General features: G+C 72.9%; 48 protein-coding genes, 1 CRISPR repeat array and 1 riboswitch (1 of these 50 running past the window's edge). Of the genes, 30 read left to right on the forward strand and 18 right to left on the reverse strand.

The window, feature by feature from the left end:
- Positions 1-66 precede the first annotated feature (66 nt).
- A complete protein-coding gene (locus ACL03H_RS08980; RefSeq protein WP_412810666.1) occupies positions 67-786 on the reverse strand; it encodes an ASCH domain-containing protein in 720 nt (239 codons plus the stop codon).
- A 243-nt stretch (positions 787-1029) separates the two neighbouring features.
- Here ACL03H_RS08980 and ACL03H_RS08985 point away from each other — a divergent pair, with 243 nt between their 5' ends.
- Positions 1030-1776, forward strand: a complete 747-nt coding sequence (locus tag ACL03H_RS08985) for a GNAT family N-acetyltransferase (protein ID WP_412810667.1) — start codon at positions 1030-1032, stop codon at positions 1774-1776.
- 8 nt (positions 1777-1784) lie between these two features.
- Here ACL03H_RS08985 and ACL03H_RS08990 read toward each other — a convergent pair whose 3' ends face one another.
- Positions 1785-2750, reverse strand: coding sequence for a glycosyltransferase family 2 protein (locus tag ACL03H_RS08990; RefSeq protein WP_412810668.1), 966 nt, complete (start codon positions 2748-2750; stop codon positions 1785-1787).
- Positions 2747-4486 (reverse strand): hypothetical protein, encoded by a 1740-nt coding sequence (locus tag ACL03H_RS08995; RefSeq protein WP_412810669.1) that lies wholly within the window; start codon positions 4484-4486, stop codon positions 2747-2749. The genes ACL03H_RS08990 and ACL03H_RS08995 overlap by 4 nt, the downstream gene beginning before the upstream one ends.
- Positions 4487-4943: 457 nt before the next feature.
- Here ACL03H_RS08995 and rplU point away from each other — a divergent pair, with 457 nt between their 5' ends.
- From rplU to proB, 4 genes are all read left to right on the forward strand, one after another.
- Positions 4944-5252: a 50S ribosomal protein L21 gene (gene rplU / locus ACL03H_RS09000; RefSeq protein ID WP_224961929.1), complete on the forward strand. Its 309-nt coding sequence runs from the start codon at positions 4944-4946 to the stop codon at positions 5250-5252.
- Between the two features lie 14 nt (positions 5253-5266).
- Complete coding sequence (gene rpmA, locus ACL03H_RS09005) at positions 5267-5527, forward strand: 50S ribosomal protein L27 (RefSeq protein ID WP_412810670.1); 261 nt, start codon at positions 5267-5269, stop codon at positions 5525-5527.
- 112 nt (positions 5528-5639) lie between these two features.
- Positions 5640-7124: a GTPase ObgE gene (gene obgE, locus ACL03H_RS09010; protein WP_412810853.1), complete on the forward strand. Its 1485-nt coding sequence runs from the start codon at positions 5640-5642 to the stop codon at positions 7122-7124.
- Positions 7121-8245: a glutamate 5-kinase gene (gene proB / locus ACL03H_RS09015; protein ID WP_412810671.1), complete on the forward strand. Its 1125-nt coding sequence runs from the start codon at positions 7121-7123 to the stop codon at positions 8243-8245. The genes obgE and proB overlap by 4 nt, the downstream gene beginning before the upstream one ends.
- Positions 8246-8260: 15 nt before the next feature.
- Here the strand turns inward: proB and ACL03H_RS09020 are convergent, their stop codons facing one another.
- Positions 8261-9496, reverse strand: coding sequence for an MFS transporter (locus ACL03H_RS09020; protein WP_412810854.1), 1236 nt, complete (start codon positions 9494-9496; stop codon positions 8261-8263).
- 135 nt (positions 9497-9631) lie between these two features.
- The gene (locus ACL03H_RS09025; protein WP_412810672.1) at positions 9632-11749 is read right to left on the reverse strand and encodes a RecQ family ATP-dependent DNA helicase; all 2118 of its coding nucleotides are present in this window, start codon (positions 11747-11749) and stop codon (positions 9632-9634) included.
- A 112-nt stretch (positions 11750-11861) separates the two neighbouring features.
- Here ACL03H_RS09025 and ACL03H_RS09030 point away from each other — a divergent pair, with 112 nt between their 5' ends.
- Both ACL03H_RS09030 and nadD read left to right on the forward strand, forming a co-directional pair.
- Positions 11862-13172: a glutamate-5-semialdehyde dehydrogenase gene (locus ACL03H_RS09030; RefSeq protein ID WP_459561772.1), complete on the forward strand. Its 1311-nt coding sequence runs from the start codon at positions 11862-11864 to the stop codon at positions 13170-13172.
- Positions 13173-13266: 94 nt separating this feature from the next.
- Positions 13267-13890, forward strand: a complete 624-nt coding sequence (gene nadD / locus ACL03H_RS09035) for a nicotinate-nucleotide adenylyltransferase (RefSeq protein WP_412810673.1) — start codon at positions 13267-13269, stop codon at positions 13888-13890.
- 343 nt (positions 13891-14233) lie between these two features.
- A CRISPR array of direct repeats spans positions 14234-14933; the repeat unit is 29 nt; unit sequence GTGCTCTCCACGCCCGTGGAGGTGGTCCG.
- Positions 14934-15103: 170 nt separating this feature from the next.
- On the opposite strand, the gene ACL03H_RS09040 is transcribed toward nadD, so the two are convergent.
- Positions 15104-15598 (reverse strand): GNAT family N-acetyltransferase, encoded by a 495-nt coding sequence (locus ACL03H_RS09040; protein WP_412810674.1) that lies wholly within the window; start codon positions 15596-15598, stop codon positions 15104-15106.
- Positions 15599-15770: 172 nt separating this feature from the next.
- Between ACL03H_RS09040 and rsfS the strand changes: the two genes are divergently transcribed.
- From rsfS to ACL03H_RS09065, 5 genes are all read left to right on the forward strand, one after another.
- The gene (gene rsfS / locus ACL03H_RS09045) at positions 15771-16163 is read left to right on the forward strand and encodes a ribosome silencing factor (RefSeq protein ID WP_412810675.1); all 393 of its coding nucleotides are present in this window, start codon (positions 15771-15773) and stop codon (positions 16161-16163) included.
- Positions 16160-16771, forward strand: coding sequence for a histidine phosphatase family protein (locus ACL03H_RS09050; RefSeq protein ID WP_412810676.1), 612 nt, complete (start codon positions 16160-16162; stop codon positions 16769-16771). Before rsfS ends, ACL03H_RS09050 begins: the two co-directional genes overlap by 4 nt.
- Positions 16772-16840: 69 nt before the next feature.
- Positions 16841-17698 (forward strand): DegV family protein, encoded by an 858-nt coding sequence (locus ACL03H_RS09055; RefSeq protein WP_412810677.1) that lies wholly within the window; start codon positions 16841-16843, stop codon positions 17696-17698.
- 163 nt (positions 17699-17861) lie between these two features.
- Positions 17862-18737 carry a helix-hairpin-helix domain-containing protein gene (locus ACL03H_RS09060; protein WP_412810678.1) on the forward strand — a complete coding sequence of 292 codons (876 nt, stop codon included), beginning with the start codon at positions 17862-17864 and terminating at the stop codon, positions 18735-18737.
- The gene (locus ACL03H_RS09065; RefSeq protein WP_412810679.1) at positions 18734-21100 is read left to right on the forward strand and encodes a ComEC/Rec2 family competence protein; all 2367 of its coding nucleotides are present in this window, start codon (positions 18734-18736) and stop codon (positions 21098-21100) included. The genes ACL03H_RS09060 and ACL03H_RS09065 overlap by 4 nt, the downstream gene beginning before the upstream one ends.
- A gap of 53 nt (positions 21101-21153) precedes the next feature.
- Here the strand turns inward: ACL03H_RS09065 and thrC are convergent, their stop codons facing one another.
- Positions 21154-22422 carry a threonine synthase gene (gene thrC / locus ACL03H_RS09070; RefSeq protein ID WP_412810680.1) on the reverse strand — a complete coding sequence of 423 codons (1269 nt, stop codon included), beginning with the start codon at positions 22420-22422 and terminating at the stop codon, positions 21154-21156.
- A gap of 12 nt (positions 22423-22434) precedes the next feature.
- Positions 22435-22562: riboswitch (SAM riboswitch) on the reverse strand.
- 108 nt (positions 22563-22670) lie between these two features.
- Between thrC and holA the strand changes: the two genes are divergently transcribed.
- Entirely contained in the window at positions 22671-23654 is a 984-nt protein-coding gene (gene holA, locus ACL03H_RS09075) for a DNA polymerase III subunit delta (protein ID WP_412810681.1), read from the forward strand.
- A gap of 102 nt (positions 23655-23756) precedes the next feature.
- Here the strand turns inward: holA and rpsT are convergent, their stop codons facing one another.
- Positions 23757-24017, reverse strand: coding sequence for a 30S ribosomal protein S20 (gene rpsT / locus ACL03H_RS09080; protein WP_412810682.1), 261 nt, complete (start codon positions 24015-24017; stop codon positions 23757-23759).
- A gap of 217 nt (positions 24018-24234) precedes the next feature.
- Between rpsT and ACL03H_RS09085 the strand changes: the two genes are divergently transcribed.
- The 6 genes from ACL03H_RS09085 (at position 24235) to ACL03H_RS09110 (ending at position 31598) form a co-directional block, all read left to right on the forward strand.
- Positions 24235-25041 carry a TSUP family transporter gene (locus ACL03H_RS09085; RefSeq protein WP_412810683.1) on the forward strand — a complete coding sequence of 269 codons (807 nt, stop codon included), beginning with the start codon at positions 24235-24237 and terminating at the stop codon, positions 25039-25041.
- Between the two features lie 278 nt (positions 25042-25319).
- A complete protein-coding gene (locus ACL03H_RS09090) occupies positions 25320-25523 on the forward strand; it encodes a cold-shock protein (protein ID WP_412810684.1) in 204 nt (67 codons plus the stop codon).
- A gap of 91 nt (positions 25524-25614) precedes the next feature.
- On the forward strand, positions 25615-25995 hold the full coding sequence (locus ACL03H_RS09095) for a VOC family protein (RefSeq protein WP_412810685.1): 381 nt from the start codon (positions 25615-25617) through the stop codon (positions 25993-25995).
- A 109-nt stretch (positions 25996-26104) separates the two neighbouring features.
- Positions 26105-27958, forward strand: coding sequence for a translation elongation factor 4 (lepA, locus tag ACL03H_RS09100; RefSeq protein WP_412810686.1), 1854 nt, complete (start codon positions 26105-26107; stop codon positions 27956-27958).
- Positions 27959-28262: 304 nt separating this feature from the next.
- Positions 28263-30623, forward strand: coding sequence for an arylsulfatase (locus ACL03H_RS09105; protein ID WP_412810687.1), 2361 nt, complete (start codon positions 28263-28265; stop codon positions 30621-30623).
- Positions 30624-30707: 84 nt separating this feature from the next.
- Positions 30708-31598: a LysR family transcriptional regulator gene (locus ACL03H_RS09110; protein WP_412810688.1), complete on the forward strand. Its 891-nt coding sequence runs from the start codon at positions 30708-30710 to the stop codon at positions 31596-31598.
- A 45-nt stretch (positions 31599-31643) separates the two neighbouring features.
- Here the strand turns inward: ACL03H_RS09110 and ACL03H_RS09115 are convergent, their stop codons facing one another.
- Positions 31644-33104 carry a helix-turn-helix domain-containing protein gene (locus tag ACL03H_RS09115; protein ID WP_412810689.1) on the reverse strand — a complete coding sequence of 487 codons (1461 nt, stop codon included), beginning with the start codon at positions 33102-33104 and terminating at the stop codon, positions 31644-31646.
- Between the two features lie 119 nt (positions 33105-33223).
- Between ACL03H_RS09115 and aceA the strand changes: the two genes are divergently transcribed.
- The 11 genes from aceA to ACL03H_RS09170 all read left to right on the forward strand — a co-directional run bounded on the left by aceA (position 33224) and on the right by ACL03H_RS09170 (position 44346).
- Entirely contained in the window at positions 33224-34546 is a 1323-nt protein-coding gene (gene aceA / locus ACL03H_RS09120; RefSeq protein ID WP_412810690.1) for an isocitrate lyase, read from the forward strand.
- A 300-nt stretch (positions 34547-34846) separates the two neighbouring features.
- Positions 34847-35413, forward strand: coding sequence for a Uma2 family endonuclease (locus ACL03H_RS09125; protein ID WP_412810691.1), 567 nt, complete (start codon positions 34847-34849; stop codon positions 35411-35413).
- A gap of 335 nt (positions 35414-35748) precedes the next feature.
- Positions 35749-36801, forward strand: a complete 1053-nt coding sequence (locus ACL03H_RS09130; RefSeq protein ID WP_412810692.1) for a nitronate monooxygenase — start codon at positions 35749-35751, stop codon at positions 36799-36801.
- Positions 36802-36863: 62 nt separating this feature from the next.
- Positions 36864-37505 (forward strand): MOSC domain-containing protein, encoded by a 642-nt coding sequence (locus ACL03H_RS09135; protein ID WP_412810693.1) that lies wholly within the window; start codon positions 36864-36866, stop codon positions 37503-37505.
- A gap of 1078 nt (positions 37506-38583) precedes the next feature.
- Positions 38584-40083 (forward strand): CoA-acylating methylmalonate-semialdehyde dehydrogenase, encoded by a 1500-nt coding sequence (locus ACL03H_RS09140; RefSeq protein WP_412810694.1) that lies wholly within the window; start codon positions 38584-38586, stop codon positions 40081-40083.
- A 59-nt stretch (positions 40084-40142) separates the two neighbouring features.
- A complete protein-coding gene (locus ACL03H_RS09145) occupies positions 40143-41327 on the forward strand; it encodes an acyl-CoA dehydrogenase family protein (RefSeq protein ID WP_412810695.1) in 1185 nt (394 codons plus the stop codon).
- Entirely contained in the window at positions 41324-42370 is a 1047-nt protein-coding gene (locus ACL03H_RS09150; RefSeq protein ID WP_412810696.1) for an enoyl-CoA hydratase/isomerase family protein, read from the forward strand. The genes ACL03H_RS09145 and ACL03H_RS09150 overlap by 4 nt, the downstream gene beginning before the upstream one ends.
- 52 nt (positions 42371-42422) lie before the next feature.
- Entirely contained in the window at positions 42423-43346 is a 924-nt protein-coding gene (mmsB, locus tag ACL03H_RS09155; RefSeq protein WP_412810697.1) for a 3-hydroxyisobutyrate dehydrogenase, read from the forward strand.
- A 66-nt stretch (positions 43347-43412) separates the two neighbouring features.
- On the forward strand, positions 43413-43631 hold the full coding sequence (locus ACL03H_RS09160; protein WP_412810698.1) for a hypothetical protein: 219 nt from the start codon (positions 43413-43415) through the stop codon (positions 43629-43631).
- 5 nt (positions 43632-43636) lie between these two features.
- The gene (locus ACL03H_RS09165) at positions 43637-43867 is read left to right on the forward strand and encodes a hypothetical protein (RefSeq protein ID WP_412810699.1); all 231 of its coding nucleotides are present in this window, start codon (positions 43637-43639) and stop codon (positions 43865-43867) included.
- Positions 43868-43983: 116 nt separating this feature from the next.
- Positions 43984-44346, forward strand: a complete 363-nt coding sequence (locus ACL03H_RS09170; protein ID WP_412810700.1) for a barstar family protein — start codon at positions 43984-43986, stop codon at positions 44344-44346.
- A 46-nt stretch (positions 44347-44392) separates the two neighbouring features.
- Here ACL03H_RS09170 and ACL03H_RS09175 read toward each other — a convergent pair whose 3' ends face one another.
- The 9 genes from ACL03H_RS09175 to ACL03H_RS09215 all read right to left on the reverse strand — a co-directional run.
- Positions 44393-45166, reverse strand: coding sequence for an enoyl-CoA hydratase-related protein (locus ACL03H_RS09175; protein ID WP_412810701.1), 774 nt, complete (start codon positions 45164-45166; stop codon positions 44393-44395).
- Positions 45167-45207: 41 nt separating this feature from the next.
- Entirely contained in the window at positions 45208-47619 is a 2412-nt protein-coding gene (locus ACL03H_RS09180) for an ADP-ribosylglycohydrolase family protein (protein ID WP_412810702.1), read from the reverse strand.
- A gap of 10 nt (positions 47620-47629) precedes the next feature.
- Entirely contained in the window at positions 47630-52567 is a 4938-nt protein-coding gene (locus tag ACL03H_RS09185) for a type VII secretion system-associated protein (protein ID WP_412810703.1), read from the reverse strand.
- A 464-nt stretch (positions 52568-53031) separates the two neighbouring features.
- Positions 53032-53787 carry a sirohydrochlorin chelatase gene (locus ACL03H_RS09190; protein WP_412810704.1) on the reverse strand — a complete coding sequence of 252 codons (756 nt, stop codon included), beginning with the start codon at positions 53785-53787 and terminating at the stop codon, positions 53032-53034.
- Positions 53788-53790: 3 nt separating this feature from the next.
- Complete coding sequence (locus ACL03H_RS09195) at positions 53791-55137, reverse strand: sulfate adenylyltransferase subunit 1 (protein WP_412810705.1); 1347 nt, start codon at positions 55135-55137, stop codon at positions 53791-53793.
- Complete coding sequence (gene cysD / locus ACL03H_RS09200; RefSeq protein WP_412810706.1) at positions 55137-56087, reverse strand: sulfate adenylyltransferase subunit CysD; 951 nt, start codon at positions 56085-56087, stop codon at positions 55137-55139. The genes ACL03H_RS09195 and cysD overlap by 1 nt, the downstream gene beginning before the upstream one ends.
- Positions 56088-56121: 34 nt before the next feature.
- The gene (locus ACL03H_RS09205) at positions 56122-56847 is read right to left on the reverse strand and encodes a phosphoadenylyl-sulfate reductase (RefSeq protein ID WP_412810707.1); all 726 of its coding nucleotides are present in this window, start codon (positions 56845-56847) and stop codon (positions 56122-56124) included.
- A gap of 15 nt (positions 56848-56862) precedes the next feature.
- Positions 56863-57030 (reverse strand): hypothetical protein, encoded by a 168-nt coding sequence (locus ACL03H_RS09210; RefSeq protein WP_412810708.1) that lies wholly within the window; start codon positions 57028-57030, stop codon positions 56863-56865.
- A protein-coding gene (locus tag ACL03H_RS09215; protein WP_412810709.1) for a nitrite/sulfite reductase crosses the window boundary here: on the reverse strand, positions 57027-57536 show its 3' end. 1200 nt of this gene lie beyond the right edge of the window; 510 of the gene's 1710 nt are visible here — the last part of the coding sequence; the start codon falls outside the window, past its right edge — the gene reads right to left on this strand; it ends in the stop codon at positions 57027-57029. The genes ACL03H_RS09210 and ACL03H_RS09215 overlap by 4 nt, the downstream gene beginning before the upstream one ends.

The following is a 57536-nucleotide window of genomic DNA, read 5'->3' on the forward strand; positions in this document are numbered from 1 at the left end:
GAAAGAAGGGGGGGGGGGGGGGGGGGGGGGGGGGGGGTCGCCCCCCCCCCCCCCCCCGCTCCTCGTTCAGCCCTCCAGCTCGAACCGCACCACGTCGAGCTCGGTGGACTCCTCGATCCCGGGGTAGTGGACCTCGAGCCTCCGGCGCAGTTCCGCCAGGTCGGGGAAGCCGTCCAGCGTCGCGTCCTCGTCCGTGAGCTCGCCCACCGCCTTCTGCGACACCCCGGTCACCTCGGCGCGCAGCGTCGTCGCCGACCCGTCGGCGTGGTCGAAGACCAGCCGCACCGGCCCGGGCATCGCCGGGTCGTGCACCCGCAGCGTGCTGCGCTTGGCCCCCGACCGGACCAGCGGCAGGTAGGTCTCGTGCAGGTAGAGCGCGGGCGGCGGGGCGTCCGGCGCGTAGTTCTGGAAGTCGTAGGGCAACGGCAGCAGCTCGGTGATCGGCACTGACTCCAAACCGTTCTTGCCGTGCACGATCACGCGGGCCCGCGGGAAGTAGTCGTAGAGCTGCTGCCGGCACCGCCCGCACGGCGGGATCACCCGCCTGCCGCGCGCCAGCACCGCCACCATCGTCGTCAGCTCCGCCGCACCCGCGGCCGCCGCCTGGCCGATCGCCACCGGCTCCGCGCACGGCCCCCCGGTGAAGTGCGAGACGTTCATCCCGATGAACACCTCACCGCGTGCGTCGCAGGCAGCCGCGGAGACCTGGTGGTTCGCCGTCAGCTTCGCGGAGTCGAACACCGCGCTCGCCCGGCGCACCAGCTCCAGTTCCGCATCGCTCAGCATGACCCGTGATGTTAGGCCCCGGTGGAGTCGCTGTCCTCCCGTTTTCCCGCGCCAGCTGGGAAAAGCGCGTGACCGCGGCCGTCCGGCGGCGTAGTTTCCCGATCGAGGACGTGCCCGAGCAGGAGGAGTGATGACCATGGCCCGCCCGGTTCCGCTCGCCCGCTCCCGGACGTCGGGAGCCCGCCCGGCGCCGTCCGACGGGACCGGCGCGCACCCCGCTCCCACCCGAAGAGGTGCCTCCTCGTGCTCCCCCAGATCCGCGCCTCGCTGCGCGCGAACGTCCGCTCCGACGCACCGCGCGTCGGCCCGTTCCTGCTGCGCCTCGATCCCGATGACGCGGGGCCGTTCCGCAACTACGCCGTCCCCGAGGACGACGCCGAGCCCACTCCGGCGGAGGTCGCGGCGCTGATCGCCGCCTTCGCCGAGCGCGACCGCACGCCGCGCGCGGAGTTCGTCGGCCCGCAGCCAGCCGTGTGCGCCGCCCTCGCCGCCGCCGGCTTCCGCGTCGAGGTGCGGCTGCCCCTGATGGCCGCCACCAGGGCGCAGCTGCGTCCCCGCGAGATCCCCGAGCTGGGCACCGGGGCGCTGCACGTGGCGGAGGCCGTGTCGGCAGCGGATCTCGAGGCGGCGGCGCTGGTGCAGAACATCGCCTACGGCGTCGGCGAGGTCGTCGGGGCGGCGGATGTGGACCGGTTGCGCGCCACCCGGGCCGACGGCGGGGCCGTGGTGCTCGCCAGCCACGCGGGCCGCCCGGCCGGGGCCGGGCTGTTCATGGCCCCGCACGCGGGTTTCGCCCAGCTCGCGGCCGTCGGCGTCCACCCCGACCTGCGCAGGCGGGGCATCGCCTCGGCGATCGCGGCGGACCTGACGCTGCGCGTGCTCGACGCGGGAGCCGTGCCGTACCTGGAGACCGAGAGCCGGAACGAGCGGTCCCTCTACGGCGCTCTCGGCTACACGACCCTCGGCGAGATGGTGGTGCTGTCCCGGTAGCGGGACGGTCAGGCCGCCGTCGTCGTCGAGGTGGTTCCCGCGATGAGGTCGGTGACGTCCTCGGGGCGGCTGGTGCGGTGCAGGACCAGTTCCGCGAGCAGGCCGGTGGAGATCATCTGCGCCGAGAAGATCTCCAGCAGGATGCCCAGGGTCAGCAGCGGGCGGGTGCCGATGGACTGCTCGGTGAACACCCACACGCCGGTCAGGTACAGCAGGATCAGCGTTCCGGCGGTGCCCGCCACCAGCCCCAGCCCGCCGAACAGGTGCGCGGGCCGCCGCCCGTAGCGGGTCAGCGCCACCACCGTGAGCAGGTCCAGCGCTCCGCGCACGTAGCGCTCGATCCCGTACTTCGAGCTGCCGTGCTCGCGCGCCCGGTGGTGCACCGGCAGCTCCCGGACCCGGTAGCCCAGCTGGTGCGCCAGCGCCGGGATGTAGCGGTGCAGCTCGCCGTACAGCGGCACCCGCCGGTACACCTCGGTGCGGGCCGCTTTGAGCCCGCAGTTGTGGTCGGCCAGCCGCAGCCCGGTGATCAGCCCGGTCATCCAGTTGAAGAACTTGGACGGCAGCCGCTTGCCCAGCGGGTCCTTGCGCTGCGCCTTGTGCCCGCTGACCAGGTCGGCCCCCGCGTCGAGCTCGGCGAGCAGCCGGGGCACCTCCGCGGGGTCGTCCTGCAGGTCCGCGTCGAGGGTGACCAGCAGCCGCCCCCGCACCTCCTCGACCCCGGCGGCCAGCGCCGCGGCCTTGCCGAAGTTGCGCCGCAGCCGCAGTCCCCGGATCCGGGAGTCGGCCGCGGCGTGCTCGACGACGACCCGCCAGCTGTCGTCGGTGCTGCCGTCGTCGACGACCAGCAGCTCCCAGCTGCGGTGCTGGGCATCCATGACGGCGCTGATCTCGGCGAACAGCCTGGGGAGGCTCTCGGCCTCGTTCTTCGCCGGGGTCAGCAGCGACACCTCGACGGGAGTCGGCTCGGTCATGACACCACCTGCGGGTTCTCGGTGAGCGGACGGATCCACCAGCCGTCGGGGAAGCGGAACGCCACCCGCAGCGGGCCCTGCGCCCCGGCCGGGACGACGGCCCGGTAGCCGAGTCCGGCCTCGGTGCCGACGGTCTGGGCCTCGGCGTCGGCGCGCGGGATGTCCACCACCCCGCCGCCGACGACCTGGCCCCGCTGGTCGAGCACGGCGACGCAGCGGGCGCGCTCGATCCCGGAGATCGCCCAGCCGCTGAGCGTCCGGGCGCCGCCCCGGACCTGGTCGGTCTCCACGTTGAGGATCACGTCCCAGCCCGCCGGGCGCGGCTCGCGGTAGCTGCCGAGGCTGGGCACCCGCCACGAGGAGGTGTTCGCCCGGGAGCCGATCTCGGTGTCGTCCCCGCAGCCCAGGGTGAACTCGGAGGAGAAGGGGTAGTGGCCCAGCGCCCGCATCCGGGGCAGCAACCGCTCCGGGGAGGGGAAGCGGTCTGTGAAGGGGTCGGTCGCGCCGACCTTCGCCGCCACCGCGAGCAGCCGCTGGGTGGGCGCGTCCTCGCGCACCGCCTGCGCCATCGGCGCGCCCAGCGCCACCGTGCTCAGCACCGTCGCGAACACCACGACGGAGCGCGCGGCGGGCCATCGCGCCCACGCGACGGCGATCACGAGCACCGCGATCCACAGCGCCGCGCTCATGCTGTTGTACCGGCTCTGCAACCCGGCCGACTCGCCGAACGCGGCCCGCGAGCCCGAGACCATCACCGCGCAGCCCACCGCGTACACCGCCAGGCCCCACCACGGTGCGCTCGCCTCGCGGTGCTCCGGACGCAGGCAACCGGGCAGGTGCAGCGCCAGCACCGCCAGCCCGGCGACGCCGGCGACCAGCGCGAGCGAGGGCTCGGTGCCGGTCCACACCATCCCGAGCATGCTCAGCCCGGTCAGCAGCGCCTGCGCCGGATCGTCGGTGGGGGAGGATCCGCCGCCGCCCTGCGGCCCGCGCAGCAGCAGCCAGGCCGCGACCACCACGACCCCGACGACCGCCGGCACGGCCACCCGTCCCCGCCGCTCGCCGCGCAGCCACAGCACGACCGCCAGCGCGGGCCACACCGCGAACGAGGTCCCGTAGCTGATCGAGGCCAGCAGCCCCAGCGGCACCGCGAGCCGCAGGCGGCCCCGCTGCGCCGCCAGCAGCGCTCCGAGCACCAGAAGCATCGCCAGGATCCACGAGGCCCCGCTCATGGATCGCACGAAGTTGTGGATCCCGTGCGGGTTGAACACCAGCGCCGAAGTGGCCGCCACCAGCCCGGCCCGCTGCCACCGGGTCAGCGTCCGCGGCAGCATTGCCAGCACCACGAGCACGCAGCCCGCGCCGAAGGCCAGCACCGCGAAGCCGAGGAGGTGGTTGAGGCCGCCGCCGAAGCGGGCGCTGAGCCAGAACAGCAGGCTCGGGAGCACGAAGGGGTGCTCGTTGCGGAACCCGAGCAGCGCCTCCGGGCGCAGCGAGCCGTCCGCACCGGTGATGTCCAGCAGCACCCACCAGTAGTCGTAGAAGTGCAGCTGGGGCGACCGCAGCACCTCCCGCAGCATCATCAGCGGCGGTACCAGGGCGGACAGCAGCAGCAACCGGGGCCCCAGCGGACCGGCGAGCAGCCGCCGGAAGCGGTCGCGCGGCTGGTCGCCGGTGGTCCCGGACGATGCGTGCTCGTCTCGCCCCGAACGGGACTCGGATGCGATCTCGGTCACGCGCTTTCCCCATGTCGCGGTCGAACGGCGACTCACCGTAGCAAGCGGCTCCGGCCGCTTCCGCCTGTTCCGCGCTGATCGGGAGTGGCGGTGCCCACTGTCGTGCCGCGAGGTGGTGCCGCTGCGTGATCGGGAGGCCGTCGATCGTGGCTGCGGTGGCCCGGCGGCGGGGGCGCGCGGCGGCGCGGTTAGGCTGTTCCGAGGTCCGCTCCCGGCGGCCTGGACCCTCTCGGTCGGGCGCCAGCGGGTGGTCTGTATGCTGTGTGAGCACTTCTCGCCGCCGGACGGGCGGAGAGGTTAAACGCCTGTAGAACCCGGTGCGTCCCTCGTGGGGACGGGGGTCGCGACACAGGAACCGCCCGAAGCCCGGTGTGACCGGGTGGGAGGAACTCCGGTTCGCCGGAGCGGGCGTCAACGGGTGAACCAAGCGAACCGAGTAGCAGGAGACTTCCGACTCATGTACGCGATCGTCAAGACCGGCGGCAAGCAGTACAAAGTGGCGGTCGGGGACGTCGTCGAGGTCGAGAAGCTCGAAGGCGACTCCGGCACCGAGGTCACCTTCCCGGCTGTTCTGGTCGTCGACGGCACCGACGTCACCGCCGACGCCGACGCACTGGCGAAGGTCTCGGTGACCGGGAAGCTGGTCGAGCAGACCAAGGGTCCCAAGATCCGCATCCACAAGTTCAAGAACAAGACCGGATACCAGAAGCGCCAGGGTCACCGTCAGAAGTTGACCCGCGTTGAGGTCACCGGCATCACCAAGTGAGGACCTGAGTAGTCATGGCACACAAGAAGGGCGCATCCAGCTCTCGGAACGGCCGCGACTCGAACCCCCAGTACCTCGGGGTCAAGCGCTACGGCGGCCAGGTCGTCAAGGCCGGCGAGATTCTGATCCGGCAGCGCGGCACGAAGTTCCACCCCGGCCTGAACGTGGGCCGCGGCAAGGACGACACGCTGTTCGCCCTCTCGGCCGGTGAGGTCGAGTTCGGCAGCAAGCGCGGTCGCAAGACCATCAACATCGTGTCGGCCGAGGTCGTCTGACCCGGCTCTCGGCACAGCACTTCCCGACGAGGGGCGGGTCCGGTCGCGAAACCGGTCCCGCCCCTCGTTCGCGTTCGCGGCGGCGGACGCCCGACGTACGCACTTTCTGCACCTGGAGGGACTCGTGTCGCGGTTCGTCGACCGCGTGACCATCCACATCGCCGCGGGCGATGGGGGAAACGGCTGCGCCTCGGTCCACCGGGAGAAGTTCAAGCCGCTCGGCGGGCCCGACGGCGGCAACGGCGGTCGCGGTGGTGACGTCCGGCTCGTCGTCGACTCGGGAGTGCACACGCTGCTGGACTTCCACCACCGCCCGCACGCCCGCGCCGCCAGCGGCAAGCAGGGCAAGGGCAGTCTGCGCAACGGCGCGATCGGCGAGGACCTGGTGCTGCCCGTGCCCGACGGCACGGTGGTGCTCACCGAGGACGGCGAAGTGCTCGCGGACCTGACCGGTCCCGGCACCACCTTCGTCGCCGCGCAGGGCGGCCGCGGCGGCTTGGGCAACGCGGCGCTGGCCTCGAAGGCGCGCAAGGCGCCCGGTTTCGCGCTGCTCGGAGAGCCCGGTGAGCAGTTCGACCTGGTCCTGGAGCTGAAGTCCGTCGCCGACGCGGGTCTGCTCGGCTTCCCGTCCGCGGGCAAGTCCTCGCTGATCTCGGTGCTGTCCGCGGCGAAGCCGAAGATCGCGGACTACCCGTTCACCACGCTGGTGCCCAACCTCGGCGTGGTCACCGCGGGGGAGACGGTGTTCACCGTGGCGGACGTGCCCGGCCTGATCCCCGGTGCGAGCGAGGGGCGCGGCCTCGGCCTGGACTTCCTGCGCCACATCGAGCGCTGCGCGGTGCTGGTGCACGTCGTGGACTGCGCCACGATGGAGCCCGGTCGCGACCCGCTGTCCGATGTGGACGCCCTGGAAGCGGAGCTCGCCCGCTACACCCCCGCGCTGCAGGGGGAGCACGGCGACCTCGGCGACCGGCCCCGGCTGGTGGTGCTGAACAAGGTCGACGTGCCGGAGGCCCGCGAGCTCGCCGAGCTCATCCGCGGCGACCTGGAAGCCCGCGGCCTGCGCGTCTTCGAGGTCTCGACGGCCAGCCACGAGGGTCTGCGCGAGCTGTCGTTCGCGCTGGCCGAAGAGGTCGAGCGGTACCGGGCCGCCATGCCGGAGCCGGAACCGGCCCGGGTCGTGATCCGGCCGCACGCCATCGGCGACTCCGGTTTCACCGTCGAGGTGGACCCGGAGGACGAGGAGGCGTTCATCGTGCGCGGGGAGAAGCCGGAGCGGTGGGTGCGCCAGACCCAGTTCGACAACGACGAGGCGGTGGGCTTCCTCGCCGACCGGCTGGCGAAGCTGGGCGTCGAGGAAGCGCTGGGCCGGGCCGGAGCCGAACCGGGCAGCCAGGTCACCATCGGCGACATGACCTTCGACTGGGAGCCCTCCACCCCGGCCGGCGTCGCCTCGATCCTCACCGGCCGCGGCACCGACCTCCGGTTGGAGTCCTCCGACCGGATCGGTGCCTCCGACCGCAAGGCCGCGAAGAAGGCGCGTCGGGGCAACCTGGACGCCGAGGGCGGTTACGCGGGAGACGAGGACGGCGAGTGAGCGGCGAGGCGGAGCTGACGACGACCCGCGGGTCCATCGCGGCGGCGCACCGCCTCGTCGTCAAGGTCGGTTCCTCCTCGCTGACCACCGCCAGGGGAGCCCTGGACCAAGCGCGGCTGGCGGCCCTCGTGGACGCGGTCGCCGCGCGCGTCGAGGCGGGCGGGCAGGTCGTGGTGGTCTCCTCCGGTGCCATCGCGGCCGGGATCGCCCCGCTGGGGCTGCGGCGCAGGCCGCGCGACCTGGCGACCAAGCAGGCCGCCGCCAGCGTCGGTCAGCAGGCCCTCGCGCACGCCTACGCGGAGTCCTTCGCCCGGTACCGGCGCACCGTCGGGCAGGTGCTGCTCACCGCGGACGACGTGGTGCGCCGCGCGCACTACCGCAACGCCCAGCGCACCCTGAACCGGTTGCTCACGCTGGGTGTGGTGCCGGTGGTGAACGAGAACGACACGGTGGCCACCGCCGAGATCCGCTTCGGCGACAACGATCGGCTGGCGGCCCTGGTGTCGCACCTGGTCGGCGCGGACGCGCTGCTGCTGCTGTCCGATGTGGACGCCCTTTACGACGGTGATCCGCGCGGCGGGGGAGCCTCGGTGATCCGCGAGGTGGCCGGTGCCGCCGACCTGGACGGCGTCGAGGCCGGCGGCGCCGGGTCCGGCGTCGGCACCGGCGGGATGGCCTCCAAGGTGGAGGCCGCCCGCGTCGCCTGCACCGCGGGGATCCCGGTGCTGCTCACCTCCGCCGCGCAGGCCGCGCGCGCGCTCGGCCCGGCTGACGTGGGCACCGCCTTCGCGACCACCGGCACCAGGCTCAGCGCCCGCCGCTTCTGGCTGGCGCACGCCGCCGGTGCGCGCGGGAAGTTGCGGCTCGACGACGGCGCCGTCCGCGCCGTGGTCCGGCGGCGGGGTTCGCTGCTCGCCGCCGGGATCACCGACGTGGAGGGCGCGTTCGACGGCGGTGACGTGGTGGAGCTGACCGATACCGGCGGGACGGTGGTGGCGCGCGGGGTGGTGGCCTACGACGCGGCCGAGCTGCCCGGTCTCATCGGCCGCTCCTCCCACGAACTGCCGCCCGAGCAGCGCCGCGAGGTCGTGCACGCCGACGACCTCGTCCCGCTGCGCTAGCGCGGCCCGGCCGCGTCAGCGCAGTTCGGTCCCCCTGGTCTCCGGCAGCGCGAGGATCACGAAGAACGCCACCACGGCCGCGGCGGCGAGGTACCAGAAGAACAGCGCCTCGGCCCCGAAGGCGGCGAGGGACTGGATGACCAGCGGTGCGGTTCCGCCGAACACCGCCACCGTCAGGTTGTACCAGGCACCGATCCCCAGCCCGCGCAGCTCGGTGGGGAACAGCTCCGACATGATCGCCGGTGCGATCGAGGTCATCGCCGTGTAGAGCCCGACGCCGACGCAGAACACCACCAGCAGCCCGCCGAGTCCCGGCCGCACCAGCCAGGACAGCGGAACGACGAGCACGGCCGTGGCAGCCGACCAGGCCAGCAGCTGCGGCCTGCGCCCGAACCGGTCCGAGAGCGCGCCCATCGGGTACTGCAGCGCGATGAACAGCACCGTCGCCACCGACAGCGCCAGGAACACGTCGGTCGCGTCGGCGCCCCGCGCGTCCACCGCGAACGGCGTCAGCGCGCTGAAGAACGTGTAGTAGCAGAGCGTCGCGAGCATGCTGAAGCCGATCAGCATCCCGACCGCCTTCGGATGCTGCCGCAACGTCATCCACAGCGGATTCCGCAGCGCGCGGGCCTTCTCCCGGTTCTCGGCGAACTGCTCGGTCTCCTCCAGCGAGCGCCGCAACCACACCCCGACCAGCCCCAGCACGCCGCCGACCACGAACGGGATGCGCCAGCCGTACGCGGTGAGCTGGTCCTCGGTGAGCAGCGAGGTCAACGCGAAGCCCAGCAGCGAGGCCACGAGCAGGGCGACCCCGGTGGAGATGTAGAAGAACGCGGAGTAGCGCCCGCGCCTGCTCGGCGGGGCGATCTCGGCCAGGTAGGCGGAGGCGTTGGACACCTCCCCGCCCAGCGACAGGCCCTGCCCGATCCGAGCGAGCACCAGCAGCCCCGGTGCCGCCCAGCCGATCAGGTCGAAGGTGGGCAGGATCCCGATCAGCAGCGATCCCCCGGCCATGAGCACGATCGTCAGCAGCATCGCGGTCCGGCGCCCGCGCAGGTCGGCGAACCGTCCGAGCAACCAGCCCCCGAGCGGGCGGAAGAAGAACGCCAGCGCGAAGGCGGCCAGGGTGTTCACCAGCGCGAGCTCGCCGGGGAAGAAGCGGCTCGCGAAGTACACGCTGAACGCGCTGTAGATCGTCCAGTCGTACCACTCGATGGCATTGCCGATGCTCGCCGCGACGAGCTTGCGCATCGGGAGCCGGTGCCGCTGCTCGGACGCGCCGGAAGTCGTCGTCACCGTCGGCCGCCTCCCGATCACGGTCTGCTGGAATCGCGTCACACTATGGCGCCGCCGACCGGAAGGGAACCCTTCCCACCGTCCGGGACTTCAGCCGGTGGACGCCAGGGTGAACGGGAGCACGGCCGGCACGCCCCCGAGGCGCAGCGTGCGCGCCACGATCGCCGCGGTCCAGCCGGTGTCGGCGTAGTCGTCCATCAGGAGCACCGGGCCGCCCACGCCGGCCACCTTCGCGGCCAGCTCCTCCGGCACCGTGAACTGACCGCGCAGCGAGCCCACCCGCTGCGCGCTGTTGCCCCGCCGCGGCGTCGTGTCCGGATTGGTCGCGACCTCGCCCAGCAGCGGCAGCCGGCCGATCTCGGCGATCCGCCGGGCGAGGCTGCGCACCAGCACCGGCCTGCTGTTCGAGCCGATCGCCACGACCCCCACCGGCCGCTGCTCCCACTCCCACGCGGCCAGCACCTGCACGCACGCCTGGAACAGGTCCTCGGGCACCTCCTGGTCGGGCACGCCGGTGCCCAGCAGGTCCCGCAGCCGGTTGCCCCAGCCGATGTCGGTCAGCCTGCCCACGGCCCGGCCCGGTTCGGCGCGCTCCCCGCCGGGCAGCCTGCCCGAGACCGGAACGCCCAGGGCGTCCATCCCGGTCGGCCACATCTTGCGCGGCGCGATCTCCACGCCGGGGCGGTGCAGCCGCTCGTGCGCCTGCCGCACGACCCGCTCGTCGACCTCGGCGGAGCGACGCTCGCCGGTGCAGTTGTCGCAGCGACCGCACGGCTCGGCCGCCGGATCGTCGAGCTGGCGGCGCAGGAACTCCATCCGGCAGTCGTCGGTGGCCAGGTAGTCCAGCATCGCCCGCTGCTCGGCGGAGCGTTCGGCCGCGATCCGCTGGTAGCGCTCGGCGTCGTAGGACCAGGGTTCGCCGGTCGCCTCCCAACCGCTCTTGACCCGCCGCACGGCGCCGTCCACGTCGAGGACCTTGAGCACCATCTCCAGCCGGGACCGGCCCAGGTCGACGCGCGGCTCCAGCGCCGCCGTGGACAACGTGCCGCCCTCGGCGAGCGCGTCCAGGACGGCCCGGACCGTGCCCTCCGGCGGGAACGCCATCGACGCGAAGTAGCGCCAGATCTCCTGGTCCTCGGGTCCGGGCAGCAGCAGCACCTCGGCCCGCCGGACGCCGCGACCCGCGCGACCGATCTGCTGGTAGTAGGCGATCGGTGAGGACGGTGCCCCCAGGTGCACCACGAAGCCCAGGTCGGGCTTGTCGAAGCCCATGCCCAGCGCGGAAGTCGCCACCAGCGCCTTCACCCGGTTCCCGAGCAGGTCCTCCTCGGCCCGCTGCCGGTCCTCCGGAGCGGTGCGGCCCGAGTAGGAGGCGACTTCGAAACCCTGATCGCGCAGGTAGCCGGCGACCTCCTCGGTCGCCGCGACGGTCAGGGTGTAGATGATCCCGGAGCCGGGCAGCTCGGCGAGGTTGCTCGCCAGCCACCCGAGCCGCGCCTGCGCCGTGGGCAGCGGCACCACGCCGAGCCGCAGGCTCTCCCGGTCCAGGGTGCCGCGCAGCACCAGCGTCTCCTGCGGATCGCTGAACGCCCCGCCGACGCCCAGCTGGTCGGAGACGTCCTGCACGACCCGGTTGTTGGCGGTGGCCGTGGTGGCCAGCACCGGGACGCCCTCGGGCAGCTCGCCCAGCAGGGTGCGCAGCCTGCGGTAGTCGGGGCGGAAGTCGTGCCCCCAGTCGGAGATGCAGTGCGCCTCGTCGACCACCAGCAGCCCCGCGCTCTGGGTCAGCTCGGGCAGCACGGTGTCCCGGAAGTCGGGATTGTTCAGCCGTTCGGGGCTCACCAGCAGGACGTCGACCTCGCCGACGGCGATCTGCTCCTCGACCTCCTGCCACGCCTGCGGGTTCGCCGAGTTGATGGTCGCGGCCCGCACCCCCGCGGCCTCGGCGGCCTCCACCTGGTTGCGCATCAACGCCAGCAGCGGCGACACGATCACGGTCGGGCCTTCGCCGAGTTCCCGCAGCAGGGCCGTGGCCAGGAAGTACACCGCTGACTTGCCCCAGCCGGTGCGCTGCACGACGAGGGCGCGGCGCCGATCGAGCACCAGCGCCCGGATGGCGTGCCACTGGTCCTCGCGCAGCTCGGCCTCCGGGCCCGCCAGCGCGCGGAGGCGTTCATCGGCCAGTTCCCGCAGGGCGTGTTCGTCCACGACCGTGATTCCTACCGGATGGTGCCGACGCGCCGGAAACCACCCTGCCTGGGCCGATCGTCCGGGTAACCCGGTTGCGGTCGCCGACTACGCTGGTCGCGTGACCACGAGCATCGACGAGGCCGACCGCGACGAGGCGGCCCAGCCGGCGGCCGACGACCAGATCCGCGACCAGGTGCGCGCGGCGGCCCGCGCCGCCCGCGACGCCGCCGCCGAGCTGGCGCTGCTGCCGCGGGGGGCCAAGGACGCGGTGCTGCACGCGATGGCGGACGCGCTCGTCGCCCGCGCACCGGAGGTGCTGGCGGCCAACGAGCTCGACATCGCGCGCGCGGAGGAGAACGGCACCCCCGCCGGGCTGATCGACCGGCTGCGGTTGACCGCCGAGCGCGTCGAGGGCATCGCCGACGGGCTGCGCACGGTCGCCGGGCTGCCGGACCCGATCGGGGAGGTGGTGCGCGGCTCGGTGCTCGCGAACGGCCTGCAGCTCCAGCAGGTCCGGGTGCCGCTGGGCGTCGTCGGCATCGTTTACGAGGGTCGTCCCAACGTGACCGTGGACGCCGCCGGGCTCACCCTGAAGGCGGGCAACGCGGTGCTGCTGCGAGGTTCGTCCTCCGCGGAGCGCTCGAACACCGCCCTGGTCGCGGTGCTCGGGGACGTGCTCGCCGAGCGGGGGCTGCCCACCGCCGCGATCCAGCTGCTGCCCAGCCACGACCGCGCCTCGGTGCGGCACCTGATCACCGCGCGCGGCCTGGTCGACGTCGTCATCCCGCGCGGCGGGGCGGGCCTGATCTCCGCGGTCGTCGAGCAGGCCACGGTGCCCGCGATCGAGACCGGCGTCGGCAACTGCCACGTCTACGTGGACGCCCGGGCCGACGTCGACTCGGCGCTGCGCATCCTGCTCAACTCCAAGGCCCGTCGCCCGAGCGTCTGCAACGCGGCGGAGACCCTGCTGGTGCACCAGGACATCGCCGCGGAGTTCCTCCCCCGCGCCGTCGCCGAGCTGCGCGCCGCCGGGGTGACCGTGCACGGCGACCCGGAGGTCGTCCGGCTCGGCGGGGCCGGCGTGGTGGCCGCCGAGGAGCAGGACTGGGACCTCGAGTACGGCTCGCTCGACATCGCCGCGGCGGTCGTGGAGTCGTTGTCCGCCGCCACCGAGCACATCCGCGCGCACGGCTCCGGGCACACCGAGGCCATCGTCACCGACGACGTGCGCGCCGCGCGCTCGTTCACCGCCCGGGTCGACTCGGCCGCGGTGATGGTCAACGCCTCGACCGCGTTCACCGACGGCGGCGAGTTCGGGATGGGCGCCGAGATCGGCATCTCCACGCAGAAGCTGCACGCCCGCGGCCCGATGGGGCTGCCCGAGCTCACGTCGACGAAGTGGCTCGTGTTCGGCGAGGGGCACGTGCGCCCGGCGGGCTGAGGTCTCGGCACGGGCTCGGGCGAGGGTGTGATGGGTCACCGTGGCGGCGCTCATCGGGGCTGGTCCGGGGCTTGCTGGATTAGGCTGTGCAGCCATGTCTCGTCGGCGCCGTATCGGGGTCATGGGTGGCACCTTCGACCCGATCCACCACGGTCACCTTGTGGCGGCCAGTGAAGTCCAGGCCCAGTTCGGCCTGGAGCAAGTGATCTTCGTTCCGACGGGTCAGCCCTGGCAGAAGGGCCACGGCGCGGTCAGCCCCGCCGAGGACCGCTACCTGATGACGGTGGTGGCCACCGCGTCGAACCCGCGCTTCTCCGTCAGCCGGGTCGACGTGGACCGCAGCGGCCCCACCTACACCGCCGACACCCTCAGCGACCTGCACGAGCTCTGCCCGGACGCGGAGCTCTACTTCATCACCGGCGCCGACGCGCTGGAGCAGATCCTCTCCTGGCACCGGGTGGAGGAGCTGTTCGACCTCGCCCACTTCATCGGCGTCACGCGCCCCGGCTACTCGCTCGACGGTGCCCACCTGCCGCAGGGGTCGGTGTCGCTGGTGGAGATCCCCGCCATGGCGATCTCCTCGACCGGCTGCCGCGAGCGCGTGCAAGCGGGCCTCCCGGTCTGGTACCTCGTCCCCGACGGCATCGTCCAGTACATCGCCAAGCGCGGCCTCTACCGCCCCGACGACGCCGGACCAGCACCGGAGTGGGGGCCGTGATCATCCGGTACGACGTCGGCACACCCCGCTCGGCGCTGCCCGCCCAGCGCCGCGTCGGAGGCATGGCCGCGTCGCCGATCATCATCCACTAGTACGACTAGGCCTCTGCGGCTCCAGCGCTCGTGTGAGGAGTTTCCCTTCTTCATCAAGGGCGGCCCTAAGCCGGATGAAGGAGTCTCGGAGGCGTGTTTCGCCGTCGATGCGCACGGCCTGAAATCCGGCCGGGCGTAGTGGGTTGCCTGGCTGCGGTCACCTGGAACCACTCCATGCGTGCGCTACGGTCAGCAGGATGCCGCATCTTGAAAACGAACAAGCGCCGCTCTAAAAGCCCAGTTCGCGAAGGGTGCTCTCCACGCCCGTGGAGGTGGTCCGCCCGGCGTGCCGGATGTCGGTGGGGACCACGGGTGCTCTCCACGCCCGTGGAGGTGGTCCGTCGTCGCTGACGTGGCTGGAGTCCGGGCAGCGGTGCTCTCCACGCCCGTGGAGGTGGTCCGTGTTGGGGCAGTGGACCGACAGCGAGGACTCCGTGCTCTCCACGCCCGTGGAGGTGGTCCGCCGCAGTACGTGGACATGGGCAACGGCGAGAAGTGCTCTCCACGCCCGTGGAGGTGGTCCGGAGACATGTCCGGCATCGAGGAGATCCGCGCCGTGCTCTCCACGCCCGTGGAGGTGGTCCGGTTCGGCAGACCGTGGAGCGGTACTACAGCAAGTGCTCTCCACGCCCGTGGAGGTGGTCCGTCCCGTAGGTCGTCCAGCTTCGCGCCGGGGACGTGCTCTCCACGCCCGTGGAGGTGGTCCGCGACTGACGTTCCGGTGGCGATCCCGACCTGCGTGCTCTCCACGCCCGTGGAGGTGATCCGATCCGGGCGCGGATCCCGTGGTTGGAGAATCCGTGCTCTCCACGCCCGTGGAGGTGATCCGCACGAGGCAGCGTCCGGGCACGACGACCTGGTGTGCTCTCCGCGCCCGTGGAGGTGATCCGTTCAGCGGCGAACGATCATGCGACCGCTCGAGGTGCTCTCCGCGCCCGTGGAGGTGATCCGCCGGGTGGAGGTGCTCCTTAGCAGGTGAACGACGGCAGGCGCCGTCATGCATTCAGGCAGTTCAGGGGTCGTACTCGCCGGAATCTGCCTGGCCGGCGCTGGTCCACTTCATCACCAAGCGCGGCCTCTGCCGCCCCGACGACGCCGGACCAGCACCGGAGCGGGGGCCGTCAGGTCAGGTCTAGGGCGAGCAGCACGTCGTCGACGTAAGCGCCGTCCACGAGGAACTCCTCGTGCAGGACCCCCTCGACCTGGTAGCCCAGCCGTTCGTAGAGCCGCTGCGCCCGGGCGTTGCTGCTGAGCACCCGCATGGTGATGCGGCGCGAGCCGCGGGCGAGGGCCTCCGCCCGCGCGGCGCGCAGCAGGGCGGTGCCCGCACCGCGTCCCTGGTGCTCCGGTGCGACCGACAACCCGTAGACCCGGTCGACGTGCCCGGAGACCGTCACCAGCCGGGGCTCGGCCGCGGCGGTGGGCACCAGCTTGATGAAACCCACCGGCACGTCCCCGGTGAGGGCCACGAGCACGTGCTCCGGGTGGACCGGCGCGCGGAAGACGTCCTGGTCGGCTCGGGGGCGGGGCAGGATCGAGGACTCCCGGGACCACGCCGCGTTCGCGATGCGCGCCAGATCCGGGCCGTCCTCGCGCCGCGCCCTCCGCACTCGCACGTCGCCTCCTCGGTCCAGGTCGATCTTCCTTCGAGTCTCCGGCCGACGGCAACCGGTTTCCCGCGCGGTGGCGAACGGTCGTCGGTGGCCCCCCGGCGGGCGCGGGTCGGCTGGTGGCGCTGGCTATCCTGGGGCGCGCGGGCGAAATCCATGCCCGCCTGAGAGGAGTGACGTGGCAGCCACTGAGGAAGCCCGCAGGCTGGCCCAGGTCGCGGCGCAGGCCGCGGCGGACAAGAAGGCGAACGACCTCGTGCTGCTCGATGTCTCCGAGCAGCTGGTGATCACCGATTGCTTCGTGATCGCCTCGGCGCCGAACGAGCGCCAGGTCGACGCGATCGTCGAGAGCATCGAGGAGAAGATGCGCGCGGCGGGCACCAAGCCGGTGCGCCGCGAAGGCGCCCGGGAGGGCCGCTGGGTGCTGCTCGACTTCGTCGACGTCGTGGTGCACGTGCAGCACACCGAGGAGCGCGCCGAGTACGAGCTGGAGCGGTTGTGGAAGGACTGCCCGCGGCTGGAGTTCGTGGACAACGCCCTCCCCGCCGAGGAGCAGGACGGCACCGAGTGAGCTTGGACCGCCTCGTGCTGTGGCGGCACGGCGAGACGGACTACAACGCCGCCGGACGCATCCAGGGGCATCTCGACACCTCCCTGACCGCCACCGGCCTCTCCCAGGCGCAGCGCGCTGCCCCCGCGATCGCGGCGTTCGCCCCGGAGACCGCCGTGGGCTCCGACCTGCGCCGGGCCACGGCGACCGCGGCCGCGTTCACCGAGGTGTCGGGGATGCCGGTGCGCCAGGACAAGCGGCTGCGCGAGACCCACCTCGGGGAGTGGCAGGGACTCAGCGGGGCCGAGGTCGAGCACGGTTGGCCAGGGGCGATGGCTATCTGGCGGGGGGACGCGACCTGGTCCCCGCCCGGCGGAGAGTCCCGGGTCGAGGTGGCGGAGCGGGCGTTCGAGGTGGTCGAGGAGCTGGACTCCGCGCACCTGAAGAGCGCGCTGCTCTGCGCGCACGGCGGTCTGATCACCGGGCTGACGGCCCGGCTGCTGGAGCTGCCGGTGGAGCTGTGGCCGGGTCTGGGCGGGATCTCGAACTGCCACTGGGTCGTGCTGACCCGGCGATCCGGATCGGAGCGCTGGCGCCTGACCACCTACAACGGTGGCATACCCGCGTGAAGCCGCACCCCGTTCAAGATCAATTCGCTGGGACGGGGCGTTCGGGATCGGGCGGTTAGGGTTGCGCGCGTGTCCGTAGCCGTCGTCACCGATTCGACCGCGTACCTCCCGCCGGGGTTCGCGCAGCGGCACTCGCTCCGGATCGTGCCCCTGCACGTCAGCGTGCAGGACGAGCATCCGGTGGCGGAGGACCAGTTCGACTCCGGACGGCTGCTCGCGGCCTGGGAGCGCAAGCAGCGCGTGACCACTTCCGGTGCGGGAGCGGGCGAGTTCGCGGCCGCGTACCGGGAGGCGTTCGCCGCCGGTGCGGACGGCGTGGTCTCGGTGCACCTGTCCCGCCGGTTGTCGGGGACCTGGGACGCGGCCCGGCTAGCGGCGCGCGACGTCGACCCGGACCGGATCCGCGTCGTCGACTCGCGGTCCGCCGCGATGGGTCTCGGGTTCGCGGCCCTGGGCGCGGCGGAGAGCGCGCGGGCGGGAGCGGGTCTCTCGGCGGTGGAGAGCACGGCCGCGCTGATCGCGCAGCGCACGCGGACGCTGTTCTCCGTGCAGACCCTGGAGCACCTGCGCCGCGGCGGGCGCATCGGCGCGGCTGCCGCCGTGCTGGGCACGGCCCTGGCGATCAAGCCGCTGCTGCACGTCCACGAGGGCCGGGTGGAGCTGCTGGAGAAGGTGCGCACCACGGCCCGCGCGCACGCCCGGCTGCTCGATCTCGCCGGCCGCGCGGCGGCGAGCGGCCCCGTGTCGGTCGCCGTGCACCACCTCGCCGCTCCGGAGCGGGCGGCGCGGCTGGCCGACCAGCTGCGGGCCGTCTCGGGCGTGCTGGACTGCGTCGTGTCCGAGGTGGGGCCCGTGGTCGGCGCGCACATCGGGCCCGGAGCGCTGGGTGCCGTGGTGCTGCCGGGCGACTGGCGCCAGTCCGGGTGACATCCGAGCTTCATCCGTGAGATGCGAATTCACCCGAGATCGGATGAATTGTTTCACCATTCCGGCGTGAATTAGCTCGAAGTTGTCCACAGGTCCTCGGTTCATCCACAGATCTTGGAATCGGGTCTGGGCGCATCGGTTGGTTGCCCATAGCGTCGAGGGCATGACCACTCCGCTCCACCAGGCCGGGAACACCGCGGATCATTTCGAGCAGGATCCGGATCCGCGTTCCCGGCTGCTCGCGCTCAAGCAGCGGGCAGACCGCGAATCCAGTTCCCGGGAAAGGGAGTTCACCAGGAATTCCGGAGCCGCGCCGCCCGATTCGGAAATCGCGCACGCCTCCCGGGCCGGCCCCGATTCCGGCCGCCACTGCGCGCCGGAGAGCGCAGTGTCGCGGCTGCTGCGCCGCTGGTTGCCCGAATCCGTGCTCCGCGCCAGGGTCGATCCCGGCCGCGCGGGGCGGCTAGGTCTGGCGCTGGCGGCGGTGCTCGCCCTGCTCGTCGTCGTGCTCACCGTCTGGGTGGATCGCCCGGTCGCGGAACCGGCTCCGGTGCCACCGCTGCCGGTGGCGGAGGCCTCGCCCGCTCCGGCTCCGCCCGCGCCACCGCCCGACCTGGTGATCAGCGTCGTCGGCGAGGTGACCCGGCCCGGTCTGGTCGAGGTCCCGCCCGGCTCCCGCGTGGCGGACGCGCTGGCGGCGGCGGGCGGACCGCGGACCCCGGACACCGACATCACCGCGCTCAACCTCGCTCGCAGGCTCGCCGACGGTGAGCAGCTCTACGTCGCGGTCCCGGTGCCCCCGGGCGCGGCGGCAGGACCGGCACCGTCGGGACCCGGCGCCACCCCGGGCAAGGTCGATCTCAACACCGCCACGGAGGAGCAGCTCGATGCGCTACCCGGAGTGGGAGCGGTCACGGCCGAGCGGATCGTGCAGTGGCGCGCCCAGCACGGCCGGTTCGGCTCCGTCGACCAGCTGCAGGACGTCGAGGGCATCGGCGAGAAGCGCATGGCACGGCTCCGCGACCTGGTCGGGGTGTGAGAGCGGCGGATCTCGGGCGCGCGGAGCCGCACGACCTGAGGCTGGTGCCCGCGGCCCTCGCCACCTGGGCGGTGACGTTGGCGGGGCTCCTGGGCGGGTCGGTCACGGCGACCGCGATCGCCTGCGGGGCGGCGGTGCTGCTGGCGCCGGTGCTGGCGGCGCGCCGTCGGCCGTGGCGCGACGGATTGGTGGCGGTGCTGATCGTCGCGGGGCTGGCCTCGACCGGAGTGGCGCTGCGGACGCACGCGATCTCCGAGCACCCGCTCCGGATCGCCGCGCAGCACGGCGAGCGGGTGGAGGTGCGCGCGGAGCTCGCGGAGCCGCCGCGTCCGCTGCAGGGCGCCTCCTACGGTGCTCGCCGGGCGCAGGACCGGTCCCTGGTGCGCGTCCGGCTGAGCTCGATCGAGATCGGCGATCGGCGCACGCGGGTCGGCGGCCGGGCGCTGATGCTGGTGCCCACCGACTCGTGGCGGACGTTGATCGCGGGACAACGGGTGGTGGCGAGCGGGCGGGCGGTGCCCCCGCGGGGCGGCGAGCTGCTGGCCGCCGCGATCCAGGTGAACCGTCCGCCGGGGCGGGTCCTCCCGGCGCCCGGCTGGCAGCGCGTCGCGGAAGACCTCCGGGAAGGCCTGCGCACGATCTCCCGGACCGCGCTGGGTCCGGCGGCCGCGGGGTTGCTGCCGGGTCTGGTGGTCGGCGACACCGGGCGGCTGCCGCCGGAGGTGGTGCAGCAGTTCGACACCGCTGGCCTCACGCACCTGATGGCGGTGTCGGGGGCGAATCTCGCGATCGTCTGCGGGGCGGTGCTGCTGCTCCTGCGGCTGGTCGGCGCGGGGCCGGTGCTCTCGGCGGCGGGCGCGGGCGCGGCGATGCTCGGCTTCGTGGTGCTGGCCGGGCCGGAGCCGAGCGTGCTGCGAGCCGCCGTGATGGGTGCGATCGCGCTGCTCGCCCTGGCGCTGGGGCGGGAGCGATCGGTGCTGCCCGCCTTGTCGGCGGCCGTGATCGGCCTGCTGCTGCTGGCACCGGGCCTGGCCACCACGATCGGCTTCGCGCTCTCGGTGGCGGCGACCGCCGGGCTGGTCCTGCTCGCGCCGGGGTGGGCGCGGGCGCTGCACTCCCGCGGCGTCCCGGTGGGGGTCGCGGAGGCGCTCGCGGTGCCCGCCGCGGCGCATCTGGTGACCGCTCCGCTGGTGGCCGCGATCTCCGGGCAGGTCAGCATCGTCGCGGTGCTGGCGAACCTGCTCAGCGGGCCCCTGGTCGCCCCGGCGACCGTGCTCGGCGTGGCGGCGACCGTGCTCGCCCCGGTCTCGGTGCCGCTGGCGACGGCCCTGGTGTGGTTGGCGGGACCGGAGCTGGAGTGGGTGCTGGCGGTGGCGCGGCACGCGGCGGCGGTACCGGGCGCGGCCGTCGACTGGCCCTCGGGCGTGCCCGGCGGGATCGCGCTGGCGGTCCTGTCGGTGACCGCGTTGGTCGTGCTGCGCGGCCGCCTCGCCCGGCTCCTGCTGGCGTGCCTGGTGCTGGTCGTGGTGGTCGTGGTGATCCCGATCCGGCAGCAGATCGCGCCCTGGCCGGTGCCGGGCTGGTCGGTGGTGGCCTGCGACGTCGGGCAGGGCGACGGCCTGGTGCTGGCGACCGGCCGGGAGCGGGAGGCGGTGGTGGTCGACGCGGGCCCGGATCCGGTGCTGATGGCGGATTGCCTGCGCAGGCTGCGGATTCGCAGCGTGCCGCTGGTGCTGCTGACCCACTTGCACGCCGACCACGTCACCGGCCTGCCCGCCGTGCTCTCCGGCAGGCGGGTCGGCGCGATCGCCGTCGGACCGCTGGACCAGCCCGCCTGGGCGGCGCGGGAGGTGCGCGACACCGCCCGCGCGCACGGTGCGCCAGTGCTGCGGCTGAGCGCGGGACAGCGCCTCCGCTGGCCCGGACTGGTGCTCGACGTGCTCGGGCCGCGCGGGCGGCTGGCTCGCAGCACCTCGGCCGAGGACGCCAACGATGCGTCGCTGGTGGTCAAGGCGACCACTCCGGCGGGTCGGGTGCTGCTGACCGGAGACGTGGAGCTGCCGGGGCAGGGAGCGCTGCTCGCGGCCGGAGCCGACCTGCGGGCGGAGGTGCTCAAGGTGCCGCACCACGGCTCCCGCTACACCACGCCCGAACTGCTCGCCGCGGTGCGCCCGAAGCTGGCGGTGATCAGCGTCGGTGCGGGCAACGACTACGGCCACCCGAGCCGGCTGATCCTGAGCGCGCTCATCCGGGCGGGCGCGCGGGTCCAGCGGACCGATCTCGGCGGGGACATCGCGATCGTGCCCGCGGAGCGGGGCAGCGAGGCCGTGGCGCGCGGAGATCCCGTGCGTCCGGACGACTGAGCCGCTGGCTCACGCACCGGGGGCCGCGACGCGGCGCGGCCCCCGGTGGGCGATCACAGGCCGAGGGCCGCGTTCACGGCCTCGGTGCTGGGGGAGACGGTGGCCTTCGGGCCCACCTGGTCCTGCACCGCGTCCAGGGTCTTGAGCCCGTCACCGGTGATCAGCAGCACCGTCTCCTGGTCCGGGTCGATCTTGCCGGCCTCGATGAGCTTCTTCGCCGTCGCGACGGTCACCCCGCCCGCGGTCTCGGCGAAGATGCCCTCGGTGCGGGCCAGCAGCCGGATGCCCTGGACGACCTCCTCGTCGGAGACGTCTTCGATGGCACCCCCGGTCCGGCGCACCGCGTCGAGCACGTACGGGCCGTCGGCGGGCGCGCCGATGGCCAGCGAGCGGGCGATGGTGTCCGGGCGAACCGGCTGCACCACGTCGTGCTCGCTCTTGAACGCGCTGGCGACGGGGGAGCAGCCGGTGGCCTGCGCACCGAAGATCCGGTACGGGCTCTGCTCGACCAGACCGGTCTGCCCGAGCTCGCGGAAGCCCTTGTCCACCTTGGTCAGCTGCGAGCCGGAGGCGATGGGGACGACGATCTGCTCGGGGAGCCGCCAGCCGAGCTGCTCGGCGACCTCGAAGCCGAGGGTCTTGGAACCCTCCGAGTAGTAGGGGCGCACGTTGACGTTGACGAACGCCCAGTCCTCGTGCTCGGCGGCGAGCTCGGTGGCCAGCCGGTTCACGTCGTCGTAGTTGCCGTCGACGGCGAGCAGCGAGCCGTCGTAGACCGCGCTCATCAGGATCTTCGCCCGCTCCAGGTTGGACGGGACGAGCACCACCGAGTCCCAGCCGGCGCGCGCGGCGGCGGCGGCCACCGCGTTCGCGAGGTTGCCGGTGGAGGGGCAGGCCAGCACCTTGAAGCCGAACTCGCGGGCGGCCGCCAGGGCCACCGCGACCACGCGGTCCTTGAAGGAGTGCGTGGGGTTGCCGGTGTCGTCCTTGATCCAGATCCGCTTGACGCCGAGCGCCTTCGCGAGGTTGTCGGCGCGCACCAGCCGGGTACAGCCGGGCTCGGTGTTCGGGTGCTCCTCGACGTTCGTCGGCACGGGCAGCAACCGCTTGTACCGCCAGATCGAGCGCGGCCCCGCCTCGATGTCCTCGCGGCGGATGCGCCCGAAGTCGTAGGCGACCTCCAGCGGCGAGAAGTCCTCCAGCGAGACGAACTCGGGAGCGAGGGGCTGGCGGTGGCCCTCCTCCTTCGACACCAGCTCGACGGCGGGGCCGAGGTCGTAGGTCTTGCCGGTGGGGTTCGGGGCGTGGGCGGCAGCGGTCATCGCGAGGTCCTTTCCTCATCTGTCCCGCGGGCGGGTCGGAGTTGGCACCAATTTCTTCGACTGCCTCGCGGATGCCGCGAAAGGTCGAGATGGTTGCCGGGGCTTCATCGGGCCGTTCCCTCTGCCCCTCTGGATGAGCGTGTTCGGTTGTGGCTGCAACGCTACGGGAGGGCCTCGACTCCTGGCCAGCGCGGTCCCGGCGCCCGGGAACGGAAGGTGGTGTCAGCGGGTCGTGGGACGATGCCCCCATGAGTTCGCCGTCGGTGGTCCTCGATCCGCTGCACCTGATCCTCGGGGACGAGGAACTGCTGGTGGAGCGCGCCTTGTGGGAGGCGGTGGGTGCCGCCCGCGCGGCCGACCCCGAAACCGAGCTGCGCCGCATCAAGGTGAGTGAACTCACCCCGCCGGAACTCGACGAACTGCTCAGCCCCTCGCTCTTCGCGGAGGGTCGAGTGGTGGCCCTGGACGCCGCGCAGGACGCGGGCAAGGAGATCGCCGAAGCGATCCTCGCGCACGCGAAGCGGCCTTCGGAGGGCGTGGTGCTCGTGATCGTGCACACCGGTGGCGGACGCAGCAAGAACGCCAAGGAGCTGCCGGGCGCGCTGCGCAAGCTCAACGCCCGCGTGACCGAGTGCAACAAGATCACCAAGGGGCCCCAGCGGGAGGCCTTCGTCAAGGACGAGGTGCGGCGCGCGGGCGGGCGCATCGACCCCGCCGGGGTGAACGCTCTGATCGAGTCGGTCGGGTTCGACCTGCGCGAGCTGTCGTCGGCGGCGTCGCAGCTGGTCGCCGATGCCGGCGGCCGGATCGACGAGGCCGAGGTGCGGCGCTACCACCGCGGCAGGGCCGAGGTCACCGGGTTCGCCGTCGCCGAGAAGGCGGTCACCGGCGACCGAGCGGGGGCGTTGGAGGCGCTGCGCTGGGCGTTGCAGCTCGGCGTGGCCCACGTGCTCATCGCTGACGCGCTGGCGGACTCGGTGCGCACCATCGGCCGGGTCGCGGCCCACGGCCGGGGCGACCCGTTCCGGCTCGCGGGGGACCTCGGGATGCCCGCGTGGAAGGTGAAGAAGGCCCAGGCGCAGGCCCGGGGCTGGAGCAGCGGCACGGTCGCGGAAGCGCTGCGCGTGGTTGCCGTGCTCAACGCCGAGGTCAAGGGCATGGCCGCCGACGCCGATCACGCGCTGGAACGCACCGTGCTGCGTCTGACCGAGCTGCACGGGTCGCGGAACTGACCCGGCGACCGGCCCCGGGCGCACGAGAACGGGGCCCGCTCCCCGGAGGGAACGGACCCCGTTGTGGCTCGCGTCGGCCGGGTGAACCCGGCCTGGTGCGGCTCAGAGCTCGTTGGCGACCTTGGCCAGCGCCGACTTCTTGTTGGCGGCCTGGTTGGCGTGGATGACGCCCTTGCCGGCGGCCTTGTCCAGCGTGCGCGCGGCGGCGCGCTGCAGCTCCATGGCCTTGTCCTTGTCGCCGGCGGCAGCGGCCTCGCGGAACTTGCGGATGGCGGTCTTGATCGAGGACTTGACCGACTTGTTGCGCAGGCGGTTGCGCTCGTTGGTCTTGATCCGCTTCATCTGGGACTTGATGTTGGCCACTGCTGGCGCCTCTTCCTTCGATCGGATGGTCGTGCCGCGCTCAATCGGCGCTGCCCCACCGGATCCGGTGGCACGCAGCTTTCCTCCCTGGCGGAACGCCGCACGGCACGGTCGACGATCCTAGCAACGCGGCGCCCGGCCTCCCGCGTCGGTCCTGCCTGCGAGGCGGCTCACACGCGGGCTCCCGCCGCTGCTCCGCGGCTTAGGCTTGCGCTTCGTGTTCACCGCATTGGGTTGGCCCGGGTTCGCCGAGCTGTCGCTGGCCGGGGTGTTGTTCCTGTGCTGCGCGGCCTTCCTCGCGGGCGCGGTGGACGCGATCGTCGGCGGTGGCGGACTGATCCAGCTGCCCGCCATGCTGCTGCTGGTCCCCGGTGGCGACCTGATCTACTCGCTGGGCACGAACAAGCTGGCCGCGGTCGCGGGCACCGCTGCCGCGGCGCGGACCTACGCCAAGCGCACGCCCGTGCCGTGGCGCAGCGCGCTGCCGATGGCGGCGGTGGCGTTCCTCGGGGCGCTGGGCGGTGCGATGTTCGCCGCGTCGTTGCCCGAGAGCGTGCTCACCTACGTGGTGCTGCTGGCCCTGGTCGCCGTCGGGATCTACACCTGGCGCAGGCCCGACCTCGGTTCGGTGGCGGCCCCGCGCTTCGGCCCGGTCCAGCAGACCTGGGTGATGGTCGCGGGCGGGGCCGTGATCGGTTTCTACGACGGCATCGCGGGCCCGGGGACCGGATCCTTCCTGGTGTTCCTGCTCGTCGGGCTGGTGGGCTTCGCCTTCGTCGGGGCCTCCGCCACGGCGAAGGTCGTCAACGTGGCCACGAACCTCGGCGCGCTGCTGTTCTTCATCGCCGCCGGCAAGATCCTCTGGGGATTGGCGCTGGTCATGGCCGTCAGCAACGCGAGCGGCAGCGTGCTGGGCGCGGTGCTGGCCTCCAGTCGCGGGTCGGTGTTCGTGCGGAAGGTCTTCCTCACCGTCGTGGTGGCCCTGGTGGCGAGCCTCGGGTGGAAGCTCGCCACCGGGCTCTGACCGGAGTCGACGGGGCGGTGCGGGAAGCGCGTGCGCTGCGGGGGGACGCACCGCGGCCGCCGCGGTTGAGATCGAGAACACCGGCGGGTCGAGGGAATGATCTGGCCGTCGGTGTGGTTGTATGAGTCGGCCGATTTTTGTGTTCGTGTTCGACACGCTCGCGAAAGTTGCGGGCGCGACTCTGTCCTGAGCGCAAGCTGGAGAGTTCGCCGTCTGGACTAGGCCCCGGTGCTCGCGCGGTGCGACGCCGGTTACTCATCAGCTGTGAGGAGACAGAGATGGCACAGGGCACTGTGAAGTGGTTCAACTCGGAGAAGGGCTTCGGCTTCATCTCCCCCGACGGTGGCGGCCCGGACGTCTTCGTCCACTACTCGGCCATCGACGGCAACGGCTTCCGCACCCTGGAAGAGAACCAGGCCGTGACCTTCGAGATCACCCAGGGCCAGAAGGGCCCGCAGGCCAGCGGCGTGCGCCTGGTCTGATCCTGGTGATCAGCGCGTCGGGCCCCGCACCCTCGTGGTGCGGGGCCCGACGTCGTTTCGGCCTCGGCGCGGCCCGGGTACAACGGAACTCGTGGAGGTCCTCAACAGCCGCGTGATCGTCCGGCCGCTCGACCCCGAGCGCTCCTTGCGCTTCTACCGCGACGTGCTCGGGCTCGCGATCGCCCGCGAGTTCCCCGGCGGCACCGTGTTCTTCCTCGGGCAGGGCTTCCTCGAGCTGTCCGGCCGGGGGGAGCACGGTCCCAGCCCGGATCAGGCGTTGTGGCTGCAGGTGCGCGACGTGCGCGCGGAGTTCGACCGCCTCCGGGAGTTCGGCGTGCCCGCCGAGTCCGAGCCGACTCGTCGCCCGTGGGGGCTCGACGAGGCCTGGATCGCGGATCCGGACGGCTTGCGCATCGCGCTCGTCGAGATCCCGGAGGGCCACCCGATCCGCTTCGACCAGCGTCCCCGCTGAGCCCGGCGGGCCCGCCCCCGGAGTTGGGCACTGGGCGCGGGTCGCCACGTGGGACGATGTGGGCTGAACGCGCGCCCCGCGAGGACCCCGAGATCCCAAGGAACACCGAGTGAGCAGCTTCGCCGACAACACCTTCACGGACCCGGAGCGCATCCGGAACTTCTGCATCATCGCGCACATCGACCACGGCAAGTCGACGCTGGCCGACCGGATGCTGCAGCTCACCGGGGTGTTGGGGGAGCGGGCCTACCGGGCGCAGTACCTGGACCGGATGGACATCGAACGGGAACGCGGCATCACGATCAAGGCGCAGAACGTTCGCCTGCCGTGGACCAAGGACGGTGTCGACCACGTGCTGCACATGATCGACACCCCCGGTCACGTGGACTTCACCTACGAGGTGAGCCGTTCGCTGGCGGCCTGCGAGGGCGCGATCCTGCTCGTCGACGCGGCGCAGGGCATCGAGGCGCAGACGCTGGCGAACCTGTACCTGGCGATGGAGCACGACCTCCAGATCATCCCGGTGCTCAACAAGATCGACCTGCCTGCCGCCGAGCCGGAGAAGTACGCCGCCGAGCTCGCGCACATCATCGGGTGCGAGCCCTCTGACGTGCTGAAGGTGTCGGCGAAGACGGGGGAGGGCGTCGGCGCGGTCCTCGACGAAGTCGTGCGTCAGATCCCGGCGCCGCAGGGCGAGCACGACTCCCCGCCGCGCGCGATGATCTTCGACTCGGTCTACGACACCTACCGCGGCGTGGTGACCTACATCCGCGTGGTCGACGGCAAGATCACCCCGCGCCAGCGCATCCGCATGATGTCCACCGGTGCCACGCACGAACTGCTCGAAGTCGGGATCATCTCCCCGGAGCCGAAGGTCTCCGTCGGGCTCGGCGTTGGCGAGGTCGGCTACCTGATCACCGGGGTGAAGGACGTCCGCCAGTCCAAGGTCGGGGACACGGTGACCGCCGAGCGCAAGGGCGCGCAGCAGGCGTTGGGCGGCTACCGCGAACCCAAGCCGATGGTCTACTCCGGCCTGTACCCGGTCGACGGTTCGGACTACCCGGTCCTGCGCGAGGCGCTGGACAAGCTGCAGCTCAACGACGCGGCGCTCACCTACGAGCCGGAGACCTCCGGCGCGCTGGGCTTCGGCTTCCGCTGCGGGTTCCTCGGCCTGCTGCACCTGGAGATCACCCGGGACAGGCTGGAACGCGAGTTCGGCCTGAACCTGATCTCGACGGCGCCGAACGTCGTGTACCAGGTGAAGCTGGAGGAGGGCGAGGAGCTGGAGGTCACGAACCCCTCGGACTGGCCGGAGTCGAAGATCGGCGAGATCCACGAGCCGATCGCGAAGTGCACCGTGATCGCCCCGTCCGAGTTCGTCGGCACGATCATGGAGCTGTGCCAGAGCAGGCGCGGTCGGCTCGAAGGCATGGACTACCTCTCGGAGAGCCGGGTGGAGCTCCGCTACACCCTGCCGCTCGCCGAGATCGTGTTCGACTTCTTCGACCACCTCAAGTCCCGCACCCGCGGCTACGCCTCGATGGACTACGAGGAGTCCGGCACCCAGAGCTCGCAGCTGGTGAAGGTGGACATCCTGCTGCAGGGCGAGCCGGTCGACGCCTTCAGCGCGATCGTGCACAAGGACTCGGCTTACGCCTACGGCACGAAGATGACCTCGAAGTTGCGCGAGCTGATTCCGCGCCAGCAGTTCGAGGTGCCGATCCAGGCGGCGATCGGGTCGCGGATCATCGCCCGCGAGACGATCCGCGCCATCCGCAAGGACGTGCTCGCCAAGTGCTACGGCGGTGACATCAGCCGGAAGCGCAAGCTGCTGGAGAAGCAGAAGGAGGGCAAGAAGCGGATGAAGACCATCGGTCGGGTCGAGGTCCCGCAGGAGGCCTTCGTCGCCGCGCTGTCCACCGACGACTCGGGCAAGGACGACAAGTCCAAGTCGAAGAAGTGACCCCGGAGCGTGCGGTGCCCACCATCGGGCGCCGCACGCCCTGATCGGGCCGCCATAGCCGTCGCCTATGGCGTGCATCGTGAACCGGTCTGGCCGTGCGCCCGGGCGGTCCCGACCAGGTCGGCTCCCCGCCCGATGTGCTGCGCGCCGCACCGCCGGGCCCCCTCCGGAGCGCGCGAAACCTCGTTCGCGGCAGTTCGCCGATTAGCATTCGGTCTGCACCGCGGAGCCGCGGAAATCGTTGCGCCAGTTGCGGTTTTCCCCTCCCGTGCCCGTTTCAAACGCAGCGCTCAGGAGGTAGCACATGGGAGCATCCGATGTATCGCGTGAACACCTGCCGATTCCGGACGCCCCGCCCCCTTCCGCCACCTCGCTCGACGCCAGGGATCAGGACCCGGCCTTCGTCCCGGCGCCGCCGCTGACTCCTCCGGCCGGTGCGCCGAACGTGGTGCTCGTGCTCATCGACGACATGGGCTTCGGTGCTTCCAGCTCGTTCGGCGGCCCGTGCCGGATGCCCGCCGCCGAGCGGCTCGCCGACGGCGGGCTGCGCTACTCCCGCTTCCACGTCACCGCGATCTGCTCCCCGACGCGGCAGGCCCTGCTGACCGGGCGCAACCACCACTCGGTCGGCATGGGCGTCACCACCGAGATGTCCAGCGCGGCGCCCGGCTACTGCGGCATCCGACCGCGCAGCGCCGCCACCCTCGGGCAGGTCCTCAGCGGCAACGGCTACAACACGGCCGCGTTCGGCAAATGGCACCAGACCCCGGCGCGGGACGTCAGCCCGGCCGGGCCCTTCGACCGCTGGCCGACCGGCGAGGGGTTCGAGAAGTTCTACGGCTTCCTGTGCGCGGAGATGAACCACTGGTACCCGGTGCTCTTCGACGGCACGAACCCGGTCGAGCCGGACCGGAAGCCGGAGGACGGCTACCACCTCTCCGAGGACCTGGTGGACCAGGCGATCGACTGGGTGCGGACCAGGCACACCTTGAAGCCGGAGACGCCGTTCTTCACCTACCTGCCGTTCGGTGCCACGCACGCGCCCTACCACGTGCCGCAGGAGTACCGGGACAGGTACCGCGGGGCGTTCGACCACGGCTGGGACCGGCAGCGCGAGATCACCCTGGAGCGCCAGAAGGAGCTCGGCGTGGTCCCGCAGGACGCGGAGCTGGCGCCGTGGGCCGAAGGCGTGCCGCACTGGGACGAGCTCTCGGAGGAGGAGCAGCGCGCCGCCGCGTCGCTGATGGAGCTCTACGCGGGCTTCGCCGAGCACACCGATGACCAGGTGGGGCGTTTCGTCGACGCGCTGGACGAACTCGGCGAGCTCGACAACACGATCTTCATCTACATCCTCGGGGACAACGGTGCGTCCGCCGAGGGCGGCTTGGGCGGCACGCTCAACGAGCACCGCTTCGCGACCGGGATCCCCGACACCGCCGAGTTCATCAACGCCAACCGGGACGCCCTCGGCGACGCCACCACCCACGCGCACTACCCGGTCGGCTGGGCGCTGGCGATGAACACCCCGTACCAGTGGACCAAGCAGGTCGCCTCGCACCTCGGCGGTACCCGGGACGGGATGATCGTGCACTGGCCGCGCGGGATCGAGGAGCGCGGTGCGATCCGCGACCAGTGGCACCACGTGATCGACGTGATGCCGACGATCCTGGAGGCAGCCGGCATCCCGCATCCGAACTCGGTGCAGGGCGTGTCGCAGCAGCCGATCGAGGGCACCAGCATGCTCTACAGCTTCAACGACGCCCAGGCGCCCGACCGGCACCGCGTGCAGTACTTCGAGATGGTCGGCAACCGCGGGATCTACCACGACGGGTGGATGGCGGTGACCCGGCACGGGACGCCGTGGGAGATGGTGCAGGACGGCACCCGCCGGTCCTTCGACGACGACCGCTGGGAGCTCTACGACACCAACGTGGACTGGACCCAGGCCCGCGACATCGCCGCCGAGCACCCGGGCAAGCTGCGCGAACTGCAGCAGCTGTTCCTGGTGGAGGCGGCCAAGCACCAGGTGTTCCCGCTGGACGACAGGATGACGGAGCGGGAGAACCCGAAGGAGGCCGGTCGGCTCGACCTGTTCGGCGACCGCCGGACGATCACCTTCCACGCCGGGGCGAAGCGGCTCACCGAGGAGACCGCGCCGAACGTGAAGAACCGCTCGCACGTGATCACCGCACTGGTCGAGGTGCCCGAGGGCGGGGCCGGCGGCGTGGTCGTGGCCCAGGGCGGGCGCTTCGGAGGCTGGTCGCTGTACTTCCACGAGGGGCGGCCCAGCTACGCCTACAACTACTTCGGCATCGAGATCTACAAGATCACCGGAGAGCGGCTGGCGGCCGGTGAGCACGAGGTGCGGCTCGATTTCGGCTACGACGGTGGCGGGGTCGGCAAGGGCGGCGAGGCGCGGCTGATCGTCGACGGCGCCGAGGTCACCTCGGGCCGGATCGAGGCGACGATCCCGTACTACTTCGCCTTCGACGAAACCTTCGACGTGGGTGTGGACCGGGCGTCCCCGGTGGTGGACGACTACGCGCCGGTGGACAACGCCTTCACCGGTCGGTTGCGGTCGGTCCGCTTCGACCTGGGCGACGACCTGGCCAGCGATCTGGAGTCCGATGCGGGGCGGGAGCGCTTCCGCGCAGCGCACGACTGATCCGCTGCCCGGTCCGGCGGACGTTCGCCGGACCGGGCACACCGCCCGCGGCGATTACGGTGGCCCGGACGGGAAGGAGGCGGTGTGGAGCGTCGAGAGGTCGAGTACTTCCTCGCCATCGCCGAGCAGGGCAGCTTCACCGGCGCGGCCAAGGCGCTGCGCGTCGCGCAACCGTCGCTGTCCGCCGCGATCGGGCAGTTGGAGAACCGCCTGGGTGGCAAGCTGTTCCACCGGCTTCCGCACGGCGTGCGCCTGACCCCGGCGGGGGAGGCGCTGCTCGAACCCGCACGCCAAGTGGTGCGGGACCTGAGCACCGCGCGGGACTCGGTGCGACAGGTGCTCGGCCTGACCGCGGGCCGGCTGGACATCGTGGCCCAGACGACGCTCGCGGTGGACCCGTTGGCCAGGCTGATCGGTGACTTCCTCCGGCACCACCCGCAGGTCGACGTCCGGGTGGTCGACCAGGAGCTGGGCAGGACCGCGACCGGTAGCGTCCGGACCGGTGAGTGCGAGCTCGGCGTGGTCGACGCCAGCACCGATCCGGAGGGCATGGACGGCGTCCTGCTCGCCGGACGGCAGATCTACGCCGTGCTGCCTCCCGGCGAGCACGCCCAGAAGCGGATCGGGTTGTCCGAACTGGCCGCCCGGGATTTCGTCGCCACTCCGGAGGGCACGGCGACCCGCGCGGTCATCGAGGACGTGGTGGCCGCCAGAGGGCTCCGGCCGAAGGTGTCGGTGGAGACAGCGCACCTGGCGATGGTCGTCCCGCTGGTGCTGGCCGGCGCGGGCGTCACCCTGTTGCCGGAATCGATGGCGGTGGGCGCGTCCCGGGAGGGTGCGACGGTCCTCCCGCTGCGCCCGAAGGTGGTGCGTGCCAGCCGGTTGCTCTGGCGTCCCGGCCCGCTCTCACCCGCCGCCACCCGCTTCATCGAACTCGTCTCGAAGACGGCCGTGCCACCGCGGCACCGCCGGTGAACGCGGTTCCCGAAGCGACTCCGGGAACCCGGCTCACTCCGGGGCTCAGTGGGATTCCAGGAAGGCGTACACGTCCGCCTCGTCCACCCCGGGGAAGGTGCCCGACGGCAGCGCGGAGAGCACGTGCGAGTGCGCCCGGGCCGACGGCCAGACCATTCCCTGCCACCGGTTCGACAGCTCCGTCGGTGGTCGCTGGCAGCACTCTCCGTTCGGGCAGCGGGACTTCGAGTGGTTCGTCGTCTCGCGCCCCCGGAACCAGCGGGATTCCGCGTAGGGGACGCCGAGCGTGATGGCGAAGTCCCGGCCGCGGTTGGGATCGACGTGCGCGACGCACCAGTGGGTCGCTCCCGGTTTGTCCGTGTACTGGTAGTGCGTCGAGTACCGATCCGGTGAGGCGAACACCATCCTCCCGGCCCAGTGCCGGCACATTCGCTGCCCCTCGATGGCGCCCGCCGGGTCGGTGGGGAAGACCAGGCCGTCGTTCTCGTAGGCCTTGTAGATGATCCCGGTCTCGTCGTTGCGGACGAAGTGGCACACCAGGTCCAGGTACTCCGTGGCGAGGTTGGTGAACCGGTGCGCGGCCATCTCGTAGGAGACGGAGAACACGTCGCGGAGGTCCTCGACGGCCAGATCGCGTTCTGCCTTCGCCTGCTGCAGGTAGCTGACCGCGGCCTGCTCGGGCATGAGCACGGCAGCCGCGAAGTAGTTCGCCTCGACCCGCTGGCGCAGGAAGTCCGCGAAGTCCCGGGGCTGGTCGTGGCCCAGGGTCAGGTGGCCGAGCGTCTGGAGCAGGATGGTCCGGGGGCTGTGCATGCCCAGCGACTCCCGCCGCAGGAAGATCCGGCTGTTGCGCAGGTCGGTGATCGAGCGCACCGATCGCGGCAGATCGGTGACGAACCGCAGCCCGTAGCCCATGTGCGTGGCGATGGACTGGATGACGCCCTCGGACAGCGCTCCGCCGTGATAACCGACCCGTTCGAGGATGCCGGAGGCGGCCTTCTCGATCTCCGGGAAGTAGTTGCCGTGCTCGCGCATCATCCGGCGCAGCTCGGCGTTCGCCTTGCGCGCCTCCTCCGGAGTGGCGACCTGCTTGGTCTCGCGCCGCTTCAGCTCCTGGTAGAGGGCGAGGACGTGCTCCAGCGCCTCGGTGGGAACCCGCTTGCCCACCTTGAGCGGGGGCACGTCGAGCCGCTGGTACAGCGGGTCGAGCTGCGCCTGCTCGACGGCGATCTCCAGCTCCGCGCGGCGGTTCGGCGGCTTCTTCGACAGCAGCTCGTCCACCGAGCTGCCCAGCGCCTCGGCCAGGGCGCGCAGCAGCGAGAGCTTCGGCTCGCGGTGTCCGTTCTCCAGCAAGGAGAGCTGGGAGGGGGCGCGCCCCACCTTCTCGCCGAGCTCCACCAGGGTGAGCCCGGCGGCGCGGCGGAGGTGGCGCAACCGCTGACCGAAGACCAGGAGGTCTTGGTCGTTGGAAAAATTGCGGTCTTCTTCGGTGGCGAACTCGGGCATGGCGTTGATGCTAGCAGAAAAAACGACGAAGTTTCCCTTGATTTTTCTCGGAACTGGCTGGTTCCGGAGCAACACTGGGTTCAGCAACGCCGCACCGAACAGCCCGAGAGGGGAAGACCATGAGCCTCCAGCCCGGAACCCGCCAGCAGGCGATCAAGGCCGCCGAGGAGCTCCAGCGCGAGTGGGACACCGACCCGCGCTGGAAGGGCGTCGAGCGCACCCACACCGCCGCGGACGTCGTCCGGCTGCGGGGCTCCGTGCAGGAAGAGCACACGCTGGCCCGCCACGGCGCCGAGAACCTGTGGAAGCTGCTCCAGGAGAACGACTACATCAACTCGCTGGGCGCGCTGACCGGCAACCAGGCGGTCCAGCAGGTCCGCGCGGGTCTCAAGGCGATCTACCTGTCCGGCTGGCAGGTCGCCGCGGACGCCAACCTGGCGGGTGAGACCTACCCGGACCAGAGCCTCTACCCGGCGAACTCGGTCCCGCAGGTGGTCCGCCGGATCAACAACGCCCTCAAGCGCGCCGACCAGATCAGCTGGTCCGAGGCGCTGGACCCGGAGGCCGCGGAGACCGAGTCGGAGCCGACGAACTGGCTGGCGCCGATCGTCGCCGACGCCGAGGCCGGATTCGGCGGCGTGCTCAACGCCTACGAGCTGATGAAGAGCATGATCCAGGCCGGTGCGGCCGGCGTGCACTGGGAGGACCAGCTCGCCTCCGAGAAGAAGTGCGGTCACCTGGGCGGCAAGGTGCTCATCCCCACCGGCCAGCACGTCAAGACCCTCAACGCCGCGCGCCTGGCCGCCGACGTCGCGGGAGTGCCCTCGCTGGTCGTCGCCCGCACCGACGCGCAGGCGGCCACGCTGCTGACCAGCGACATCGACGAGCGCGACCAGAGGTTCGTCACCGGTGAGCGGACCTCCGAGGGCTTCTACAAGGTCACCAACGGCATCGAGCCCTGCATCGCCCGCGGCCTCGCCTACGCGCCGCACGCGGACCTGATCTGGATGGAGACCTCGAAGCCGGACCTGGAGGTCGCCAAGCGGTTCGCCGAGGCGATCAAGGCCGAGCACCCCGATCAGATGCTCGCCTACAACTGCTCGCCGTCGTTCAACTGGCGCAAGAACCTGGACGACAGCACCATCGCCAAGTTCCAGCGCGAGCTCGGCCACATGGGCTACAAGTTCCAGTTCATCACGCTTGCCGGCTTCCACGCGCTGAACTACAGCATGTTCGACCTGGCCAAGGGCTACGCCGCGGACGGCATGACCTCCTACGTCGACCTGCAGGAGCGCGAGTTCGCCGCCGAGGAGCGGGGCTACACCGCGACGCGCCACCAGCGCGAGGCGGGCACCGGCTACTTCGACCTGATCAGCACGGCGGTGAGCCCGGACTCGTCGACCACGGCGCTGGCCGGTTCGACGGAGACCGCGCAGTTCTGACCCGAGCTGGTCCGGTGCCGAGCACCGGACCCGGCGGGGTGGCCCCGGTAGCCCGGGGCGCCTCGCGACCCGGCGGAGACGCGCTCCCCTTCGGAGCGCTCCCCGGAAACGCACCAGCGGCCCTGTGGCGGGGTGTGCACGATCGCGGTGGTGCGGGTGGGCGGGAATCCCCTGATGGGGGTTCCCGCCCACTTCTTCGTCACACCTTCCGGTGAGAGGTGCATCAGGACGGCCTCGTCGGTCCTCTTCATCGCAGAACGGTTCCGCGGCGGTGCGGGACACGAGCGGAAGGGGACGACGATGATGCGCATCGAGGCGGGGACGGGACGGCCGTTCCACACCCAGGACCTGGCGGGCTGGCCGGACGACGGCCGCCGGTACGAGCTGATCGACGGTGAGCTGATGGTGAGCCCGGTGCCGGGCTGGCCGCACCAGGCCGCGGTGGTGGAGCTGGCCTCGCAGCTGCACATCGCCTGCACCTCGGAGTACCGCGTGCTTCCGGCGCCGTTCGCGGTGCGGCCGGACCCCTTCACCGAGCTGAAGCCGGACCTCCTGGTCGCGCGGCACGACGACCTCACGCTGCGGGATCTGCCCGCCGCGCCGGTGCTCGCGGTCGAGGTGGTCTCGGCGGGCAGCAGGCTCAAGGACACGACGTTGAAGAAGGCCGTCTACGCGCGGCTGGGCGTGCGGTTCTTCTGGCTGGTCGATCCGGACCTGGAGGAACCGGGGATCGCGGCCTGGGAACTGGTCGGCGGGTCCGGGTACCAGCGCGTCGCCCGGGTGCGCGACGACGAGGTGTTCGAGGTCGATCGCCCGTTCCCGGTCAAGCTCACCCCGGCGGACCTCGTGGCGGGGCTGCGGCCGTGAGAGGGGCCCCGGTCCGGGCAGGCGATGGCCGGTCCGGGGATCCCGTCCGGCCCTCGTGATCCGGTGCCGCGCCGGGCTTCCGGCCGGAGCGGTGGGGCGTTCGGGATTGGCGGGCCCGTGGAGCGCGGTTCGCGGCCGGGTGCCTGCCACCTGATGTCGGGTCCCCCGGCGTGCCCGGGTCTCGTGACGCGGGTCTTCGGAGGTGGGCCGGGCGGCGGGTCCCGGGGGAACTCGGCCTGAGGGGGAAGCCGCCGGGTGCGGTCCTCGCCGCGAGGCCGTCTGCGGGGAAGGGGCGCTCCTCGCGGGCGCGGGTGGCCGGAACTAGGGTCGGAGGCATGATCGAGCAGCGGAGTGCTCCGGTGATCGCGGCTCCGATGGCGGGTGGGGTCTCCACCCCCGAGCTGGTCGCGGCCGTGGGTGGTGCGGGCGGATTCGGCTTCCTCGCGGCGGGTTATCTCGCCGAGGACGACCTGACCGGGCAGATCCGGCGGGTCCGGGAGCTCAGCGCGGAGCCCTTCGGGGTGAACCTCTTCGTCCCGGGACCGAGGTGCGAGGACGATCTCGCCGACTACCGGGCGCGGGTGGAGGCCGAGGCCGCGCGTCACGGCGTGCAGGCCGGTTCCGGCCACTGGGACGACGACCACTACCAGGCGAAGGTCGAGCTGGTGATCGCCGAGCGGGTACCGGTGGTGTCGTTCACCTTCGGCTGCCCGGAACCGTCCACGGTGGGCCGGTTGCACGAGGCCGGGATCGAGGTGGTCTGCACGGTCACCACGCCCGAGGAGGCGCGGCGGGCGGCGGCGGCCGGGGCGGACCTGCTGTCCGTGCAGGGCTCCGAAGCGGGCGGGCACCGGGCGGTGTTCGAGGACGACGAGGAGTCCGCGGCCGGTGGCGAGCTGTTCGGCGTGCTCGGCGCGCTGCGCGTGATCGCCGGGGCGGTGGACCTCCCGCTGATCGCGGCGGGCGGCATCGTCTCCGGTGCGGATCTGGCCGCGGTGCTGGCGGCCGGGGCGGTGGCCGGGCAGCTCGGCACGGCCTTCCTGCGCTCGGACGAGGCGGGCACCGCGCCGACCCAGCGCGCGGAACTCGCGGCGGGCACCCGGGACACCGCGATCACGCGGGCGTTCAGCGGGCGCCCGGCGCGGGGCCTGGTGAACCGCTTCCTGCGCGAGCACGGCCCGCACGCCCCCGCCGCGTACCCGCAGCTGCACCACCTCACGAAACCGGTGCGGGGTGCGGCGGGCCGCGCCGGCGATCCCGAGGCGATGTCGCTGTGGGCCGGACAGACCTACGCGCAGGCGACGAGCGGCCCGGCCGCCGAGGTGGTCCGGTCGGTCGTCGAGCAGGCCCGCGCGGCGCTCGCCGCCGCCCGCGATCGGCTGGGGTGAGCTCGCCCCGTGCTCGCGGACCGGGCGCGGTGCCCGGGCGGCGGCGTACGTAGATTGGCCCCGTGAGCCAGGTGGAGTCGGTGAACGTCGCGGTGCTGCGCAGCGGTGCGTGGACCGGCCGGATGGGCAGTTCGGGGATCGACAAGCGACCGGTGCCGGGCAAGGTCCTGTTCACCGAGAGCGGCGTGCGGGGCGATCAGGTGATCGACCGCGAGCACCACGGTGCCTGGTACCAGGCGGCCTACGCCTTCGACGTCGAGGACCTGCGGTTCTGGTCGGCGGAGCTGGGCAAGGACCTGGTGCCGGGCAACGCGGGGGAGAACCTGAGCCTGGCCGGGTGTGACTCCAGCGCCGCGCTGGTCGGCGCGCGCTGGCGCGTCGGTGGCGCGGTGCTGCGGGTGACGGGACCGCGCACTCCGTGCCGGGTGTTCGCCGGGTTCTGGGACGTCCGCGGTCTGGTGAAGCGGTTCGCCGCGGTCGGCCGCCCCGGTGCCTACTTCGCGGTGGAGCAGCCGGGGGAGATCGCGGCGGGTGACCGGGTGGAGGTGCTGAGCGAGCCCGGGCACTCGGTGACGGTCGCGGACGTGCTCGCGCTGGGCATGGGGGATCGGGACCGTCGCGAGCACGTCGCCGGGGCCGCTGACGACCTCCCCGAGAAGTGGCGGGTCTCGCTCGGGCTCGCCGAGCGGGACGTGACGCGCTGACCACCCGCCCGTGAGCCGTTGCGCGTTCAGGTGTTCGACACCGCGACGACGCGCTCGACGGTCTCAGGTACGGCGTCGCGGATCTCGGCCCGCGTTCCCGGCTCCTGCGGCGTCGACGACGGCGAGCGTCGTTGCCAACCCGTTCCGCCTCGTCGGCTCCGCTCCGGAGCGGACGGTGGTCGCCCGGGGAACCCGGGGCTGTGCCGCCGGGATCACGCGGGCGCCGCGTTCCGGGTGAGCTCGCGGAGCCTTCGCCGGGGGAGGGGTCGTCGTCGAACGACGCCGTCGTCGGCTGCGCGGGTTCAGGCGGCCGCTCCGCCGCTCGGTGACGTTCGACGTTCGGTGCGCGGCCTCGCGGAGCGCCTCGACCGCCGGGGCTTCCAGCGCGGCGCGGGCCGCGAAGATGCCCGCGCCTCGGCCCGCTCCGCGCCCGGACCAGCCGCTCGTGCACGGCCACCGGCCGGGTGGTGCGGGGCCTCGCGGAAAGCGCCCCGGGAGACCGGAGGAGCCTCGCCGCGCTCGGTTCCGACCAGCCATCTCCCGGGTTCGAGGTGAGCCCCGCCCCCGCGAGCGCTCGCGCGGGGAACTCCGGGCGGCGCCGCCCGGTGCCGGAACGTCCGGGGACCCCTGTCGAGCGCTCCTCCGGGCGGTTCTGGCCACCGCAGCGCGGCGGATGCCGGAGCTGGTCCGTCGACGATCTCGTCGTGCCCCGTCCGTGAAGTCGGCGCGTCGAGCGACTCGCGGCGCGGGAGGTCAACGTGCCCGGGCGCTGGATTCGTGCGGGCCGGGCGACCCGGACCCGCGGCTCGCTCCCGGCGATCCCCGCCCGACCGTCGGAGGTGCCCCCGGGCTCCGCCGCTGGTCGAGGCGCGATCGGTACTCGCGCGCGGGGAGTTCACCCGTTCGACCGCTGTGATGCCCGACACCTCTTGCGGCCGGATCGGCTACGCTGATGGTTGGGTGACCGAAGGTTGGAACCCCGAATAAGTGCCACCTGGGGGCGAGCTCCGGGAGAGCCGCTTCCGGCGGCGGGCGCGACCGGGATCAACGGTGAGATCGGCGAAAGGTGCGGTGCGGTATGTCCCAGGAGCTGGAGCACTTCATCGGCGGCAAGCGGGTCGCCGGGAACTCCGGGAACTTCGGCGACGTGTTCGACCCGAACACCGGCCGGGTGCAGGCCAAGGTCCCGCTGGCCGGTGCCGAGGAGGTCGCCGCCGCGGTCGCCAACGCGGCCGAGGCACAGCCGGGCTGGGCGGCTCAGAACCCGCAGAAGCGGGCCCGGGTGCTGATGCGCTTCCTGCAGCTGGTCAACGAGGAGATGGACTCGCTGGCGCGGCTGCTGTCGGCCGAGCACGGCAAGACCGTGGCCGACGCGAAGGGCGACATCCAGCGCGGGCTGGAGGTCGTGGAGTTCGCCGTGGGCATCCCGCACCTGCTCAAGGGCGAGTACAGCGAGAACGCGGGCACCGGCATCGACGTGTACTCGCTGCGCCAGCCGCTCGGCGTGGTCGCGGGCATCACGCCGTTCAACTTCCCCGCGATGATCCCGCTGTGGAAGGCGGCGCCCGCCATCGCCGCGGGCAACACCTTCGTGCTCAAGCCCTCCGAGCGGGACCCCTCCGTGCCGCTGCGGCTGGCCGAGCTGTTCGTCGAGGCCGGGTTGCCGCCGGGCGTGCTCAACGTGGTCAACGGCGACAAGGTCGCGGTGGACGCCGTGCTCACCGACCCCAGGGTGCGGGCGGTCGGGTTCGTCGGTTCCTCCGCGATCGCCGAGTACATCTACAGCACCGCCGCCGCGCACGGGAAGCGCGCGCAGTGCTTCGGCGGCGCCAAGAACCACATGATCGTGATGCCGGACGCCGACCTGGATCAGGCGGTGGACGCGCTGGTCGGTGCGGGCTACGGCTCGGCGGGCGAGCGGTGCATGGCGATCTCGGTGGCGGTGCCGGTCGGGCAGGCCACCGCGGACGCGCTGGTCGAGAAGCTGGTCGCGCGGGTGAACCAGCTCAAGATCGGCACCAGCTTCGACGAGTCCGCGGACTTCGGGCCGCTGGTGACCGCGCAGGCCAAGGACCGGGTGGACGAGCTCATCGCCTCCGGGGTGGAGGAGGGGGCGCGGCTGCTCGTCGACGGTCGCGGCTTCCAGCTCGCGGGCCACGAGGACGGGTTCTTCGCGGGCGCCTCGCTGTTCGACCACGTCACCCCGGAGATGCGGATCTACCGCGAGGAGATCTTCGGGCCGGTCCTGTCGGTGGTGCGCGCCGCGGACTACGAGGAAGCGCTCCGGCTGCCGAGCGAGCACGAGTACGGCAACGGAGTCGCCATCTTCACCAGGGACGGCGACGCGGCGCGCGAGTTCGTCAGCCGCGTCGACACCGGCATGGTCGGCGTGAACGTGCCCATTCCGGTGCCGATCGCCTACCACACGTTCGGCGGCTGGAAGCGCTCCGGATTCGGCGACCTCAACCAGCACGGGCCGGACTCGATCAAGTTCTACACGAAGACGAAGACGGTGACCTCGCGCTGGCCCTCCGGGCTCAAGGAAGGCGCCAGCTTCACCATCCCCACGATGAACTGATCTGCGCGGTCCGGGGTCGACGCGGCCCCGGACCGCTCTTCCGAAGCTGAGGAGTGGACGTGTCGGTAGCAGCGGTTTCCGGCCCCTCCGGCGCGGTGTCGCCGTTCGCGCTGACCGAGGACCAGCAGGCGATCCAGGAGACCGCCCGCGAGTTCGCGGCCGAGCAGCTCGCGCCGCACGCCGTGCAGTGGGACCAGGACAAGCACTTCCCGGTCGACGTGCTGCGGGCGGCCGGGGACCTCGGCATCGGCGGCATCTACGTCGACGAGGCCTACGGCGGCACCGGTTTGGGCCGGTTCGACTCGGTGCTCATCTTCGAGGCGCTGGCCTCCGGTGACCCCTCGATCGCGGCGTACCTGTCGATCCACAACATGGTCGCCGGCATGATCGACCGCTTCGGCGACGCCGAGCAGCGCGCGCGCTGGCTGCCCGGGCTGTGCTCGCTGCGCACCCGCGCCAGCTACTGCCTCACCGAGCCGGAGGCGGGGTCGGACGCCGCCTCCCTGCGGACCCGCGCGGTGCGCGACGGCGACGACTACGTGCTCACCGGGGTGAAGCAGTTCATCTCCGGCGGCGGCAGCTCCGACGTGTACGTGGTGATGGCGCGCACCGGCGAGAGCGGCGCGCGGGGCATCTCGACGTTCGTCGTCGAGGGCGGGGCGGCCGGTCTCTCGTTCGGGCACAACGAGCGCAAGATGGGCTGGAACGCCCAGCCGACGCGGCAGGTGGTCCTGGACGGGGTGCGGGTTCCGGAGAGCAACCGGCTCGGCCCGGAGGGCATCGGTTTCAAGATCGCGATGGCGGGACTGGACGGTGGCAGGCTGAGCATCGCCGCCTGCTCGCTGGGCGGCGCGGCGGACGCGCTGCGGCGCAGTCTCGACTACGTGCGGGAGCGCACCGCGTTCGGTGCCAAGCTCAGCGAGTTCCAGGTGCTGCAGTTCAAGCTCGCCGACATGGCCACCGAGCTGGAGGCCGCCCGAATGCTGCTGTGGCGGGCCGCCTGGGCGCTCGACTCCCGCGATCCGGGGGCGACCCGGCTGTGCGCGATGGCCAAGCGCCTGGCCACCGACGCGGGTTTCAACGTGGCGAACGAGGCGCTTCAGATCCACGGGGGATACGGATACCTTGCCGAGTACGGCCTGGAGAAGATCGTGCGCGACCTGCGCGTGCACCAGATCCTCGAGGGCACCAACGAGATCATGCGACTGATCATTTCCCGTGGACTGCTGGAGTCGGCATCATGACAACACCCGCCCCGGTGCAGGTTCTGCTCGGAGTCGAGGGCTCGCTCGGCCGCATCACCCTCAACCGCCCCAAGGCGATCAACTCGCTCACCCTGGACATGGTCCGGTCGATGACGGCCGCCCTGGAGGAGTGGCGCGCGGACGACCGGGTGCGCGTGGTGCTCATCGACGGTGCGGGCGAGCGCGGCCTGTGCGCGGGCGGGGACATCCGGGCCCTCTACGACGCGGCGAAGGCCCAGGACGACGCGCTGCCGAAGGCGTTCTGGACCGAGGAGTACCGGCTCAACGCGATGCTGTCGCACTACCCGAAGCCCGTGGTCGGGCTGATGGACGGGGTGTGCATGGGTGGTGGCGTCGGGATCTCCGCGCACGGTTCGCACCGGGTGGTCACGGAGCGCTCGAAGATCGGGATGCCGGAGGTGGGCATCGGCTTCGTCCCCGACGTGGGCGGCACCTTCCTGCTCTCCCACGCCCCCGGCGAGCTGGGCACCCACCTCGCGCTGACCGGTGCCCCGGTCGGCGGCGCGGACGCGGTGGCGCTGGGCCTGGCCGATCATCACCTGCCGAGCGAGCGCATCCCGGACCTCGTCGCGGCGCTGGCCGAGGGCGACGCGGACGCGGCGCTGGCCCGGCTCGCCGAGGCGCCGCCGGAGTCCCCCGTGGCAGCGCAGCGGACGTGGATCGACGAGGCCTACGCGGCCGATGACGTCGCCGAGGTGCTGGCCCGGCTGCGGGCCCGCCCGGAGGAAGCGGCGGCCCGGGCCGCCGAGGCGATCGGGACGAAGTCGCCGACCTCGCTCAAGGTCACGCTGCGCGCCCTGCGCAGCCGCCCGGAGACGCTGGAGGCGGCGCTGGACCAGGAGTTCCGGATCGCGTTGCGCTGCATCAGCGAGGGCGACTTCGTCGAGGGCGTGCGCGCCACCCTGGTCGACAAGGACCGCGACCCGAAGTGGTCGCCGGACCGGCTGCAGGACGTGGGCGAGGAGGACCTGCGGCGGTTCTTCGCCCCGCTCGGCGCGGACGAGCTGGGACTGTCCGGCTGAGCCGCGGGCCTCGCGCCCGGTTTCGAACACCGCACCCGCGCAGAAGGGAAACATGACAATGGCTGTCATCGGTTTCATCGGGCTGGGCCACATGGGCGGCCCGATGTCGGCGAACCTCGTCCAGGCCGGCCACGTGGTGCGCGGGTTCGACCTGGGCGCGGAGGCCCTGGAGGCGGCGCGCGCGAACGGGGTCACCCCGGTCGCCTCGGCCGCGGAGGCCGCCGCCGGGGCGGAGGCGGTGATCACCATGCTGCCGGGTGGCAAGCAGCTGCTGGACTGCTACGAGCAGCTGCTGCCCGCCGCGGAGCCCGGTGCGCTGCTCGTCGACTCCTCGACGGTGGACGTCGCCGATGCCCGCGCCGCTCACGCGCTGGCGGGCTCGTCCGGGTTCGGCTCGCTGGACGCGCCCGTCTCCGGGGGCACGGCCGGTGCGGAAGCGGGCACGCTCACCTTCATGGTCGGTGGGTCCGAGGAGCACTTCCACCGCGCGGAGGCGCTGCTGGAACCGATGGCCCGCAAGGTGATCCACTGCGGCGGGCCGGGCCACGGCCAGGTCACCAAGATGTGCAACAACCTCATCCTCGGCGCCTCGATGATCGCGGTCGGGGAGGCCTTCGTGCTGGGCGAGCGGCTGGGGCTGAGCAACCAGGCGCTCTACGACGTCGCCTCCATCTCCACCGGGCAGTGCTGGGCGCTGACCACGAACTGCCCGGTGCCGGACCTGGTGGAGAGCAGCCGGGCCAACCACGACTACGAGCCGGGCTTCGCCGCGGCGCTCATGCTCAAGGACCTGCGGCTGGCCGAGTCGGCGGCGCGGCAGAGCGGCACCGACGCGGCGCTCGGTCAGCTGGCCACGGAGCTCTACCAGCGGTTCAACGACGAGGGCGGCGGCGGGTACGACTTCGGCGCCATCATCCGCTCCATCCGCGAGCGCTCCGACCAGCTCACCGCGGAGCGGCCCGAACCCACCGGCTGAGCCGCGAGCGCGGCTCCAGGGGTGGGGTGAACCGCGCCGGGGCCCGGCGTACTCTCACCTCTCGTGATGGACTGGCTGTTCGCGTGGTGGGACGCCGTCGAGCTGTGGCTCGTCCAGCTGTGGTACCCGCTGCTGGTGACCTTGGTCCTGGTCGTGCTGCTGCCGGTGTGCTGGTACCTGGCCCGGTTGCTCGACCGGGCCATCGACGTGGCCGGGGCGCGGCTGACCCGCGTGCGCGACGCCGAGCCGCCGCTGCGGACCTCGCGCGGGGCGGACCTGCCGTGAACCGGGTGACCTCGCGCAAGCGCATCACGATCGCCCTGGTCGGACTGCTCGCCCTCGTCGTGATCGGGTGGTTCGTGCAGCAGGGATCCGCCGAGCCCGGGCCCGGGCCGGGTTCGGCTCAGCCGGGAATCCGGGCCGCTCCGGCGGTGTGGCAGGCTGTGCCCGGTCTGCCGCAATCGTCCGGTCCCGCCGGGACGTGGCGAGTTCCCGCCGAAGGCGGGATCGGCTCGAGGTGAGCACTCCGGACCACCTCGGCATTGCGGTGAACGGAACCGGTCCTGGTTGTTGGCACGTGTGGTTGAGTGGGATGTTTGCGACGAAGAAGCCTCAGGTCTTCCGGAAGGAGCCGGCGGTGAGCGAGCTGGAGCAGCCCGGTGTGAGCGCCCAGGCGGCGGCCGAGGACGCCGAGCGGCGCGGTGCGGCCGTCCACGTGCTCGACGGCACCGATCTCATCAGCAAGCGCACGACCCTGGACGGGATCGCGGCCGTGCTGTCGTTCCCGGAGTGGGCCGGGCGCAACCTCGACGCCCTCTACGACTGCCTGACAGATCTGTCCTGGTTGCCCGAGGGCGAGCACGTGCTGATCTGGTCGGGGGCGCAGCACCTGGCCGAGCACGATCCGAAGGCGTACCAGAAGATCAACACCGTGTTGCGCGACGCGGCCAGCAACACCATCTGCGGCCGCGCCTTCGCCTCGGTGCTCACGCGGGACTGACCGCCCGGCGGGCCGCTGGTCAGCGGCTCCGCCCGGAACGGGACCACTACTCCTGGGGGATCCAGGAGGCCGGGCGCTTCTCGGCGAAGGCCCGGATGCCCTCTTGGCCCTCCTCGGAGGCGAAGTGCTGGGCGGACAGCTCCAGGACCTCCTCGAAGTCGGCCGCGATGTCCGCCGATCGGGGCCGCCGCAGCAGCGCCTTCGTGGCGGCCAGCGCGTTCGGTGCGCCGCGCACCAGCATCCCCGCGTAGCGGGCGACCTCCGCGTCCAGCTCCTCGGCGGGTACCGCCGAGTTGAGCAGCCCGATCTCCACGGCCCGCGCGGCACCGAAGTTCTCCCCGGTGAGCAGCAGTTCGTGCGCGGCACGGGGGTGCAGCCGGGGGAGCACGGTCAGCGAGATGACCGCGGGAACCACCCCGATCCGGACCTCCGAGAAGCCGAAGGTCGACGAATCCGCCGCCACCGCGAGGTCGCAGGCCGCCACGATCCCGACCCCGCCCGCGCGGGCGGGCCCGGCCAGCTTCGCGAGCACCGGTTTCGGGCTGGTCCACAGCAGTTCCAGCAGCTCGGGCAGCTCGCGCACGCCCTGCGCACCGGCCCCGGCGGCGCGGGACTCCTTGAGGTCCATCCCCGCGCAGAACACCGGGCCGGTGTGGTCGAGCACGATCATCCGCACGGGATCCTCGGCCAGCGCGGCGGTGAGGTGCTCGCGCAGCTCCCGCCGCAGCTGAGCGGACAGCGCGTTGCGGTTGTGCGGCGAGTCGAGGGTGATCGTCGCGATGCCGGAGCGGGTGGTGCGGTGCACGAGTTCGTCGGCCATGCGCCGCACGTTAGCGGCGCGGCACGGCTGGATCCAGCCGCTCAGGTCGGGGGGTAGCGGGTGGCCCACTCCTCGGTGTCCGGCGGGTGCGGGCCGAATTCGAGGACGGCGTCGTGGGCCAGCTGCTCGATCACGTCGTGCAGCTCCAGCTCGGTGCGCCAGCGCTCCGGGATCGCCGCCGCGCCGGAGCGGGCGCCGACGAGGCTGCCGCACACGGCGCCGGTGGTCGCTGAGTTGCCGGTGTGGTTGACCGCCAGCGGGAGCGCCACGTCGATGTCGCCCTCGGCGACCAGCGCCGCGTAGAGCCCGATCGCCAGCGCGTCGGCCGCGCTCCACCCGTTGCCGATCCCGCTCTCCAGGTGGGTCGGAGTGGTCTCCGCCGAGGCCGCGTAGCGCACCGCTGCCGAGACCTTGCGGGTCACCTCCTGGTGTCCCCGGTGCCTGCCGAGCTCGGCCATCGCCTCGTCCACGGCGGCGGCCAGCTCCTGTCCGTCGAGCAGCCGGGAGACCAGGAAGGCGAGGGTCCCCGCGCTGAGGTAGGCCACCGGGTCGCCGTGGGTGAGCGCGGCGGTGTTCTGCCCGACCCGGAACACCTCGGCGGGGTCCTCGCTCCACAGCGCGGCCGGGACCGCCCGCATCACCGCGGTGCTGCCCTGCGAATCGCTGACCGGGTGCTCCGGCGTGCCCATCGGCTGCTGACCCTTGGCGAAGGCGATGAGGGTGCGCATCATGGTCCGCCCCGGGTTGCGGGTCTGGAACAGCGCGCGGTGCCCCACCAGCCAGCCGTCGGGTGCGGGGGTCTTCTTCAGGAACTCGCCCGCGGCGCGGCCCCAGCTGAGGTGCTGGGTGTGCAACCAGCGCTGGTAGGCGTGCTGGATGTGCCGGGACGGGTCGTCGATCTCCGCCTCGCGGCGGGCAACCCCGGCGCGGATGGTGCCCTCCAGGGAGAACAGCAGCAGCTGGGTGTCGCTGCCGAGCCGCCCGGCGGGATGCCCGGCGGGCACGTAGTTGCGCAGGCCGTGCGGGCCGTGCCGGTCCTGGATCTCGTCCCAGCTGTCGCCCGCGATCGGGGTGCCCAGCGCCTCGCCGATCGCGCAGCCGAGCACCGCGCCGAGGAAGCGGTCCCGGGAGGCCGCCAGCCGGGGGACCGCGTGCAGGCTCCGCGTGCGGTCGGCGGTCCGCGCGGGAGCGCCGACGGGGTAGCGCCGCAACCAGTCGGCGGACTCGTCCGGGTAGGGCCCGAACTCGTCGGCGGTGTCCTCGGCGAGGCGCTCCAGGACCGCGAGCGCCTCCGGTTTCTCCTCGGGTAAGGGAATCGCGGCCGGCCCGTGCGCGGCACCGAGCAGCTGCCCGCACAGCACGGCGGTGGTGGCGGTGTCGCCGGAGTGCTCGGCGGCCGCGCCGATCGCGGTGGCGAAGTCGTCGGGGCAGGCGGCCGCGACGCGCAGCGCTACGGCGAGGACCTCGGTCCCGGTGCGACCAGCGCCCATCGCGTCCAGCTGGGCCGGTCCCGGCGCGAACCCGACCGGGCTGGTGCCGCCGAGGTGCAGCGCGCGCTCCAGCAGCGGTGGCCGGGAGTCCGCCGGTTCCCAGGACCGGACCGCCCGTCGCAACGACTCGTGCAGCGGCACCCCGTGCAGCAGCGCCGAGATCGCCACCCCCAGCACCCCGGCCGGGCGGTGGCCCTCCGGGTGCCCGTGGGTCAGCGCGGCGAGGCTCTGGGCGGGGCCGAACACCTCGGTGGTCGACCACAGAGCCGCGACCGCCCCCAGCGGCACCGCGCTCCCGCCGGAGGCGTGCGAGGAGGCCCTGCCTCCCGCGGCGATGCGGGTGAGCGCGGCCAGCAGCGCGGGATCGCCGACCGCGTCGCCGCGCAGCTCGCGCCGTTCGATCAGCCAGCCGTCGGGTTCGGGGGCGCCCTCGGCGACGCAGTCCTGCCAGGGCGTCCCCCGGGCGTGCAGCCAGCGCTGAAGCCCGCCGAGCACCGCCCCGGGCAGGTCGTCGGTTCCGCGCACGCGCAGCGCGGTGTGCGCCCGGACCGCGCCCTCCACCGCGAACAGCAGGGCGCTGGTGCGTTCACCCACCCTGCCGGTGGCGAGCTGCTCGGCGCGGGCGGCGCCCAGCAGCATCCCGGCGAACCGGTTCGCCGCCTCCGGCCGGTACCCGGACTCGTCGGCGAGTCCGGTCGCGGGGACCGGTGGCGCCGGATCGCTGCCGATGCGCTGGCGCAGCGCCGCGAACCACGGCGGCCGGGTCAGCGGCCGGTCCCGCCAGGACCGCCACTTCTCCAGCAGCAACCGCTCGTCGGCGTCGACCGGCCCGGCCGGCTCCGCGGCGGAGCTCGGAGGCGAAGTCGCCGCGTCCGATCCCGACGTGCGGCGACGTTCCCGGAAGGCCGCCAGCAGCGCCCGTTCCGCCTCGGTGAGCCCCTCGGAGGCCCTTGCGTCCGTCACTTGGTCAACGTTATCCCGTGTAGCGCCGGGCCCAGTCCGGCGCCGTGCCGTCCGGGACCAGCTCGGTCTTCGCCCGCCGCGCGTCCGCGACGAGGTGGCGCACCTGCTCGCCGAGCTCCAGCTGGTCGAGCCACTCCGGCGGGATCTCCTCGGCCCCGCGCGCCGCGCCCAGCAGCCCACCGCACAGCGCGGCGGTGGCCGCGCTGTCGCCCGAGTGCGCCGCGGCCAGCGCCACCGCGTCCGCGAACGAGTCCGGGTGGGTCAGCGCGGCGGCGACCGCGATGCCGAGCGCGGCGGGGGCGTGCCTGCCCGCGCCGAGCTTCTCCAGCGCGGGCACCGGGACGGGGCCGTGCTCGGCCAGCTCCAGCGCCTCGCGCAGCGACCGGACGGTGTTCTCGCTGCCCTCCCAGGCCTTCAGCTCGGTGAGCGCGGTGTGCACGCTCTCGGCGATGGTCTGCCCCTCGCGCAGCGCAGCGACCATGCACGCGACAGCGGCCGCCGGGAGGTAGCCGTCCGGGTGGCCGTGGGTGAGCACGCCGATCCCGATGCCGAGCTCGACGGCCTCGGCGGGGCTGCCCGCGTGCAACCCGACCGCCGCGCCGCGCGCGGCCGCGGCCGCTCCGGTCGCCTGGTTCGGCGGGGTGCTCGGGGTGGGCGCGGGGCCCTCGCCGTCCCACCCGGCCAGCGCCGCGACGGTGGCCTCGTCGGGGAATCGCTGCGCGCGCAGCGCGGGCAGCTCGGCGAGCGCGGCGGGCCGCAGCGCCGGTTCGATCGGCGCGCCCTGGGCGAGCACCCAGTGCTGCAGGGTGCCGCGCACCGTGCCGACCACGTCGACCGACCGGTTGAGTCCCTTGTGGACGGAGGCGCGGAGCAGTCCGTCGAGCAGGAACACCGACTGCTGACCGGCGGCGGAGGCCCGTCCCCGGCCGCCGAAGTGCTCGGCGGGTTCCCGGACCCCGTCGGGATTGCGGCGCAGCACGGTCCGCTGGGACAGGAAGGTCCAGGGTGCCCCGAGAGCATCACCGGCGAGCACGCCGAGCGCGCAGCCCGCCAGGCGGTCCAACGGGTCCAGCGCGGCCGGCACGTCCTCGGCGAGCGCGCCCTCGGCCTCACCGGCGGCCACCAGCTGCGCGGCCCGCTCGGGGCCGAACGCCTCCTGGAGCAACTTGTGCAGGCCCTCGGAGAGGTCGTGGGGGGTGTCGTCCGCGCCGTCGCGGAACTTGCGCCACGCGGCGAGCAGGCGCAGTTCCTCGTCGTTGAGCCCGGAGTCCTCGTCGGACTCGGCGGGCCGAGGCGTCGCCGGGGTGGCGCTCGTCGCGGGGCGGGCAGGGGCGGCCTGGGTGTCAGGTTCCGCCGGCGCGGCGGGTTCCGGCTTCGCGGACTCCGCCGGCGCGGCGTCTTCCGGCTTCGCGGGTTCCGCCGGGGCCTCGGACCCCAGCGCGGGGATCGGGGCGAGCACCGTCGTCGTCTCCGCGGCGGTCTCGGGCGGGACCGGCTTCGCCGCCTGACCGGACTTCGCCGCCGACGGCTTCGGGGCGCGTTCCCGCGCCGGGCCGTCCGCGGCCCGCTCCGGCCGCTCGGCCGCGGTGCCGGGCTCCGTCGACTCGGCCTTCCCGGCGGCCGCGTTCCGTCCGGTGCTCTTCCCCCCGGAGCCCTCGGCCGCGGCCTCCGCCGTCGCTCCGTCCCCGGTCGCGGGCGCGCTGCCCGCCGGGTAGCGGCGCAGCCACTCCGGCACCGAGGGCGGGTGCTCGCCGAACTCCTCGGTCGCGTCCCGCGCGAGCTGCTCGATCAGCTCGCCCAGCTCCACGCGCTGCCGCCAGCCGCGCGGGATCGCGCTCGCGGTGTGCGCGGTGCCCATGATGTTCCCGCAGATCGACGCGGTCGCGTCGCTGTCGCCGGAGTGATTCGCGGCCAGCAGCAGCGCTTCCTGGTACGACGACGGCCGGGCGAGGGCCGCGCACACCGCGATCGCCAGCGCCTGCTCGCCGACCCGGCCCTCGCCGAGGCGCTGCTGGATCTGCTCCGGCGTGGGGTCGCCCTCGGTGGCCAGCTCGATGGCCCGGCGCAGCGCGCTCGTGGTCTCCTCGTGGCCCTCCCACCCGGACAGCTCGGTCAGCGCCCGATCCACGGCCTCCGGCAGCGAACGGCCCCGGAGCAGCTGGCTCACGATCACCGCGAGCGCCCCGGCGGGCAGGTAGCCGCTCGGATGACCGTGGGTGAGCGCGGCGGTCCCGGCACCGACCCGGAAGGTCTCGGTGGGGTCCGCGGACCAGAACCCGGCCGGGGCCGCGCGCATCACGCCCCCGCAGCCCTTCGAGTCGTTGATCCGCGCGGTCATGGTGCCCAGCGGCTGTCCGGTGGCGTAGCCGTGCAGCGCCTGCACGCAGGTGGCCCCGGGCGCGCGGCGGGCGAACAGGCTCTTCTCCCGGATCAGCCAGCCGTCCGGCGGCGAGCCCGCGAGCGGGCCGCCCGCGTCCTTCCAGTCGAAGCCCTGGGTGTGCAGCCAGCGCTGGTAAGCGTGCTGCACCTGCGGCGCCGGATCGGGGTCGGCGTGGAGCCTGCGGCGGATCGAGGCGCGGATCAGGCCCTCGGCGGTGAACAGGGTCAGCTGGGTGTCGTCGCTGATCGAGCCGCCGGACCGGTCCGCGTCGGCGAAGTCGACGACGCCCGCCGCGCCGTGCTGGGCGCGGATGGTCTCGATGGAGTCGTCCTCCACCGGGTAGCCCAGCGCGTCGCCGACCGCGCCGCCGAGGAGGCAGCCGAGGATGCGCGCACCGCGCTCGGTGGCGGGCTCGCTGAGCTCGCGTCCGCCGGGGATCGGGTCGTCGGGCGACGCCTGCTTGAGGGAGACGCGCTCGGTGGGCGGTGATTCCTGCTGCGCGGCGCCGTCTTCGCGGTTCGCCGACGACGTCGGCCAGGAACCCATCGCCGGCAGCGGCTTCGGCTTCCCGGCGGAGTCCGCCGGCTCGTCCGGAGCCGACTCCGCCGGGCGCTCGTGCTCCTCGGGCGCGGAGTCCGCGGCGGGCTCCGGTTCGGCGGACGGCTTCGCGCCGGACCCGGCCCGGGGCAGCGCTGAGTCGAAGTCGAGGTCGATGAGGTCGCGATCCGCCGGGTAGCGCTTGACCCAGTCCTCGTCGGTGCGCGGCTGCGGGCCGAACTCCACCAGCGCGTCGGAGACCAGCTGCTCGACGAGCTCGCGCTGCTTGAGGTCGCGCAGCCACACGCCGGGGAGCGCGGACGCGCCGTGCCGGGCGCCGACGATGGCACCGCAGATCGCCCCCGTGGTGTCGCTGTCGCCGGAGTGGTTGACCGCGCTCATCACGGCCGGGCCGATGCCGTCGTGGCTCAGCGCGGCGCACACCGCGATGGCCAGCGCCTCGTGCCCGGCCCAGCCACCACCGATCAGGTCCTTGATCTGCTCGGGTGTCGGGGCGCCCTCGGCGGCGAGGTCCTCGGCGACCATGAGCAGCCGCTCGGTCTGCTGGTGGCCCTCGCACTCCAGCAGCAGGGCGCGCGCCTCGGCCAGCGCCTCGGGCAGCGTCGCGCCCAGCAGCAGGCCCTGCACCAGCACGGCCAACACCCCGGCTGGCAGGTAACCGCCGGGCTTCGAGCAGGTCAGCGCCGCACCGGCGGCGGCCAGCCGGAACACCTCGCGCGGGTCGTCGGACCACAGCGCGAACGGAGCGGCGCGGACCACGCCGGTGTTGTCGTCCGAGTCGTTGATCGGCCGCCGGAAGGTTCCCGGGGCGCCCACTTTGGCGAACTCGCGCAGCGCGGTGACGCACTCGGGGTTGGGGTTGCGGACGGCGAACAGATCGCGCTCGGCGATGAGCCAGCCGGTCGGCTCCGGGTGCGCGTCGCCGAACGGGCCCGCGGCCCGCTCCCACGCGTGTCCCTGGGTGTGCAGCCAGCGCTGGTAGGCGAGCTGCACCGCGGGCAGCGGGCCGCCGGTGCCGCCGCCGCGGGTGGCGACGTGACCGCGGATGAGGCCTTCCAGGGTGAACGCGAGCAGCTGGGTGTCGTCGGTGAACTCGGCCGGGTGATCGTCGGAGCGGTCGTAGTCGGTGACCCCGCGCTCGCCGAAGCGGCTGCGGATCTGGTCCACCGGCTGCGTCTCCACCGGGGCGCCGAGGGCGTCGCCGATGGCGGTGGCCAGCACGCTGCCGAGGAAGCGCTGCCCCCGGTCGCTGCTGAGCGGGTCGGCCTGCTCCGCGGTGCGCGGGGCCTGCGCGGGCCGGGCCGCCTCCGCCGGGGAAGCCGGGGACGGTGGTGCGGCGGCGGCAGCGGCGGTGGCCGTCGAGGTGGTGGCCGTCGCGGCGGCGGGCGCCGCCGCGGAGGTGGCGGCGGCGGGCGTGGCGGTCGGCGCCGGAGCGCCCCGCGACGCGGCCGCCTTGATCAGCTCCTCGCCGGGGATGCGGGCCTTGACCTGGCTCGTCGGGTTGATCTGGAGATCCATCCCGGTGGGGTTGCGCTCGACGAGCTGGCTGCCCGTCATGCGCTGCCAGGTGGTCCACTGCGCGGGCAGGTAGGCGTCGGAGGTGAACAGCTGGAGCTGTCGCCTTCCCGACTCGTGGTCCATCGTGAACAGCCCGCTGCCCTGCGGCTGCGCGAACAGGATCAGCTCCGCGTCCAGCAGGGCGGCCAGCAGCGTGGGTGCCTGCGCGTAACCGGTCGTGGTCAGCTGCAGCGCGCGCTCCACGTCGTTCGTCGGCGCGGGCAACCGCAGCGCGACGGGGGAGGGGCGGTAGTTGGGGTTCGGCGAGAAGTCGTCGGTGAGCTCGCCGCGCTCGTCGACCCGATAACCTCCGATGAAGCCCCACGGGGGGACCTCCGCGTTCGGGTCGCTGAAGATCGGATCGACCACGTACAACCAGGTGTTCGGCTGCTTGGCGGCCTGCTCCCGCATGGCCGGCGTGATCACCGGCCGACTCGGCTGCTGGGTGTTCATCTCCCGCGCTCGCCCCCGACTTGTCGTTGCACCCTGGATCCTTGCCGCCGAGGTTTCTGGCTCACTCGAAAGTGTGGTTTCGGGCCGTGCTGCCGCTCGGCTGCGCTGCGACCAACCGCCGTCGCGTAGTTGGTCCGCACTCTCTCATGGCCACTTGGGGTGAAGTTTAGTGTTCCACAAATGCACCCTGAGTCAGCGATGCCGTTCGCGGCGCGGAACCGGGGAAAACCACCCGGCGCCGGACGAACCGGGACAGCTCGGCAACGGCCGGAGGTCGGGGTTTCCAACCGCCGCCGGGCGTCGGTGCGTCCTGGTTCGCGGCCGCGCGGAACGCCCCCCCCGCCCCGCTCGGCCGGCATCGGGGAAGGGGCGTCGGAATTCCGCGCGCACGGCCGGAAACGGCTCCGCCGGAAGAGCGCTCGCCCAGCTCCGAAAGGTGACCCGGAAGGTGCCCTCGCCCCGGGTCACCCGGCGCGGGCGCCGTCCGCCATCCGATCGAGCGCCTGCCGGTAGCGGGTGGCGACCAGCTCGGCCACGGCCGGGGCGGCGGCCATCGGAGCGGCCAGCAGCGCGTCGGGTGCGTGCTCCCGGGCCGCGTCCAGCACGCGATCGGTGAGCAACCCGGGGGCCAGGAACCAGGAGCCCACCGCGATCCGGCGGGCGCCCCGCGCGCGCAGCCGCTCGATGGCGGTCGGCACGTCCGGTTCGGCGGAAGTGGCGAACGCGGCGATCGCGCCCGTCCAGGAGGCGCGCGCCAGCCAGCGCTCGGCGACCTGCTCGACGAGCCGGTTCGCGGGGGCCCGCGCGGAGCCGACCCCGGCCAGCACCACGCCCAGCCCCGGGTCGTCGAGCTCCGCCCCTGCCTCGGCCAGCCGGCCCAGGGCCGCCGCGTCCAGCAGCGGGTCGGGACCGAGCACCTCGGCGGTGCGCAGCCGCAGCTCCGGCAACCGCCGCCCGGCCTCGGCGAGCAGCGCGGGCAGGTCGACCTTCGCGTGGAACGCGCTGCCCAGCAGCAGCGGCACCACCACCGCCTCGCGGTGCCCGTCGGCGCGCACCGCGTCGAGCACGTCGCCGAGCCGCGGCGCCGACAGGTCCAGGAAGGCCGCCCGCACGTCCAGCTCGGGCCGCGCGGCGCGCACGACCTCCAGCAGGGCGTGGACGGTGCGCGCCGAGCGCGGGTCCCGGCTGCCGTGCGCGACGGCCACCAGCGCGGGTCGCACGGCTCAGCCCGCGACGGCGGCCGCCAGCGGCGCCAGCGGAAGACCGATCAGACCGGCCGCCAGCGTCGTGCCATCCGCCGGATCGATCACCAGGAACGAGCCGGTGCGCCGGGACGCGGCGTACTCGTCCACCGGCAGCGGCTCCGCGGTGCGCAGCCGCACGCGGCCGATCTCGTTGAGCTCCAGCGAATCCGGGGCGACGACGGCGGCCAGCTCCTGCTCGTCGAAGCGCGCCGACAACTCGGTCACCATCGCCTGCACCGTCCTGGTGCCGTGCTTGACCAGCACCCGCGCCCCGGCCCGCAGCGGCTTCTCGGCCAGCCAGCACACCGTGGCGTCCAGCTCGTCGGTGACCTCCGGAGCCGAGTCCGCCCCGGCGATGAGATCGCCCCGGGACAGGTCGACGTCGTCCTCCAGCAGCAGCGTCACCGAGCGTCCGGCGGCCGCGCGCGGTGCCGGGCCGTCCGGGGTGTCCACCCGGGACACCCGGGTGCGGACGCCGGCGGGCAGCACCACGACCTCGTCGCCCTGCGCCACCACGCCCGCCGCGACCTGGCCCGCGTAGCCGCGGTAGTCCGGGTGCTCGGCGGTGCGCGGCCGGATCACGACCTGCACCGGCATCCGGAACGGCGCGTCGAACGGGTCCGGGGCGACCGGAACCGTCTCCAGGTGCTCCAGCAGCGAGGGGCCGGAGTACCACGGGGTGTTCGCCGAGCGCTCCACGACGTTGTCCCCGTGCAGCGCCGAGACGGGCACGGTGCGCACCGCCTCGTCGGGGTAGCCGAGCGCCCGGGCGTGCCCGGCGAACTCCGCGGCGATCCGCTCGTGCACGGCGGCGTCGTAGTCCACCATGTCGATCTTGTTGATGGCCAGCACCAGCTGCGGCACGCCCAGCAGCGCCAGCACGGCGGCGTGCCTGCGGGTCTGCTCCACCACGCCCTTGCGGGCGTCCACCAGCAGGATCGCCAGCTGCGCCGTGGACGCCCCGGTCACGGTGTTCCGGGTGTACTGCACGTGGCCCGGGGTGTCCGCGAGCACGAAGGTGCGCTTCGGCGTCGCGAAGTACCGGTAGGCCACGTCGATCGTGATGCCCTGCTCGCGCTCCGCGCGCAACCCGTCCACCAGCAGCGAGAGGTCCGGGGTCGGCAGCCCGCGGTCCGCGCTGGCCCTGCGCACGGCGTCGAGCTGATCGGCCAGCACCGACTTCGTGTCGTGCAGCAGCCTGCCGACCAGCGTCGACTTGCCGTCGTCGACCGAACCCGCCGTGGCCAGCCGCAGCAGGTCCGTGTGCACCGGCAGCACCACCTCGGTGCCGGAGTCCGGAGCGGTGCGCGTCGTGGTCTCGGTCATCAGAAGTAGCCCTCCCGCTTGCGGTCCTCCATCGCGGCCTCCGACATCCGGTCGTCGGCTCGCGTCGCGCCGCGCTCGGTGAGCCGGCTGGCGGCGACCTCGGCGATCACGTCGTCCACCGTGTAGGCCTCGGACTCCACGGCGCCGGTGCACGAGCCGTCGCCGACGGTCCGGTAACGCACCACCTTGTCCTCGACGGTCTCGCCGTCGCGGGGCCCGCCCCACGGACCCGAGGTCAACCACATGCCGTCGCGCAGGTGCACCTCGCGGCGATGCGCGAAGTAGATGTCCGGCAGCTCGATCTTCTCCCGCTGGACGTAGCGCCAGATGTCCAGCTCGGTCCAGTTCGACAGCGGGAACACCCGCACGTGCTCGCCGGGCCGGTGCCTGCCGTTGTAGAGGTTCCACAGCTCGGGGCGCTGCCGACGCGGGTCCCACTGCCCGAAGGCGTTGCGCAGGCTGAAGATGCGCTCCTTCGCCCGCGCCCGCTCCTCGTCCCGCCTGCCACCGCCGAAGACCGCGTCGAACCGGTTCTCCGAGATCGAATCCAGCAGCGGCGTGGTCTGCAACGGGTTTCGGGTGCCGTCCGGCCGCTCGGTCAGCCTGCCGTCGTCGAGGTAGTCCTGCACCGAGGCCACCACCAGCCGCAGGTCGTGCTGGGCGACCAACCGGTCGCGGAACTCGATGACCTCGTCGAAGTTGTGGCCGGTGTCCACGTGCAGCAGCGGGAACGGCACCGGCGCCGGCCGGAACGCCTTGATCGCCAGGTGCACCAGGACCGTCGAGTCCTTGCCGCCGGAGAACAGGATCACCGGACGGTCGAACTCCCCCGCGACCTCGCGGAAGATGTGGATGGCCTCGGACTCCAGGGCGTCGAGGTTGTCGACCTGCGGGGGCGCCCCCGCGGACGCCGGATCCTCCGGCAGGTCGAGCTGCGGCTCGGCGGTCATACCCATCCTCTCCCGGGTGCGTTGCTCGTTCTGGTCAGCCGTGCAGGCCGCATTCGGTCTTCGACGTGCCCGCCCAGCGGCCGCTGCGCGGGTCGGCGCCCGGCTCGGGCTTCGCGGTGCACGGAGCGCAGCCGATGGACGGGTAGCCCGCGGGAACCAGCGGGTTCACCAGCACCCCGTGCCGCTCGATGTGCGCGTCCATCTCCTCGTCGCTCCACGGCGCGATCGGGTTGATCTTCACCAGCCCGTTGCGGTCGTCCCAGCTCACGATTGGGGTGTTCGCCCGCGTCGGGGCCTCCACCCGCCGAACCCCGGTCACCCACGCCTCGTAGCGGGAGAGGGTGTCGCGCAGCGGGACGACCTTCCGCAGGAAGCAGCAGCGGCCCGGGTCGCGGTCGTGCAGCGCCGGTCCCTCCGCCGCGTCCTGCTCGGCCACGGACTGAGCCGCTCGCGCGTTGACGATGTTCACGTCGTAGACCTGCGCCACCGCGTCGCGAGTCCCGATGGTCTCGGCGAAGTGGTAGCCGGTCTCCAGGAACAGCACGTCCACCCCCGGCTTCGCCTTCGCCGCGAGGTCGACCAGCACCGCGTCCTGCATGTTGGAGGCGACGATCAAGCCGTCCCCGAAGGTCTCGGCGGCCCAGCGCAGCGCTTCCTCGGCGCTCGCCTCGGCCAGGCGCGGGGCGGCCTCCTCCACCAGCGCGCGCAGCTCCTCGTCGCCGCGCCGCGTCCCGATGTCCGTGGTGGTCTCGGCAGTCATGGGTCCTCCGTCTCCTCAGCCGTTCGCCAGCCCGACGAGCCGGACGGTGAACACCCGCAGGCACGCCTGGCACGCCCAGGCCCCCGCCGGTTCCGCCTCCGGCACCAGTTCCTCGTCCCCGCAGTAGGGGCAGTAGAACGGGACCGCGCGGCCCTCGGGCGCGCCCTGCCCGTCGCCGCTCACCTGAGCGAGTCCTCGTCCGCTCGGGCGACCCACTGCGCGAACCGCTCGCCCGATCCGCGCTGGCCGAGGTAGCCGCGCACCAGGCGCTCCACGTAGTCGCCGAGGTCCGCCGAGGTCACCTTGTGCCCGCGGATCTTGCGGCCGAACCCGGCGTCGAGCCCGAGCCCGCCACCCAGGTGCACCTGGAAGCCCTCGACCTGGTCACCGTTCTCGTCGCGCACCATCTGGCCCTTGAGGCCGATGTCGGCGACCTGGGTGCGGGCGCAGGCGTTCGGGCAGCCGTTCAGGTTGATCGTCACCGGGTCCTCGACGTCGCCCTGCACGTCGTCGAGCCGCCGCTCCAGGTCCTCGATCAGCTCGATGGCGCGCTGCTTGGTCTCGACGATCGCCAGCTTGCAGAACTCGATGCCGGTGCAGGCCATCACGTTGCGCCGCCACGGGGTCGGCGCGCTCCGCAGGCCCAGTTCCGCCAGGTCCGCCACCAGCCCGTCGAGCTGCTGCCCCGG

It is taken from the genome of Saccharopolyspora antibiotica, from assembly GCF_047200635.1.
GTDB lineage: Bacteria > Actinomycetota > Actinomycetes > Mycobacteriales > Pseudonocardiaceae > Saccharopolyspora_C.

What these genes read in the sequence shown, in the direction of transcription:
- ACL03H_RS08980 (WP_412810666.1), bottom strand. Translation starts at nt 786, where the DNA reads ATGCTGAGCGATGCGGAACTGGAGCTGGTGCGCCGGGCGAGCGCGGTG.
- ACL03H_RS08990 (WP_412810668.1), bottom strand. Translation starts at nt 2,750, where the DNA reads ATGACCGAGCCGACTCCCGTCGAGGTGTCGCTGCTGACCCCGGCGAAG.
- rplU (WP_224961929.1), top strand. Translation starts at nt 4,944, where the DNA reads ATGTACGCGATCGTCAAGACCGGCGGCAAGCAGTACAAAGTGGCGGTC.
- rpmA (WP_412810670.1), top strand. Translation starts at nt 5,267, where the DNA reads ATGGCACACAAGAAGGGCGCATCCAGCTCTCGGAACGGCCGCGACTCG.
- ACL03H_RS09020 (WP_412810854.1), bottom strand. Translation starts at nt 9,496, where the DNA reads ATGCGCAAGCTCGTCGCGGCGAGCATCGGCAATGCCATCGAGTGGTAC.
- nadD (WP_412810673.1), top strand. Translation starts at nt 13,267, where the DNA reads ATGTCTCGTCGGCGCCGTATCGGGGTCATGGGTGGCACCTTCGACCCG.
- ACL03H_RS09060 (WP_412810678.1), top strand. Translation starts at nt 17,862, where the DNA reads ATGACCACTCCGCTCCACCAGGCCGGGAACACCGCGGATCATTTCGAG.
- thrC (WP_412810680.1), bottom strand. Translation starts at nt 22,422, where the DNA reads ATGACCGCTGCCGCCCACGCCCCGAACCCCACCGGCAAGACCTACGAC.
- holA (WP_412810681.1), top strand. Translation starts at nt 22,671, where the DNA reads ATGAGTTCGCCGTCGGTGGTCCTCGATCCGCTGCACCTGATCCTCGGG.
- ACL03H_RS09090 (WP_412810684.1), top strand. Translation starts at nt 25,320, where the DNA reads ATGGCACAGGGCACTGTGAAGTGGTTCAACTCGGAGAAGGGCTTCGGC.
- ACL03H_RS09105 (WP_412810687.1), top strand. Translation starts at nt 28,263, where the DNA reads ATGGGAGCATCCGATGTATCGCGTGAACACCTGCCGATTCCGGACGCC.
- ACL03H_RS09115 (WP_412810689.1), bottom strand. Translation starts at nt 33,104, where the DNA reads ATGCCCGAGTTCGCCACCGAAGAAGACCGCAATTTTTCCAACGACCAA.
- aceA (WP_412810690.1), top strand. Translation starts at nt 33,224, where the DNA reads ATGAGCCTCCAGCCCGGAACCCGCCAGCAGGCGATCAAGGCCGCCGAG.
- ACL03H_RS09125 (WP_412810691.1), top strand. Translation starts at nt 34,847, where the DNA reads ATGATGCGCATCGAGGCGGGGACGGGACGGCCGTTCCACACCCAGGAC.
- ACL03H_RS09130 (WP_412810692.1), top strand. Translation starts at nt 35,749, where the DNA reads ATGATCGAGCAGCGGAGTGCTCCGGTGATCGCGGCTCCGATGGCGGGT.
- ACL03H_RS09140 (WP_412810694.1), top strand. Translation starts at nt 38,584, where the DNA reads ATGTCCCAGGAGCTGGAGCACTTCATCGGCGGCAAGCGGGTCGCCGGG.
- ACL03H_RS09150 (WP_412810696.1), top strand. Translation starts at nt 41,324, where the DNA reads ATGACAACACCCGCCCCGGTGCAGGTTCTGCTCGGAGTCGAGGGCTCG.
- mmsB (WP_412810697.1), top strand. Translation starts at nt 42,423, where the DNA reads ATGACAATGGCTGTCATCGGTTTCATCGGGCTGGGCCACATGGGCGGC.
- ACL03H_RS09160 (WP_412810698.1), top strand. Translation starts at nt 43,413, where the DNA reads ATGGACTGGCTGTTCGCGTGGTGGGACGCCGTCGAGCTGTGGCTCGTC.
- ACL03H_RS09175 (WP_412810701.1), bottom strand. Translation starts at nt 45,166, where the DNA reads ATGGCCGACGAACTCGTGCACCGCACCACCCGCTCCGGCATCGCGACG.
- ACL03H_RS09185 (WP_412810703.1), bottom strand. Translation starts at nt 52,567, where the DNA reads ATGAACACCCAGCAGCCGAGTCGGCCGGTGATCACGCCGGCCATGCGG.
- ACL03H_RS09195 (WP_412810705.1), bottom strand. Translation starts at nt 55,137, where the DNA reads ATGACCGAGACCACGACGCGCACCGCTCCGGACTCCGGCACCGAGGTG.
- cysD (WP_412810706.1), bottom strand. Translation starts at nt 56,087, where the DNA reads ATGACCGCCGAGCCGCAGCTCGACCTGCCGGAGGATCCGGCGTCCGCG.
- ACL03H_RS09205 (WP_412810707.1), bottom strand. Translation starts at nt 56,847, where the DNA reads ATGACTGCCGAGACCACCACGGACATCGGGACGCGGCGCGGCGACGAG.